The organism is Dickeya aquatica (genome assembly GCF_900095885.1).
Taxonomy (GTDB): domain Bacteria; phylum Pseudomonadota; class Gammaproteobacteria; order Enterobacterales; family Enterobacteriaceae; genus Dickeya; species Dickeya aquatica.
Genome location: NZ_LT615367.1, coordinates 115343 through 173013, shown reverse-complemented (window position 1 = coordinate 173013; position 57671 = coordinate 115343). Strand labels below are relative to the sequence as shown.

50 protein-coding genes and 1 pseudogene (2 of these 51 running past the window's edge) are annotated in these 57671 nt (G+C 53.8%); 19 read left to right on the top strand and 32 right to left on the bottom strand.

From position 1 onward, the window contains the following. On the top strand, positions 1-990 hold the 3' portion of the coding sequence (locus DAQ1742_RS00745) for an acyltransferase family protein (RefSeq protein ID WP_035344994.1). It extends 252 nt beyond the left edge of the window; 990 of the gene's 1242 nt are visible here — the last part of the coding sequence; the start codon falls outside the window, past its left edge; its stop codon occupies positions 988-990. A 278-nt stretch (positions 991-1268) separates the two neighbouring features. On the opposite strand, the gene DAQ1742_RS00740 is transcribed toward DAQ1742_RS00745, so the two are convergent. The 6 genes from DAQ1742_RS00740 to DAQ1742_RS00715 form a co-directional block, all read right to left on the bottom strand. Beyond that, on the bottom strand, positions 1269-1889 hold the full coding sequence (locus DAQ1742_RS00740; protein ID WP_035344998.1) for a LysE family translocator: 621 nt from the start codon (positions 1887-1889) through the stop codon (positions 1269-1271). A 211-nt stretch (positions 1890-2100) separates the two neighbouring features. After that, the gene (aguA, locus tag DAQ1742_RS00735) at positions 2101-3198 is read right to left on the bottom strand and encodes an agmatine deiminase (RefSeq protein ID WP_035345002.1); all 1098 of its coding nucleotides are present in this window, start codon (positions 3196-3198) and stop codon (positions 2101-2103) included. 3 nt (positions 3199-3201) lie between these two features. Further along, positions 3202-4086 (bottom strand): N-carbamoylputrescine amidase, encoded by an 885-nt coding sequence (gene aguB / locus DAQ1742_RS00730; protein WP_035345005.1) that lies wholly within the window; start codon positions 4084-4086, stop codon positions 3202-3204. Positions 4087-4275: 189 nt separating this feature from the next. Further along, entirely contained in the window at positions 4276-5238 is a 963-nt protein-coding gene (pfkA, locus tag DAQ1742_RS00725) for a 6-phosphofructokinase (RefSeq protein WP_035345008.1), read from the bottom strand. A 280-nt stretch (positions 5239-5518) separates the two neighbouring features. Continuing rightward, the gene (fieF, locus tag DAQ1742_RS00720; RefSeq protein ID WP_035345010.1) at positions 5519-6421 is read right to left on the bottom strand and encodes a CDF family cation-efflux transporter FieF; all 903 of its coding nucleotides are present in this window, start codon (positions 6419-6421) and stop codon (positions 5519-5521) included. Positions 6422-6619: 198 nt separating this feature from the next. Beyond that, on the bottom strand, positions 6620-7099 hold the full coding sequence (locus tag DAQ1742_RS00715; RefSeq protein WP_035345012.1) for a 2TM domain-containing protein: 480 nt from the start codon (positions 7097-7099) through the stop codon (positions 6620-6622). Between the two features lie 222 nt (positions 7100-7321). On the opposite strand from DAQ1742_RS00715, the gene DAQ1742_RS00710 reads away from it, so the two are divergent. Then, the gene (locus DAQ1742_RS00710) at positions 7322-7777 is read left to right on the top strand and encodes an NUDIX hydrolase (protein WP_035345014.1); all 456 of its coding nucleotides are present in this window, start codon (positions 7322-7324) and stop codon (positions 7775-7777) included. Between the two features lie 61 nt (positions 7778-7838). On the opposite strand, the gene DAQ1742_RS00705 is transcribed toward DAQ1742_RS00710, so the two are convergent. Continuing rightward, positions 7839-8225, bottom strand: coding sequence for a tail fiber assembly protein (locus DAQ1742_RS00705; protein WP_035345015.1), 387 nt, complete (start codon positions 8223-8225; stop codon positions 7839-7841). A 562-nt stretch (positions 8226-8787) separates the two neighbouring features. Next, positions 8788-9810: an IS110 family RNA-guided transposase gene (locus DAQ1742_RS00700; protein ID WP_180706205.1), complete on the bottom strand. Its 1023-nt coding sequence runs from the start codon at positions 9808-9810 to the stop codon at positions 8788-8790. Between the two features lie 175 nt (positions 9811-9985). Between DAQ1742_RS00700 and DAQ1742_RS00695 the strand changes: the two genes are divergently transcribed. Next, a complete protein-coding gene (locus tag DAQ1742_RS00695; RefSeq protein ID WP_180706204.1) occupies positions 9986-11023 on the top strand; it encodes an IS630 family transposase in 1038 nt (345 codons plus the stop codon). Between the two features lie 15 nt (positions 11024-11038). Here DAQ1742_RS00695 and DAQ1742_RS00690 read toward each other — a convergent pair. The 7 genes and pseudogenes from DAQ1742_RS00690 to cpxP form a co-directional block, all read right to left on the bottom strand. Beyond that, positions 11039-11701 (bottom strand): annotated as a pseudogene (locus tag DAQ1742_RS00690) (phage tail protein); the annotation flags it as partial. A gap of 291 nt (positions 11702-11992) precedes the next feature. Beyond that, positions 11993-12625 (bottom strand): tail fiber assembly protein, encoded by a 633-nt coding sequence (locus tag DAQ1742_RS00685; protein ID WP_067487381.1) that lies wholly within the window; start codon positions 12623-12625, stop codon positions 11993-11995. Next, complete coding sequence (locus DAQ1742_RS00680) at positions 12625-13776, bottom strand: phage tail-collar fiber domain-containing protein (RefSeq protein ID WP_035345024.1); 1152 nt, start codon at positions 13774-13776, stop codon at positions 12625-12627. The genes DAQ1742_RS00685 and DAQ1742_RS00680 overlap by 1 nt, the downstream gene beginning before the upstream one ends. Positions 13777-13998: 222 nt before the next feature. After that, complete coding sequence (locus DAQ1742_RS00675) at positions 13999-14433, bottom strand: tail fiber assembly protein (protein WP_035345026.1); 435 nt, start codon at positions 14431-14433, stop codon at positions 13999-14001. 1 nt (position 14434) lies between these two features. Then, complete coding sequence (locus DAQ1742_RS00670; protein ID WP_035345027.1) at positions 14435-15589, bottom strand: phage tail protein; 1155 nt, start codon at positions 15587-15589, stop codon at positions 14435-14437. A gap of 314 nt (positions 15590-15903) precedes the next feature. Next, positions 15904-17019 carry a phage tail protein gene (locus DAQ1742_RS00665; protein WP_035345030.1) on the bottom strand — a complete coding sequence of 372 codons (1116 nt, stop codon included), beginning with the start codon at positions 17017-17019 and terminating at the stop codon, positions 15904-15906. A gap of 381 nt (positions 17020-17400) precedes the next feature. After that, positions 17401-17979 (bottom strand): cell-envelope stress modulator CpxP, encoded by a 579-nt coding sequence (gene cpxP, locus DAQ1742_RS00660; RefSeq protein WP_035345032.1) that lies wholly within the window; start codon positions 17977-17979, stop codon positions 17401-17403. Positions 17980-18179: 200 nt separating this feature from the next. Between cpxP and cpxR the strand changes: the two genes are divergently transcribed. The 6 genes from cpxR to DAQ1742_RS00630 all read left to right on the top strand — a co-directional run bounded on the left by cpxR (position 18180) and on the right by DAQ1742_RS00630 (position 25764). After that, on the top strand, positions 18180-18878 hold the full coding sequence (gene cpxR / locus DAQ1742_RS00655; protein WP_035345034.1) for an envelope stress response regulator transcription factor CpxR: 699 nt from the start codon (positions 18180-18182) through the stop codon (positions 18876-18878). 16 nt (positions 18879-18894) lie between these two features. Next, positions 18895-20265, top strand: a complete 1371-nt coding sequence (gene cpxA / locus DAQ1742_RS00650; RefSeq protein WP_035345036.1) for an envelope stress sensor histidine kinase CpxA — start codon at positions 18895-18897, stop codon at positions 20263-20265. Positions 20266-20554: 289 nt separating this feature from the next. Further along, positions 20555-22735: a hypothetical protein gene (locus tag DAQ1742_RS00645; protein WP_035345038.1), complete on the top strand. Its 2181-nt coding sequence runs from the start codon at positions 20555-20557 to the stop codon at positions 22733-22735. Then, entirely contained in the window at positions 22705-23565 is an 861-nt protein-coding gene (locus tag DAQ1742_RS00640) for a DUF3142 domain-containing protein (RefSeq protein WP_180706203.1), read from the top strand. Before DAQ1742_RS00645 ends, DAQ1742_RS00640 begins: the two co-directional genes overlap by 31 nt. A 383-nt stretch (positions 23566-23948) precedes the next feature. Beyond that, positions 23949-24530 carry a TetR/AcrR family transcriptional regulator gene (locus DAQ1742_RS00635; RefSeq protein ID WP_035345041.1) on the top strand — a complete coding sequence of 194 codons (582 nt, stop codon included), beginning with the start codon at positions 23949-23951 and terminating at the stop codon, positions 24528-24530. Between the two features lie 124 nt (positions 24531-24654). Continuing rightward, a complete protein-coding gene (locus DAQ1742_RS00630) occupies positions 24655-25764 on the top strand; it encodes an ABC transporter substrate-binding protein (protein WP_035346410.1) in 1110 nt (369 codons plus the stop codon). A gap of 53 nt (positions 25765-25817) precedes the next feature. On the opposite strand, the gene DAQ1742_RS00625 is transcribed toward DAQ1742_RS00630, so the two are convergent. Then, on the bottom strand, positions 25818-26282 hold the full coding sequence (locus DAQ1742_RS00625; RefSeq protein WP_035346412.1) for a tRNA (cytidine(34)-2'-O)-methyltransferase: 465 nt from the start codon (positions 26280-26282) through the stop codon (positions 25818-25820). Between the two features lie 166 nt (positions 26283-26448). Between DAQ1742_RS00625 and DAQ1742_RS00620 the strand changes: the two genes are divergently transcribed. Further along, positions 26449-26727: a DUF2756 domain-containing protein gene (locus tag DAQ1742_RS00620; RefSeq protein WP_035345043.1), complete on the top strand. Its 279-nt coding sequence runs from the start codon at positions 26449-26451 to the stop codon at positions 26725-26727. A gap of 52 nt (positions 26728-26779) precedes the next feature. Here the strand turns inward: DAQ1742_RS00620 and DAQ1742_RS00615 are convergent, their stop codons facing one another. The 6 genes from DAQ1742_RS00615 to ugpB form a co-directional block, all read right to left on the bottom strand. Further along, positions 26780-27736, bottom strand: coding sequence for an AEC family transporter (locus tag DAQ1742_RS00615; RefSeq protein ID WP_035345045.1), 957 nt, complete (start codon positions 27734-27736; stop codon positions 26780-26782). Positions 27737-27921: 185 nt separating this feature from the next. After that, the gene (gene ugpQ / locus DAQ1742_RS00610; protein ID WP_035345047.1) at positions 27922-28665 is read right to left on the bottom strand and encodes a glycerophosphodiester phosphodiesterase; all 744 of its coding nucleotides are present in this window, start codon (positions 28663-28665) and stop codon (positions 27922-27924) included. After that, positions 28662-29738 carry a sn-glycerol-3-phosphate import ATP-binding protein UgpC gene (locus DAQ1742_RS00605; protein ID WP_035345050.1) on the bottom strand — a complete coding sequence of 359 codons (1077 nt, stop codon included), beginning with the start codon at positions 29736-29738 and terminating at the stop codon, positions 28662-28664. The genes ugpQ and DAQ1742_RS00605 overlap by 4 nt, the downstream gene beginning before the upstream one ends. Before the next feature lie 6 nt (positions 29739-29744). Continuing rightward, complete coding sequence (ugpE, locus tag DAQ1742_RS00600; RefSeq protein WP_035346414.1) at positions 29745-30593, bottom strand: sn-glycerol-3-phosphate ABC transporter permease UgpE; 849 nt, start codon at positions 30591-30593, stop codon at positions 29745-29747. A gap of 26 nt (positions 30594-30619) precedes the next feature. Then, positions 30620-31507, bottom strand: a complete 888-nt coding sequence (ugpA, locus tag DAQ1742_RS00595; RefSeq protein WP_035345053.1) for a sn-glycerol-3-phosphate ABC transporter permease UgpA — start codon at positions 31505-31507, stop codon at positions 30620-30622. Positions 31508-31572: 65 nt separating this feature from the next. Further along, a complete protein-coding gene (gene ugpB, locus DAQ1742_RS00590) occupies positions 31573-32892 on the bottom strand; it encodes a sn-glycerol-3-phosphate ABC transporter substrate-binding protein UgpB (protein WP_067487384.1) in 1320 nt (439 codons plus the stop codon). A 989-nt stretch (positions 32893-33881) separates the two neighbouring features. Between ugpB and DAQ1742_RS00585 the strand changes: the two genes are divergently transcribed. Both DAQ1742_RS00585 and DAQ1742_RS00580 read left to right on the top strand, forming a co-directional pair. Continuing rightward, positions 33882-35561, top strand: a complete 1680-nt coding sequence (locus tag DAQ1742_RS00585; RefSeq protein ID WP_035345061.1) for a methyl-accepting chemotaxis protein — start codon at positions 33882-33884, stop codon at positions 35559-35561. 490 nt (positions 35562-36051) lie between these two features. Beyond that, on the top strand, positions 36052-37677 hold the full coding sequence (locus DAQ1742_RS00580) for a methyl-accepting chemotaxis protein (RefSeq protein WP_067487387.1): 1626 nt from the start codon (positions 36052-36054) through the stop codon (positions 37675-37677). A 51-nt stretch (positions 37678-37728) separates the two neighbouring features. On the opposite strand, the gene DAQ1742_RS00575 is transcribed toward DAQ1742_RS00580, so the two are convergent. Continuing rightward, positions 37729-38619 (bottom strand): hypothetical protein, encoded by an 891-nt coding sequence (locus DAQ1742_RS00575; protein WP_035345066.1) that lies wholly within the window; start codon positions 38617-38619, stop codon positions 37729-37731. Between the two features lie 622 nt (positions 38620-39241). Between DAQ1742_RS00575 and DAQ1742_RS00570 the strand changes: the two genes are divergently transcribed. Both DAQ1742_RS00570 and DAQ1742_RS00565 read left to right on the top strand, forming a co-directional pair. Next, positions 39242-40939: a methyl-accepting chemotaxis protein gene (locus DAQ1742_RS00570; protein WP_035345068.1), complete on the top strand. Its 1698-nt coding sequence runs from the start codon at positions 39242-39244 to the stop codon at positions 40937-40939. A gap of 574 nt (positions 40940-41513) precedes the next feature. Next, the gene (locus DAQ1742_RS00565) at positions 41514-43157 is read left to right on the top strand and encodes a methyl-accepting chemotaxis protein (protein WP_035345071.1); all 1644 of its coding nucleotides are present in this window, start codon (positions 41514-41516) and stop codon (positions 43155-43157) included. Between the two features lie 126 nt (positions 43158-43283). Here DAQ1742_RS00565 and DAQ1742_RS00560 read toward each other — a convergent pair whose 3' ends face one another. After that, positions 43284-44198, bottom strand: coding sequence for a LysR family transcriptional regulator (locus DAQ1742_RS00560; protein WP_035345073.1), 915 nt, complete (start codon positions 44196-44198; stop codon positions 43284-43286). Positions 44199-44786: 588 nt separating this feature from the next. On the opposite strand from DAQ1742_RS00560, the gene DAQ1742_RS00555 reads away from it, so the two are divergent. The 4 genes from DAQ1742_RS00555 (at position 44787) to DAQ1742_RS00540 (ending at position 48607) form a co-directional block, all read left to right on the top strand. Continuing rightward, positions 44787-46082: an MFS transporter gene (locus tag DAQ1742_RS00555; protein ID WP_035345077.1), complete on the top strand. Its 1296-nt coding sequence runs from the start codon at positions 44787-44789 to the stop codon at positions 46080-46082. Between the two features lie 102 nt (positions 46083-46184). Next, positions 46185-47045 carry a L(+)-tartrate dehydratase subunit alpha gene (ttdA, locus tag DAQ1742_RS00550; protein WP_035346417.1) on the top strand — a complete coding sequence of 287 codons (861 nt, stop codon included), beginning with the start codon at positions 46185-46187 and terminating at the stop codon, positions 47043-47045. After that, entirely contained in the window at positions 47039-47650 is a 612-nt protein-coding gene (ttdB, locus tag DAQ1742_RS00545) for a L(+)-tartrate dehydratase subunit beta (protein ID WP_197731766.1), read from the top strand. The genes ttdA and ttdB overlap by 7 nt, the downstream gene beginning before the upstream one ends. Positions 47651-47722: 72 nt before the next feature. Continuing rightward, positions 47723-48607, top strand: a complete 885-nt coding sequence (locus DAQ1742_RS00540) for a fumarylacetoacetate hydrolase family protein (RefSeq protein ID WP_035345083.1) — start codon at positions 47723-47725, stop codon at positions 48605-48607. 46 nt (positions 48608-48653) lie between these two features. Here the strand turns inward: DAQ1742_RS00540 and DAQ1742_RS00535 are convergent, their stop codons facing one another. From DAQ1742_RS00535 to DAQ1742_RS00510, 6 genes are all read right to left on the bottom strand, one after another. Continuing rightward, positions 48654-49838 carry an aminotransferase-like domain-containing protein gene (locus DAQ1742_RS00535; RefSeq protein WP_035345086.1) on the bottom strand — a complete coding sequence of 395 codons (1185 nt, stop codon included), beginning with the start codon at positions 49836-49838 and terminating at the stop codon, positions 48654-48656. A gap of 84 nt (positions 49839-49922) precedes the next feature. Further along, entirely contained in the window at positions 49923-50624 is a 702-nt protein-coding gene (gene livF / locus DAQ1742_RS00530; protein ID WP_035345088.1) for a high-affinity branched-chain amino acid ABC transporter ATP-binding protein LivF, read from the bottom strand. 6 nt (positions 50625-50630) lie between these two features. Then, the gene (gene livG, locus DAQ1742_RS00525; RefSeq protein ID WP_035345091.1) at positions 50631-51398 is read right to left on the bottom strand and encodes a high-affinity branched-chain amino acid ABC transporter ATP-binding protein LivG; all 768 of its coding nucleotides are present in this window, start codon (positions 51396-51398) and stop codon (positions 50631-50633) included. After that, complete coding sequence (locus DAQ1742_RS00520) at positions 51395-52669, bottom strand: high-affinity branched-chain amino acid ABC transporter permease LivM (RefSeq protein ID WP_035345093.1); 1275 nt, start codon at positions 52667-52669, stop codon at positions 51395-51397. Before DAQ1742_RS00520 ends, livG begins: the two co-directional genes overlap by 4 nt. Beyond that, positions 52666-53592, bottom strand: a complete 927-nt coding sequence (gene livH, locus DAQ1742_RS00515; RefSeq protein WP_035345095.1) for a high-affinity branched-chain amino acid ABC transporter permease LivH — start codon at positions 53590-53592, stop codon at positions 52666-52668. The genes DAQ1742_RS00520 and livH overlap by 4 nt, the downstream gene beginning before the upstream one ends. A 91-nt stretch (positions 53593-53683) precedes the next feature. After that, entirely contained in the window at positions 53684-54796 is a 1113-nt protein-coding gene (locus tag DAQ1742_RS00510; protein WP_035345097.1) for a branched-chain amino acid ABC transporter substrate-binding protein, read from the bottom strand. A gap of 401 nt (positions 54797-55197) precedes the next feature. On the opposite strand from DAQ1742_RS00510, the gene panM reads away from it, so the two are divergent. Next, positions 55198-55617, top strand: a complete 420-nt coding sequence (gene panM, locus DAQ1742_RS00505) for an aspartate 1-decarboxylase autocleavage activator PanM (protein ID WP_035345099.1) — start codon at positions 55198-55200, stop codon at positions 55615-55617. 132 nt (positions 55618-55749) lie between these two features. On the opposite strand, the gene rpoH is transcribed toward panM, so the two are convergent. Both rpoH and ftsX read right to left on the bottom strand, forming a co-directional pair. Next, positions 55750-56607, bottom strand: coding sequence for an RNA polymerase sigma factor RpoH (gene rpoH, locus DAQ1742_RS00500; RefSeq protein ID WP_035345101.1), 858 nt, complete (start codon positions 56605-56607; stop codon positions 55750-55752). 284 nt (positions 56608-56891) lie between these two features. Next, a protein-coding gene (ftsX, locus tag DAQ1742_RS00495; protein WP_035345104.1) for a permease-like cell division protein FtsX crosses the window boundary here: on the bottom strand, positions 56892-57671 show its 3' portion. The gene runs 189 nt beyond the window's last position; only the last 780 of its 969 coding nucleotides appear in the window; its start codon lies beyond the right edge, outside the window; the stop codon is at positions 56892-56894.

Genomic DNA, 57671 nt, shown 5'->3' with positions numbered 1-57671 from the left:
GGTGTCATATTTTTCTTCATCCTATCAGGCTTCATCCTAGCATATAATTATAATGATAACTTCAAAAAAATATCACTATCGCCATTAAATAATTTCTATCTTTCTAGACTTGCAAGAATATACCCAATACACTTCGTAACATTTCTCATATCCATTCCACTTACGGCAAAGGAAGCAAATTACTCTATAACTGACACCTTATCAAATATATTACTTATTCATACATGGTATCCAAAAATAAGCAATATATTTTCATATAACGGCGTTTCGTGGACTCTTTCTTGTGAGTTATTTTTTTACATATCATTGCCATTTATATTATATGGTTCTCATCGATTTAAATTATCCACAACAAAGAGAGGAATCACGTTCCTATTAGCACTAGTTATTTTCAGCATATTAATCACAAGCATCTCCATCGGTGGATTCATCAAGCAATATAGTACCGAGTGGTGGTATGGTGAAACATCTCCATTTTCAAATATTCTTAATTTTACTCTTGGTATAATTACATGTTTTATATTTAGAAAAACAAATAAAACTGAAAACATTAAGACTACCTATGCTACAATATTTGAAATTATTGCGATTTTGATTTTTTTCTCATCATACTTTTTCCATAGAAAGATGGCGAATGCTTACTCCTGGAACGAAACCATTTTCTTTGCTCCATCTATTATGTTTATAATTTTTGTTTTTTCTTTTAACAAAGGGGCAATCTCAAAGATCCTCTCTCATAAAAAACTACTTCATCTTGGTGAAATTAGTTTCTCGATGTATATGATTCATCAGTTAATGATCAGATATTATGAATTACATGTTGGCCCTATGATTTATATTGCATTAGATATTGTTGGGATCATAAAACAAATAGCTTTTTCAATTATCATTGTGGTTGCCGCACATATTTCCTATCGTGTTATTGAGATGCCTTCAAGATTATTCATAAAAAACATATCATCAAGGAAGAAAGGCACTAAATATAATTAGTCAGTAAATTTATCAAAGCAAAGTAACCATCCATGTTAAATCAGCATAACCTCTGATATGAAAAATGCTACATAGACTGTGACCTTTCAGCATTATTCTGACTGTTCATAGAATAGAGAACCAGGCTATCACCATTACCAAATGGTTTATTTCGGAGGATCTACCAAAGCTGTCTCCTTAGTAAGGAGAAAATGCAACATTACTATCAGTAGTTTAACGATATAAAGTGCTATGATTACAGTAGCAGTTATTGCTAAAAATCTGTAAGAATACCCACATCACCCCTTAATCAAAAGACGCACGCCCAGAGCCAGCATCACTCCTGCACTGAGGTGGTCTATCAGGCGGCGATAACGAGTATAAAGACGTCGTGGCTTATCGGTTGAAAGTAATAATGCAACCAGCGTGTACCATAGCGTATCGATGACCAATGCCAGCAATGGCAAGACGATATACATCCACGTTGGTATAGTGCTGCCAAGCGTGGCGGTAAAAATACTGGCAAACACCAGCGCAGTTTGCGGGTTACTCATTTGCGTCATCATCCCTGAGGCAAAGGCGCGCCACACATTTACGGGAGCGGCGGTTGCAACTTGCGCGGCAGCGGGCGCTTTACGACGCACCATCCTGAACGCCAGCCACAGCAGATAGCCACCACCGGCTATTTTTATCACCAGATAGAGCCAAGGCACCATCGCCAACAATAGCTGAAACCCGGCAAGCGCCAGTATTGTAAACAACGATGCGCCAACGCCCATACCAAGCGACACCGCTATCGCCGCCCGTCGGGATGACGTCACAGCGGTGCTCGCCACCAGCAGAAAACTCGCGCCTGGGCTCATTGCACCCAGTAAAATGGCAACACCAATCACACACAACGCAATAATTTCACTGCCCATAGGTTTCCCGTTACCGTAGAAAAAGCGTTAACCGACAGATACCTGTAGGCCCCGTCACAGTATTAACTTACCTGCGCAGAAACCCATCCGCCATACCTTATTCTGGTAAAGGCAATATTCTGGCAAGAGCAACATTCTGGTAAAGGCAACGCTGGCGAGTTGAGAAAAGCGCTGGCACCTCCCCATCATCCGTTATGGGGAGGCGCTAAGATTAGCGGTGTGCCGCCGGGATTTGCTGGGTAATGCAGTGGATGTTGCCGCCGCCCAGCAGGATTTCGCGCGCCGGTACGCCGCTTATCAGGTAGTCGGGGAACATCTGTTGCAACAGTGCATGGGCCTCACCGTCGGTGCGTTCGTCCAGCAGCGGGTAAATAATCTGCTTATTGCTGATAAGGAAATTGACGTACGACCCCGCCAGCCGTGACCCGGCGTTACGTTCGATGGCGTTGCCTTCGGTGACGCCCGCCGTTTCTTCCGGCGTGGCGTACAGTGGGCCCGGTGCCGGTAGTTTCCAGATTTTCAGCGAACGGCCTTTGGCATCACGCGCCTGCGACAACACCTGATAGGCCGCCTGCGAGCGGGCGTACTGCGGGTCGGTTTCATCGTCCGTCCAGTGCAGCGCCACTTCGCCGGGGCGCACAAAGCAGCACATGTTGTCGATGTGGCCGTCGGTTTCGTCGTTATACACGCCCTCTTCCAGCCAGATGAACGTGCTGACACCGAGATAATCCCGCAGGTGTTGCTCAATCTGCGCCTTGCTCAGGTGCGGGTTGCGGTTCGGGTTCAGCAGGCACTCGGCGGTGGTCAACAGCGTGCCTTCGCCATCGGTATGGATAGAGCCGCCTTCCAGAATCAGCGGCGCGGCGTAGCCTGCATCGCCATGATGCGCCAGCACCTGCGCGGCGACGTTCTCGTCACGGCTCCAGTCTTCATACAATCCGCCCAGTGCGCCGCCCCAGGCGTTGAATTGCCAGTCAACGCCGCGGCGTTCACCGGCAGCATTCAGCACCATGGTTGGCCCGGTATCGCGCACCCAGGCATCATCGCTGTCCATCGCCACCAGCGTGACGCTTGCTGGCATCACGCTTTTGGCCAGCGCCAGTTGGTCATGCGGCACGCCCATGATGACCGGCGTGGTCTGGGCAATCGCTGCCGCCACCGCCGCAAAGGTGCGCTGGGCAGGGAGAACGTCGCCCTCAGCACGCCAGTTATCACGGCGATATGGCCACAGCATCCACACCGCATCGTGTGCGGCCCATTCCGCGGGCATGGCAAAGCCGTCCTGCCATGGCGTAGTCAGTTCAGCCATCACTTATCTCCAGGTTTTACCGTCAGAGGTACCAATCACGCCATACATGTCCGGGCGGCGATCGCGGAACAGACCCCACGACGCGCGCTGGGCGGCAATAGCTTGTAGATCAAAGGTATGCACCAGCACCGCTTCATCGGTCTTGTTGGCTTGCGCCACCAGCGCACCGGTTTGATCGGCAATGAACGAGGAGCCGTAGAAGGTCATTTCCAGACCGTCGATGTATTTGCTGGCTTCAGTGCCGATACGGTTGGACGCGATAACGGGCACCAGATTGGCCGCCGCGTGACCCTGCTGCACACGCGTCCAGTGCGGTTGGCTATCAATCTCCGGGTAGGCCGGTTCAGAGCCGATGGCGGTTGGGTAGAAAATCAGCTCGGCTCCCTGTAAAGCCAGGCAGCGGGCGGTTTCCGGGAACCACTGATCCCAGCAGATGCCAACGCCAATTTTGGCGTAGCGGGTTTGCCACACTTTAAAACCGGTATCTCCCGGAATGAAGAACTGCTTTTCCTGATAGGCCGGGCCGTTCGGAATGTGCGTTTTACGATACACATCCAATACGCTGCCGTCAGCGTCGATCATCACCAGCGAGTTGTAGTAAGCGTTATTGGCGCGCTCGAAGAAGCTCAGTGGCAGCACCACGTTCAGTTCTGCCGCCAGCGCGGAAAAGTGTTTGATAAGCGGGCTATTGGCCAGCTCTTGCGCCAGCGCATAATGCTCAGGGCTCTGATCGATGCAGAAATAAGGCGCAGCAAACAGCTCCTGAATCAGGATGATGTGCGCCCCTTGAGCATGTGCCTGACGCACCAGCCTTTCGGCGTTTTCGATATTTTTTGGCAAATCCCAGGTGCAGGCCATTTGTGTGGCGGCAACGGTAACGTTTGTCATGCGAAAACCTCAATCATTTCTGTGTGGATGCTCAAGCCTGTGTGCCAGCAACGGCCTAAACCAGCAAGAGTCAGGGAAACTATCAGTCAGTCACGTCTCAGTGCCGATGGCTTAAAGAGTAGGCCTCTTCCAATAAGAAATCCCGCTCCAGAGAGCGGGATTCGCTGTTTTGCCAGGCTCACTGAGCGATCAGAACAATTTCTTGGCCGTATCCAGCCAGTCGCCTTTGAACGGGCGCTTCATGTTCTCAATGGCGTCGATAATATCATGATGTACCAGTTTTTCATTCTGGATACCGACACAACGCCCGCCATACCCCTGCTGAAGCAGTTCGATAGAGTAAGCGCCCATGCGTGAGGCCAGAATGCGGTCATACGCCACTGGCGAACCACCACGCTGAATGTGACCAAGCACGGTGGCGCGGGTTTCACGCCCGGTTTCCGCTTCGATATAACGCGCCAGTTCATCGACGTCGCACACCAGCTCGGTAATCGCCACTATGGCGTGTTTTTTCCCTTTGGCGATCCCGGCTTTGATCTCTTCAACCAGGTCTTCTTTCTTGAAATCGACTTCCGGCAACACGATGAACTCACAACCACCGGCAATCGCCGCCGCCATCGTCAGGTCGCCACAGTGGCGGCCCATCACTTCGACGATGGAGATACGCTGGTGGGAGGAAGAGGTGTCACGCAGGCGGTCAATGGCTTCGACCACGGTTTCCAGCGCGGTGAAATACCCGATGGTGTAGTCCGTACCCGCCACATCGTTATCAATGGTGCCCGGCAGGCCAATACAGGGAAAACCCATTTCTGTCAGTCGCTTAGCACCCATATAGGAACCGTCACCCCCGATAACCACCAGCGCATCCAGGCCGCGTTTTCTCATGTTTTCCACGCACACCTGACGCACGGCTTCTTCCTTAAACGCCGGGAAACGCGCCGACCCGAGGAAGGTTCCGCCACGGTTGATGACATCAGACACGCTATAACGATCAAGCTGTTCCATGCGGTCTTCGTACAAACCCAGATACCCATCATAAATACCGTAGATGTCCAGCCCTTCAGCCAACGCCGCACGCACCACACCACGAATGGCCGCATTCATGCCCGGTGCATCGCCACCGCTCGTCAGTACTCCGATTTTTTTAATCATGACAACCTCTGGGTTTGTAGATGTAAATTCGCAGATTCTTCTATCTTAAAATGGATGGAACAACGCCTAACCTTCTCTTTAGCATATTATAACAAATACCCTTAGCTGAATTGATTCAGGTCAGGCTCACCGCCCCAAAAAAATCTATCGTATATCACATTTTTACAACACATTGCAGGCTAGGTTCTTCGCTCCGGCCTGCTGACATACGGTTATCGCTCGCCCTCTGACGCGGCGTTAGCGCAGTGAAAGCCACAGCAACAGCAGATTACAGCGGCGTCTACAGATCCCAACGGCCTCGCTGCGCCAGCGGCACAACCGATACCGGGTCTTGATGGATTATCACGTCTGAACCGGGGAAACGGCGCAGCAGCGCCTGCTCGAGTTCATCCGCAATCTGGTGCGACGCCACCAGCGGCAGGTTATCGTCCATCTCAAGATGCAACTGAATAAAGCGCGTCGGCCCGGCACGGCGGGTGCGTAACTGATGCGCGCCGCTCACTCCCGGCCACGAGGCGATAAGGTTGACGATTTCCTGACGTTCTTCATCCGGTAATGCTCTATCAAGCAACATTTGAATGGCATCGTATGCCATATGCAAGGCGCTGTATAAGATATAAATGCCTATTGCCAGGGCGAACACGGCATCCGCCCAGCCAATACCTTTCCAGCTCAGCAACAGCGATAACAAGATAGCGCCATTCATCAGCACATCAGACTGGTAGTGCAGCATGTCAGCCCGCACCGCCTGACTGTGGGTTTTGCGGATCACCCAACGCTGAAAACTCACCAGCAACACGGTAGCCACCAGTGACACCAGCGTAATCCACATGCCTAATTCCGCCCCCTGCAAGGGCTGAGGGTTCATCAGATGCTGTGCGCCGGTTAACAACAAGAACAGCGCAGAACCGGAAATAAACATACTTTGCGCCAGTGCCGCCAGCGATTCTGCTTTACCGTGACCGAACGAATGTTCGCTATCGGCTGGTTGCAGCGAATAGCGCACCACCAGCAAATTCACCAGCGAGGCGGCAATATCGACCAGTGAATCGACCAGCGAGGCCAGCAAGCTAACCGACCCGGTATACCACCAGGCATACACCTTCAAACCAAACAGTGACAATGCAGTCGCCGTCGCTAAAAAAGCGGCCATTGTCACCCAGCGAGCGTAATGAGAATTCATACCTGTCTCCATTCCAATCGAGGGGTCAGTATAACGAATTCAGGGCGTAAAAAACCGTGACAGTTTTGCTTCCCGCCAGGGTTTTTTAATAAAAATAACGTTTAAAAAAAAGGAGTTGCGAATAAGACGCGCTTAGTAAGCGGAGCGCATCATGCTCGCATCCGGCGACAGATTATCGCCCTGTTCAGGAGGGTATGATCAGGGTTTACGTAAGATTTTTTGTAACCGGCGCTGTTCCCAGCGTGACCAGCGATCGCGCAGCAAAAACATTTTGACGGCACGCAGCACCAACACGCCACCCCAGATTAACAGTGGCCACCAAAACCACGGCTGCTGTGGATTGACAAACTGGTTGATGGCAAAGAGCAGCGCATTAACCGGTATAAACAGCAACAGGCTGCGCCAAAAGCGGCTTTCGCGCCGCACCTGTGCTTTGGCCTGCACAATACGTTCTTCCAGTGATTCACCGCTGGCAGATGACGTTTCATCGGGTTCCATCGGCTCCATGAGCACCGCCACATTGATGTCAAACGCCGCCGCAATGGCACTGAGGGTTTCCAGGCTGGCGCGCTCGCCATTTTCAATGCGTTGAATGGTTCTGACACTCAGCGAAGATAATTCTGCCAGTTGCTCCTGCGACCAGGCCCGGGCAAGGCGTTGGGATTTCATTGCGTTCATCATTCACTCCTTATGAGATAAAACCTGCCAGCAGCGTGCAGCAGCCTCCCTGCCAATGCCACGACAGTTACCCGACAACAACCTGACAGCCACCCGACAGTGCCCTGACACGCCCATCTACTCTGCAATGCAGGTAAGGCCGATAACCATCGACGTCTTTTGGAGCATTGGGGATAATGGCTTCACGATTGCAAACACACACCGATTTCTAAGGGGTACCCAATGAAAAAACGGCCATCGTCACGCCTGTTGATCCTCAATCCGCAACATCACGTCTTACTGTTTCTCTTTCATCATACTGATGATGCCCTTGCCGGAAAGCGTTATTGGGCAACGCCGGGAGGCGCATTGGAAAATGGAGAAACCTTTGAACAGGCGGCATTGAGGGAACTGTGGGAAGAAACCGGTATTCGCCGCCAGAACGCGGGCCCCAGTGTGGCAACAAGGGCCTTTCCTCTGGCGATGCCAAACGGCGAAACTGTATTGGCCGAGGAGCAGTTCTTTATCATCCATACCAGCGAAAACACGCTCAATACACAGGCATGGACGGATCACGAACGCCACGTCATGCGCGATTATCACTGGTGGAGCCGTGAAGAACTGCTTGCCACACCAGACATATTCTACCCGGAGAACCTGGCAGAAATGGTGTGGCCTGCGACGACATCATTAGGCTGACGCGCCGCAAATACCCGTGCTTTGCGGCGGGAAGCAAAACAGAGAAATCACGCCAATACGATCAGTGATTTTCAGGTGATAGAGGCCAATGAATTTCCTGCGGAAAACCAGCCTGATCAGGAACCTGACGCAATAATTCACGGTAAGCTCGCCAGGCTTGCCTATCGACGGGCGCATCCACCACCTGAGTCCAGTCACTCGCGCCCAGCAGGCTATCACGCTGACGCCGCATCGCTTGCGCTAATTCAACGTCGGAAATCGGAGCAGGTGTTACGGCAATGGGTTGCCTGGTTGATTCATCAAAAACAATCACATTACCAAGGGCCTGGTCATTTAATAATTGTTGATAATAGCCATCGTTAATTTCAACCACATCGCCGGGGATATTATCACCATGCACATTACTTGAATAAAAACCCATATATTGAGGAGAAAAATAAGTTGTCATAATACACCTTTAATAACCAGCATCCGCTGAATAATACACATCCAACCAAAACCACATTTAAAAAATAAAACTCACTGATTAAAAATCACCAATTACCTTAAAAATCCGACATGGAAAATATATAGCATTAATTAATCTCACACTGCTCTTACGATATAATTAAAGGCAACATTTCGTGGTCGTACGCGAATAGCTGTCGTTCTGGCAACTACAGATGTAGAGGACTCTATCCCCGTATAACCCAATTCAGGTGCCGAGTGGGTCTGTTCTATCGAACCATCGTAATCTGCAGCAGCGGTACTAAAGCCACCATTAGCTAGTGCGTCGCGTCCCCATGAACTAAATAGCTATATGGACACCGACCCAGTGCAAGCACGGGCTGGTTTTTTCTGACAACGTAGTCACACACATATATCCGGCTTCGTGAGCCCTGATGAACATCCGTACTCTCTGGCCTCATTAACGCCATGGCCTGCTGTGGCCGAGCTATTTGCCAGGTTGACAGAGAGTCGGTTCTACCTGTCAGTACATCAACGCTTTGGACTTCTTATCAATCAGATTGTTACTGAATCCTATACTCTGTTCTCTGGTTTACCAATGCCCAGGCCACCCGGGCATTTTTGTTCGCCAGCGCCACAACGGCTTTATTCACGCCGCCGCGAACAATAATACCCTTCAGCCATCTCTGGAGGGCACTACACCGCTCATCCGGGAGGTTAACCGTACGATAAACCACGGAGCGGGCACCATGGATAAGCAAGCCGCGCAGATAACCATCGCCACGCTTCGTTATTCCCAAAAGTCTGGGTTTACCGCCGCTGCTGTGCTCACCGGGCACCAATCCCAGATAACTGGCAAAATGTCGGCCATTATTAAAACTTCGGCTGTCACCCAGCGCTATCGTCAGTGCTGAATGCCCCAGTGGCCCGATACCCGGTATATTTACCAGCCGGGCTGTATCCTCGTTCTGTGTACTTATCTGCTCCAGGCGTACATCCAGCGTTTTGATACGTTGCTGGCAGTCCTGCAGTTCCAGCCATATTTCGTGAAACAGTTGTCGGCTGAGAGCGGTAAGTTCATTCTCCGCGTCTTCCAGATAATCGGGCAGACAGGTCATGATTTTGTGTGCACCTTCCGGTATCGCAATACCGTATTCCAGACCCAGCCCCCTAATCTGATTAATCAGCGCCGTTCTGTTTTTCATCAACCGCTGGCGAACCCGGTGAATACACTGAATATCCTGCTGCTCAAGACTTTTTTCTGGTACATAGCGCATTCCCGGACGACTGTCAGCCTCGACAATAGCGGTGGCGTCATTTTTGTCGTTCTTATTTCCCATTCTGAAGGGCGACACATACTGCGGGCTGATTTGTCTGACGTCATGCCCGAATGTCTTAAACTGGCGGGACCAGTAATTGGCACTCCCGCACGCTTCCATCACAATTCTGGACAAGGGTTGCTGAGCAATAAAAGCCATCAGCTTTTCACGAGTGATCATTTTGTTCGCCTTTTTCTCGCCTTGTGCAGAAACGATATGAACCTGAAAAACTCGCTTTGCCAGATCAATTCCGATAATTTGTTCCATGGGACACCTCTTCATTGTGCTGTTGGATGACACTTACAGCATGGTTCACTGAAGCCAATATGGGGAGGTGTCCATTTCATTATCGCAAAATAGTAGATCACTTGAAGGGAACTCAGTCCGAATTGAGCGATCTGATCAATCGCCAAATATCCCAAATCACCAACCGGACTGAGCGATGCCGATCATAGCAGCAATCCCTGATGAAGAACGACAACTGATGTGCAAAGAAGCCCAACAAACACGCGATAAAAATTATGCCAGACGACTCATTGCCATGTTGATGTTGCATCGGGGAATGACCGTCACCGACGTCGCCAGACTGCTCTGTGCTGCGCGTTCATCCGTCGGAAGATGGATAAACTGGTTTACTTTACAAGGTGTTGAAGGACTCAAGAGCCTCAGGCCCGGTCGTGCGCCTTGCTGGCCCGTCGCCGATATCCAGCGTGTGCTTCCGTTGCTGGTTCAACGTTCACCGAAGGATTTCGGCTGGCTGCGCTCCCGCTGGAGCACGGAGTTACTGACCCGTATCGTCAACCGGCTTTTTGACGTGACGCTTCACCGCTCCACCCTGCACCGATACCTCAAACAGGCCGGTATGGTCTGGCGCAGGGCCGCACCGACGCTGAAAATCAGGGACCCGCATTATGATGAAAAGCGGCTTGCCATCGAGCAGGCGCTGGCTCAGGGCTCAGCGGCTAATCCCGTGTTTTATCAGGATGAAGTCGATATCGACCTGAACCCGAAAATCGGTGCCGACTGGATGCCCAAAGGGCAGCAGAAACGTATCGCCACGCCGGGACAGAACCAGAAACATTATCTGGCTGGCGCACTGCATTCGGGGACGGGCCGAGTCTCCTACGTTAGTGGCAACAGCAAGAGTTCTGATTTATTTATCCAACTGTTAGAGGCATTACGACGCACATACCGGCGGGCGAAAACCATTACGTTGGTGGTTGATAACGACATCATCCATAAAAGCCACAAAGTGGCGCGCTGGCTGTCGGAGAACAGTAAGTTCCGGCTACTGTTTCTGCCGACCTATTCGCCGTGGCTGAATCCAATTGAACGGTTGTGGCTGTCGTTACACGAAACGATAACGCGAAATCATCAGTGCCGGTACATGTGGCAGTTACTGAAACAGGTAACGCAATTTATGAATGCAGCTTCACCATTTCCCGGCAACCAACCTGGCCTGGCTAAAGTGGAGCGGTAATATGAGAAGCTATTTAGTAAGGACAGTGCTATCTTTTACTTGATAAACGCCACGTAAATTCCCCAACGCACGCTGCACAAACCCGGTGGTCGCAATGCTGCTATCAGCATCAAAGAGCGGCGGAGTGGGAGCGGTCGGGTTACCGCTAAAAGCAGGACTGAGCAACGGCGCATATTGCTTGTGCGGGTTGGCAGCGACAATATGATCGGCCAGCAGAGTATCGGCATAGCGCCTGGTGGCGAGCGCCACCGTCGGGTCAAAGGTTAGCGTGAGCGCATCAGTACGGCTGACGATGAGGATCATGCGTACCGTCTGCACCCGCCCTGAGCCCTCTTTGAGCTCTGGTTTATACGTCTCCGGGCAGTTGGCAACCGCTATCAGATTGCCGGACGCATCATATAAACCGATTTCACGCAGCCAGAACCCGCCCTCATTTTCAGGAATTATTTGCTCTGCGATTATCTGGCTGGCGTTATTCGGGTCAACGCTCAGTGAATTAATGGGTGCACGCCGTCTCTCGTTGACCAGTTTGGTCTGCATCGGGTCAGGCGTTTGTAACACGCCGCCCCCATCACCCACGCCCATTTGGGTAATGCCCAGCGGCTTACCTGTTGACACCGCCTCTGCCAATTTGGCTTCACCGATACGGGTCAACAACGTGAAATATTTTGCTCCCATCGTTTCTCTCACCTGTTTTTATTAAACGAAAAATCGGCCTGGGCAGAGAACCACGATACAGACAAATGTCCGGGGTTTGCTCTGCTTTCTTACAACATTATGCAAACAGACGGGCAGGAAATCGTCCGATGGGCGCAGTGGGGGCGATGGCACAACAAGATGGATGAAAAAAACCCGCCGAGGGCGGGTGGAAGATAAAAAATATCTTATCGACAACGAGATAAAAGGGATTAAAGCCATCAGACTGAAAACAAACGTAAAAACGTCGGTCAGAGAAAACTGTTTGCAGCGTTATTTCAGGCCAGTCTCCACTGCACGGTCAGGTATGGTCGGCCACACAATATCCAGAGCCTGTGCCGGGTTAATCCGGCTCAACTGCACCAGATAGATTTTCCATGCCTTGAGCAACTGCGCCTCTTGCTCTGTCGCCATCTCCAGTTCTTCGGCATAGGTCAGCTCGCTGATGCGCTCACGGGCGGCCTGACGCAATGCCTCACTTTCACGCTGCGCTGCCTGTACACGGGCAGCGTGCTGTGCTGCGGTATCCGTCACCCAGTGGTTATCTTGCCAGCGGTCAAATTCGCTGGCCGGGGCCAGCAGCGTCAGGTGCTCTGGCAAATCACCGAGCGTGCCCATCACCTGCGGCTGGCGGGTGCAGGTGTCATACGCCGTTTGACCGCGAAAGTCCGCGACTACCTCCCAGCTCAACCCATCAACAGCGCGCCGCACCGCCTGCCCGGTCGCCACATCCGCCGGTGGCGCATCGGCGTAGCTGTGCGCAGGCAAGCCGGTGCCCGCCATCAGGTATTCTTCGCTGTTGTCATAATATTCGCCGGTCTGCGTATCGGCGTGGTAGACCGTCAGCCAGCCAGTGTTGGACGCCAGTCCATTTTCGCCTAATACAGCGATGTCATTGGTTTGCATTATGCGGCCCTCACGATGTAGTTAAAGGCGACGTTGCGGGGGCGCGTCTCCGCCGCGCTGCGAAAGACAGCACGTGATACGGAGGCTTCCGTACCGCCAAAGCCCTCACCGGCCTGAAACCCGTCCATTGCATCCGTTGCCGGGTAAGCAGCAGATCGCAGGGTACTGACAAAAAATGCCAGCACAGATTTACTGTTTGTCGCCTGAAAGACTCCTATTGCATCCGACTGCCCCGACAGCAGTGTGCGCCCCGCATCCACCCCGCGCCCGTCATCCCAGCCGCGAATAAATTCGCCGCGTAGATCCGGCAAGGTGCCGGAGGGGTACACCTGCGCCAGTTTTGGGTAGAGCGCTTTATCAAAGGCCTGGCCGTTACATTTCAGCCAGCCGGCAGGCGCGCTAGCCTGCGGCCACGGCAGCGGGATACCCGCGATGTCTGCAATATCCAGTTTTTTGGCAAGATTTGCGGCTGTCGTCGCCGATACGCTGGCAGAGACCGTATTGGCCGCCGCGGTGACAAAGGCCGTGGTCGCCAGTTGGCTGTTATTGGTTCCCGCCGCTGCCGTTGGTGCCGTCGGTACACCTGTTAATGCCGGGTTTGCCAGCGGCGCATATTGCGGGTGGGGGTTGCTGGCCGCCTGATGTTTTGCCATCAACTCCTCGGTGTAAGCTTTCACTTCCAGCGCTTTATCATCCACCGACTTGCGCGTGGCCAGCACCACCGCCGGGTCAATTTTCAGCGTCACCGCACTGGTGTTACTCACGACCAGAATCATACGCACCGTCTGCACCCGGCCAGAGCCTTCTTGCAACTGCGGCTTGTAGGTTTCCGGGCAGTTGGCGATGGCAATTAAATCCCCATCGGCATCAAATAGGCCGATTTCCCGCAGCCAAAATCCCCCCTCGTTTTCAGGGATCACCTGCTCAGCAATAATCTGGTTCGGGTTTGCCGGGTCGGCACGCAGTGCATTAAGCAGTGCACGGCGTTTTTCATTGATCAACGCTTTTTGCGCCGGGTCGGGCATCGTGGGGTTGCCACCGCCATCACCCACTGCCATATGCGTAATATTCAGCATTTTTCCGAGGGCGGTGGCATTCGCCAGTTTTGCCGCGCCCACCTGCGTGAGCACTGTCATGTATTTCACTGCCATGCTTTCTCTCCCTGCTTTCTCTCATCTCGTGGCATCGCGACTGACCCGGTACACACCGCTCCGTCGCAAGCCCTCTCTGTTCGTTGTTACGTCTCACAACATTATGCAAACAGGCAGGCGGGAAATCGTCCGGTGGACGTTGTGGGGGCGATGGCACAACAATACGATGCAAAAAAACCCGCCAGCAGGCGGGTAGAACGGGGACGATTACCACTGACTCGACTACATATTCGGTGTCTCGGGCCAGCTAACACTCGGCGCAGTCGTGGTGTCTACGGCTTTCACGGCTTTAATGTATTTCATCCATTCAACCAGTTTCGCTTTATCCTCATCATCAATAATCCCCAGTGCAAGCTCTGTTCGCCAGTCGGCCGTCAGGGTATTGGCCGTTGCAAGAAGCTGCTGGCGTCTTAGCTCGGCTTCTTTGATCAGTTGCACAGGTGATGGTGCAGGCTCATTAACCCAGGCTAGCGCCCCCGCCACATACCCCAGCACCTTGCCTGCTGGTTGATTAACCGGGTTGAACCGCACGGCATCATCATCGCTGATGTCTATTCCATCAGCAGGCCATGTGCCAGCACGTTGATAGTCGGCGTAAAGCTGTGCGGGATAAATCACATTCTGCGAGGGTGAATAAACGCTTTTCATATTTTTCATATCAGTAACCTATCGCCAAATAACCTACGGTTTGCCCCGTCATACCGTTACCTGTGGTGGCATCGACGAAATTGATATTCGCCGCCGACCTGTCAAAGGTGTTCGGTGTGGCCACCCATCTGAGACCTAACGTACCGTACATCACCCCGATTAGCACAAGGGTGGCATTAGGGAACGGCACGGGATAGCTTTTCGTAAATCCGCCAACATTATTCAAAACACCGGAATCAAACTGCACAAGGTGGCCTGATGGCAAGCGAAACGCCCCTAGCGTGCCAGACTGCCCAACCAAAAAATGGCTCATGTCGGGGATTTGGTCGGGCATACCGCCAACATTACGCTGCGCCGCCGACCCCAGGCCCAGATAATTGAGCAGTGCCGCAACGGATTTTCCTGACAGAGCCGTCAGCGTGTTATCCAGCGGCTGCTTGTTCGCCAGAGCATTGGTCATGGTGGTAGCAAAGTTTGGGTTGTTACCTAATGCGGCAGCCAGTTCATTGAGCGTATTCAGTGCCTCCGGGGAAGAGGCTACCAGTGCCTCAATTGCGCCTTTAACAAAGGCCGTGGTCGCCAGTTGGCTGTTACTGGTGCCCACTACCGCCGTTGGTGCCGTCGGCACGCCACTCAACGCTGGGCTTACCAGCGGCGCATATTGCTTGTGCGGGTTTGCCGCTGCAACGTGATCGGACAGCAAGGTATCGGCATAGCGTCTTGTGGCAAGCGCCACCGTCGGGTCAAAATTGAGCGTTATCGCATCGGTACGGCTGACGATGAGGATCATGCGCACCGTCTGCACGCGCCCTGAGCCCTCTTTGAGCTCTGGCTTATAGGTTTCCGGGCAATTGGCAACCGCAATTAAATTGCCATCGATATCGTACAACCCCATTTCACGCAGCCAAAAACCGCCCTCATTTTCTGGAATAACCTGCTCGGCGATTATCTGGTTGGTGTTATTCGGGTCAATGCTGAGTGAATTAATTGACGCACGCCGTTTCTCATTCACCAATTTTGTTTGCATCGGATTCGGTATTTGCAGCGAGCCGCCACCATCACCGACCCCCATTTGGGCAATTTCCAGCGGTTGTCCCTTCGATATCGCCTCGGCTAACCGGGCTTCTCCAATGCGGGTCAACAACGTGAAGTATTTGGTTCCCATTGTGTCTCTCATCTACGTTGATTAATCGGAAAATCAGCCAGCCGTGGAGCACCTGCGATAAAGACAAATGGCAGAGGCGTGCCAGGCTTTCTCACAACCATTATGGTGATGCACCCAGGCGATTACCTTTAACAGGCGTTCTGGCTACGATGGCACAACAATACGATGCAAAAAAACCCGCCAGCAGGCGGGAAAGAGGAGCGCTATTGATGGTCGATAAAATAGAAAGGATGATTAGCCCGACGCTTTTTCTCTCAAGATGAAAGCAGGAGCGGGAGGGGTATTTTAGCACCCAGCATATGCGCGTGGCTGCATCACGCAGCCCTCACGATGTAGTTAAAAGCGACGTTGCGTGGCTTAACTCTATATAAATTAGAACCAAGAAATGCAGCAGATGTTGTCACCGCATATCGTGTGTATGTCGCATGAATTTCTGCAATATCTTGTTCCACTACACCGCTTGCCAGAGATCCATGCCCGTCATTTCCGACGTATCCCGATATTTTTGTTGATTCCTGCCAACTACCTATGGTTCTACCCGCATCCACCCCACGCCCATCATCCCAGCCGCGAATAAATTCGCCGCGCAAATCCGGCAATGAGCCTGAAGGGTAAATTTGCGCCAGTTTAGGGTAGAGCGCTTTGTCAAACGCCTGGCCGTTACATTTCAGCCAGCCAGCGGGGGCGTTTGCCTGCGGCCACGGCAGCGGAATGCCCGCCATTTCATTGATGGATATCGCCCCCACATCTGCTGCATTTAAGATGATATCGGCAGACAAGGCTTTGCCATTGACCTGGCGCAGCGAAGGAACGCGCCCGTTTGCATTGTCGTTTGCCGCTTTTACCGCTTTCGGGGTGGCGGCCAGCGTTTCGCTATCACTATCAATGGCGTTACTCAATTGTGCCAAACCCGCCGCCGTCAGCGTGGCATTCGGGTGTTTGCGACTCTTTTCATGATTTGCCAGCGCATTATCGACATAGCTACGGGTAGCAAATACCACGGTCGCATCAATTGACAGCGACACGGCACTTGTTTGACTGACCGCCAGCGTGACTCGTACCGTCTGTACGCGGCCCGAGCCTTCCTGTAACTGCGGCTTGTAGGTTTCCGGGCAGTTGGCGACGGCGATTAAATCCCCATCCGCATCGTATAAGCCTATCTCCCGCAGCCAAAAACCCCCTTCATTTTCCGGGATCACCTGCTCGGCAATAATCTGCCTGGGGTTGGTTGGGTCAATACTCAGTGTATTGAGCGGCGCGCGCCGTTTTTCATTAATCAGCATGGTTTGGTTAAGAGTCGGGGCGGGCAACACGCCACCACCGTCTCCCACCCCCATCTGGGTAATCGCCAGTTGCCTGCCCTGAGCGATGGCCTTCGCCAGTTTATTTTCCCCTACCTGCGTCAGCAGCGTTGTATATTTTGCGCTCATAACATCTCTCAATCAGAATCCACGCTACGGGTTCCATCTCTGTTATGGAGCCCACTTCGCCACCCTCTCAACACGCGATGTGCAAGGCATTCACGTTCATTGAGGCAACACAAAACAGTATGCAGACAGACTAAACACAACGCCTGCGTACGGCGTTGGGAGAGTAATGGCACAACGAGAGAGCCCCAAATGGACGGGCGAGGGATAAAAAAAAGCCCGCCATCAAGGCGGGCTAAAAGACAGGGATGGTGTCTATGGCAAGGAAAACAGGTTACTTCTGTCACACGTTACACACTACTCTCAGCACAACTCACTACTACGCGTCACAACTGCGGTGACGACAGACTTACTGCTACTACACACTACCCGGAGAAACCGGCATTACTCATTACCGTTCGCTAACCCTTGCTGGAGCGGCGTTAAACGTTGCTCAACACGCTGAGGGGCTGTAGTTGAGGCGGGCATTTGCTGGCGCACCGCCTGCATAACTTGTTCATGTTTTTGATTCAAAATTGCTTTTTGCTCTGACGTCAGCATGTTGTACATCTGGTTGCTGATACGGGCCATTTCCACTTTATGCGTAATTTGCGCCTGCACCATTTTTGTCACCAGCGCCTGAACGGCCGGAGCATCAAAATTTTCTGCCGTCATTAACTGATGCATGGTTTCTACATCATTAGCGTCATAAATCGGCTGCTCATAACGCATCTGGCGCATTAAATCGCGCATTTGCTGGCGCTGATTCTCGGTTAATTTCACACCGTCAAACATACTCTGCTGACTCGCCCCGCGTTTCGTGGCAGAGTCGTCCCGATAACAGTGCCCCGGTACGTTCGTATTGCTTTCGGCAGCATGGCTTTGTATGTCGTTATCGGTCACGCTATTTTCAGTTGCCATAACAGTACCGCTGACCAACATCAGCAACGAAGCACAGGATAATGTGATGATGGTGCCCCGCATCGGTAACTCCTCTGTATCTGCATACGACTCTGATGGCGTATCGAGCGTATTACCTGACGCGTGTCGTATACTGTCTGGCGAATCGATGGAACTCAGTCTAATTGCCCTGCTGCAAACATGCGTCAGAGGATGTAAAACTACGTAAAGTCATGGAATAGCTGCGATCTATGACGTATTTTGCCCGTGGAGGTAGGTAAATCATGAACAAAATCCTGTTGGTTGATGACGATCGCGAGCTCACATCCCTGTTGCGGGAATTGCTCGAGATGGAAGGCTTTAACGTCGTTGTCGCCCATGATGGCGAACAGGCGTTAAGCGTGTTGGATGATTCGGTGGATTTGTTACTGCTGGATATCATGATGCCGAAGAAAAACGGCATCGATACGCTCAAAGAAGTGCGCCAGCGTTACCAAACGCCGGTGATTATGCTTACCGCACGCGGCAGCGAGCTTGATCGCGTACTGGGTCTGGAACTGGGCGCGGACGATTATCTGCCTAAGCCATTCAATGACCGCGAATTGGTTGCCCGTATCCGCGCCATACTGCGCCGTTCAAACTGGACCGATCAACAGCAGTCTGGCGAAGCCAGCGCCCCGATTATTGAGGTGGATGCGCTCAGGCTGAACCCCGGTCGCCAGGAGGCGAGTTTTGATGATGTCGTGCTGGATTTGACCGGTACTGAATTTACCTTGTTATATTTGCTGGCGCAGCGTCTGGGGCAAGTCGTCTCCCGCGATCACCTGAGCCAGGAAGTGCTGGGTAAACGTTTAACGCCGTTTGACCGCGCCATTGATATGCACATCTCCAACCTGCGGCGCAAATTACCGGAACGCAAAGATGGGCTGCCCTGGTTCAAGACATTGCGCGGCAGGGGCTACTTGATGGTATCTACCGCATGACGCAGGTCTTGATGGCATGATTAATAGCCTAACCGCCCGAATCTTCGCTATTTTCTGGCTGACATTGGCACTGGTACTGATGCTGGTGCTGATGTTGCCGAAGCTGGACTCGCGGCAACTCACCCCGTTGCTGGAAAGCGAACAGCGGCAGGGTTTAATGCTCGAACAGCATATTGAAGCAGAACTGGCGAGCGATCCGGCAAATGACCTGCTGTGGTGGCGGCGGCTCTTTCGTATTACTGAAAAATGGGCCCCGCCCGGTCAGCGCCTGCTGCTGGTGACAAGTGAGGGGCGTGTTATTGGCGCACAGCGCAACGAAATGCAGATGGTGCGCAACTTTATCGGCCAGTCTGACAGCGCCGATTTTCCGCAGAAGAAAAAATATGGCCGCCTCGAACTACTGGGGCCATTTGCGGTGCGCGATGGTGAAGACAGCTACCTGATGTACATGCTGCGCCCCGCCAGCAACTCGCAATCAGATTTTATTAACCTGTTGTTTGACCGTCCGTTACTGTTGCTGATTGTCACCATGCTCACCAGCTCACCGTTGCTATTGTGGCTGGCCTGGAGCCTGGCGAAACCCGCCCGTAAGCTCAAAATGGCGGCGGACGAAGTGTCACGTGGTAACTTGCAACAGCACCCGGAGCTGGAATCCGGCCCGCAGGAATTCCGGGCCACCGGTGCCAGTTTTAACCAGATGGTCAGTGCCCTTGAGCGCATGGTAACGGCACAACAGCGCCTGTTATCCGATATTTCCCATGAACTACGCACCCCATTAACCCGGTTGCAACTGGCTACGGCGCTGCTGCGCCGTCGGCAGGGAGAGGGAAACGAGCTCAATCGCATTGAAACCGAGACGCTGCGCCTTGATGGCATGATTAACGACTTGCTTGAACTGTCGCGTAATCAGCACCGCCACGATTTGTCGCGCGAAGCGTTGCAAGCCGATTCGCTCTGGAACGATGTGCTGGATGATGCCCGTTTTGAAGCCGAACAAATGGGCAAAACTCTGGAAGTGCTCTCCCCGCCGGGCCCGTGGCCGCTGTTTGGCAACCCCACCGCGCTCGACAGTGCGCTGGAAAACATCGTGCGTAACGCGCTGCGCTACTCATACAGCCACATTGCCGTCTCGTTCGCCGTCGATAATCAAGGCGTGACCATTGTGGTGGGGGACGATGGGCCGGGTGTGAAACCCGAAGATCGTGAGCAAATCTTCCGCCCCTTCTACCGTACCGATGAAGCCCGTGACCGCGAATCCGGCGGCACAGGTCTCGGGCTGGCGATTGTCGAAACGGCGATTTCCCAGCATCAGGGCTGGATTAAAGCCGATAACAGCCCGCTCGGCGGTTTGCAGCTCACCGTGTGGCTGCCGTTGTACCTGCGTTAACGCGCCGCCACGCAATAATAACCGCCCCGCCGGAACCAACGAGTGCGGGGCATCATCCGTCTGGCGTCACATCCGTCACGCCTTCCGATTGAGTTTTTCTCCCGCTCGGGTAGAGTGTGCCGGGTGTATCGGCATCCCCGTAAAAAAACATTCCAGTAAAAACATATCGTCGCTGCCATAACAAACGGCCTCTGAATCCAGGCGGATATGCGCCATCACATTAAGGCGAGCTCCCCTTCAGAGAAGAAATACGCTTGATATTATTCAGTATGTTGAACAGGAAAAAGACATGAAAGGATTAGCCTTGCTGGCCGGACTTATCACGCTCCTGGGACAAATGCCTGCCTTTGCGTCAGGCGATATGGAGTGCGACAGTTTCTACGCGAATTGCAGCATGGCGGTTCCTTACCTTTTTCCTGAAAACGACACCCGAACCAATCTGGCTCTGCTGCAAAGTTACCGTAATCGCATTCTGTTGTCTCAGCCCATGCCCGATCAAACCCGCACCCGCATCGACCCTTTTACCAGCAGCCAACTGATGGGCGTGGCAGACACGGACAGCGATATCACCACCATTAGCGATAGCCTGAGCCGCTCTAACGATGACAAAGACAGTGAGAAAAACACCTCACTGGTACACAAAGCGACGCTGTTGCATTTTCCTGCCCCGGAAATAGAGAAACTGCGTGATTTAACGCCGGTCGATCTGGATGGTCGCTGGGTTTCTAATGATTTGCCCGCGCTGGAAGCCTTCTTCGATTTACTGCTGGCCGATAAAGAATTAAGCGATGCGCACCGCACCCAACTGGCGCTGGTGCGTGTGAGAATGCTATCCAACGAATACGGTATCAGTGATGTCAGTGCCGATCTGAACGCGCTACCGGAGAGCGGCCATGCCGGAGAGCTGCGGCGCTATCTGATTGCGGCTACAGCGTTCTATGACGGTTTATTCGACAGGGCGGAGCAGGAATTCTCGTCACTGACCAAAGCCACGCAAGCCTGGGTTGCCGAAACCGCGCGCTATATGCTGATTCGGGTAGCGATTAATCAGGCGATGAAAGACTCGCTTGATGAATACAGCATGTTTGACCCGGCCAAAGCCGATAAAGCCCTCGGGCAGCGGGCGATTGAGCACATCGCTGATTACCTGAAAAGCTACCCGAACGGGCACTATGTCGATTCTGCCGCAGGGCTCTATCGGCGGGCGGAATGGATAATCGGCGATACCGCTGCGCTGGCGATGCGTTCCGGGCAGGCATTAAGCCAGGCTAAAACCGCTCAGGAACTGCAACTGATGATTAATGAAGTGGACAATAAGTTACTGGAAAACACGTCATTTACCACATCGGCTGACGCCCCGCTCCTGATGCTGGTACAGGATTTGAAACGCCTGCGTAGCCCTGAAATACAAAGACTGATGCCACCGTTGCAGCAAGAAGAGCTGACCCGCCAGCAGCCGCTGTTTGAAAAGGCGGGCATGCAGGAAGAGTTTCGCTATTTGCAGGCGGCTTTCGCCTTTTACGTCCAACATGATTACCACGCGGTGCTCAACACGTTGCCGATGACCACAGCCGAAGATCTGCACGACACGACGCTGTTTAGCACCCAGGTGTTACGCGGGCTGGCGCTGGAGCAGCAAAAACAGTGGGGCGACGCCGAAGCACACTGGCGGCATCTGCTAACGCTGAAAACCAGCTACATCCAGCAACAATTCCTGCAACTGGCGCTGGCCAGAACGCTGGTCGCGAACGACCAGCCGGAGCGCGTCTTCACGCCAGAAAGCCCGGTAAAAAATCTGCGTTTTCGCTCGGCAATACTGAAAACCAGCGCGGATGCGCAGCTACTGCGCCAGCAAACCGGCGCGCAGCAAACCCATGAAGAACGGGTTATCGCCCTGCACACCTTGCTGACCAGGCAACTCATGCATCGAAACTACAGCGACTTTCTTAAAGACAGCGCCCTGCTGAAAACCATCACGCCGCTGCAAAATAGCGATGACCCCAGTTGGGGCAACGAGGATCTGAACACTTTTAGCTGGGACGGCAGCGATACCGAAGACGGTTATAGTTGCCCAAGCCTGCAAGAGACGGTGACGACACTCAGCCAGAACGCCCGCGATGCCCATTCCCTCAACTGCCTGGGCGAGTTTTTTCTGCGTACCGGAACCGATGTCCGGTTTGACTGGGACGAAGGCAACATGCTCACCGGCCTGACCGACGCCCGCCCTCACTATGCGGGCAACCGCTTTACCCGGCTGGATAACTATATGCAAGTCATCGCCGATGCCAAAGCCGCAACAGACGATAAAAGCTATGCGTTATATCGCGCTATCTACTGCTTCGCCCCCAGCGGCAGCAACGACTGCGGCACACAAGACATTAGCCTTGAAACGCGCAAGGCCTGGTTTCGTCAGTTAAAAACGAAATACAAAGGTAGCCAATGGGCAAGGCAGCTCAAATATTATTGGTAGCCTGTCGTCTGGGACACCGCTACCTGGCCCCCGGTTACCGAATAACGCGTGATGTTGCGCTACTGGCAAGCTTACTGTGCCTGAGCCTGTCTGCTGAAAGCAGCACGGTGAACGCCGGGCGCTATCAGGCATTTTGGCTGTGGGCTGCCGTGCGGCCCCAGCCGGTACTGAACCAGGCAACAACGCTCTACCTGCATCAGGGCGAAGTGGCCCGCCGTCACGGTAAAGCACTGTTTTTGCGTCAGGGCATTCCGGTCAGCACACTGGCCGTCAAGCACCTCTGGTTGACATTTCGCATTGCCGACCTGCACCTGAGCGAGACGGAACAGCGACGGATGCTGCGGCTGTGGCAGCGTTGGGTGGCGGCCGGGAATCACGTTGACGGCATCCAGCTTGATTTCGATGCCAAAAGCCACAATCTGGCGCAATACGCCACGTTTTTACAGACCTTACGCCAGCAGCTTCCCCCTGACTGTCGCCTGAGCGTCACCGGCCTGCTCGATTGGGCAAAAACCGGTGATATCCGCCAGCTTAATCGCCTGAATGGTGTAGTGGATGAGTTGGTGGTGCAAACCTATCAGGGCCGCAATACGGTGGAGAACTACGCCGACTACCTGCCTGCGCTAATGAAACTGAGTGTGCCCTTTCGCCTTGGGCTGGTACAACACGGTAAGTGGGACGAGCAGTGGCAACGGCGGCTGGCTGCCTCACCGTTTTACCGGGGCGAGGTGGTATTCCTGCTCAACCCGCCCCCGCGCGACATCTCCCCATTCTGGTTTCTCACCATCGGTGATACTGCGCACCCACGCCTATCTCTGCCCGCACGATGACGTCAATAAAGGGACGCATTAAACCCGACATGCACAGAAAATCCCTTCCTCACCCCGGCGCTTCGCTCCTCAGGTTTGCATGACTGAATAAAGCATTGACAACCCTTACTCGTTCAAACGCACAATTTTAAGATTAATACTCTTAACAATGTTTAATTTATCGTTAAAAAAGAACAATCCTCCTTTAACCGTGCAGTGAACGAGATTTTCGTTCTTTTCGATTTTTCAGTAAATCTGAAGGACACCTTCAACCAGAGGGGATTTTACTGTTTAACCGTCCCGTTAATATTGACGCCACGATTTGCATTCAACGCAAGACAGCATGATGAAAAAGACACGGATAATCCGTTTAGGCATGGCGTTAACGCTGGCGGGCAGCCTGCATGGTTAATGACCAAAAACCCAGGCTTCAGCCTGCTTCACGCGCAAAAAGCGCACAGACCAAAGAACGCATTCTGGAAGCCGCATCAGAAATAATCCGGCACGACGGGCTGCACGCTTGTACTCAGCGGGCCATCGCCGCTGAACTGAATATTTCACCCGGTACGATTACCTGGCATTTCAGAATGCTTGACGATCTGCACGATGCCGTTATCAGAAATGCGGTTGAAAATTTTAAATCACAGACGCTGACGTGGTTCAGTGAATGCCCACCGGACAAGCCTGAAGTGCAGTTAACCCGGTTTCTTTGCTGGACGATACAGCAGCAAGCGCGGCTCCTGCGCGAGTATGAGCTTTTTGTTGCCGCCGTTGCGCGCCCCCGGCTCAGAGAGAGTGCGATGGCGTGGGTCAAAACGCACAGTGTGATTGTGCAAGAACGCTTTCGGATGAATGCAAAACAGGCGGATGCCGTCGTGGCTTACACCGACGCATGGTTACTGCGCAGTCTGCTTAGCGAAGGCACCGAGCAGCCAGATGAACGCATGACCGAGCGCGTTTTTCTTTCCATCATCCAGACGCCGTAATCAGGCTGTTTTCCTGTAAAAATTTTTGAACTATGCCGGGTCGTTTACGGGCCCGGTCACGCCACTCTGGCAACAGAGTAATCAGGTCGCATACGGGTTTATTTACCTTAAACGAGGTTTATTTATGCAAGAGAAATTTAACTATCTGAACATCAGCGCACTGTCGCTTCTGCTTATCGCCGGCGTGTCACATGCCGCGGTGTCGCCTGAGACACGTTCCCTTGACGAACTTTACCAGCGAGCACTGAAAGAAGGTAACGAAGTCACGGTCTATGCCGGTGGCGACACCGCGGGTCAGCAAGATGGCATCAAAAAGGCGTTTGAAAAACGATTCCCGGGTATAAAACTGAACGTGATTGTCGATTACAGCAAGTTTCACGATGCACGTATTGATAACCAACTGGTGAGCGGCACGCTGGTGCCTGACGTTGTTCAGTTGCAAACGCTACAGGATTACCCGCGCTGGAAACAAGAAGGTGTGTTGCTGAACTACAAGCCCAGAGGATGGGACAAAATTTATCCGGCGTTCAGGGATCAGGACGGCGCATGGACAGGTGTTTTTGTGGACGCGTTCTCAAACGTTGTTAACACAAAAGCCCTGTCTGAAAAGGAGTGGCCAAGAGAAGCTAAAGACTATTTAAACCCGTCACTGAAAGGAAAAATTGTCGTTACCTGGCCAAACGACGATGATGCGGTGCTTTTCTGGTTTAAACAGGTCGTAGACCAATATGGCTGGGAATACGTTCAGAAGTTTGTCGAGCAAGCCCCGCAGTTAGTCAGAGGGACGCAGGCCCCTGCCGATGATGTCGAGAGCGGCAAGGCCGTAGCGACCTTCTCAACCGACGGCAGCCTGGTGCCGGATGAAAAAGCCCATTCGCGTTTCGTCCTCCCACAAAATGACCCCTTCGTCTCCTGGGCTCAACGGGCAGCCATCATGAAAGGAGCCAAACACCCTGATGCCGCCAGGCTCTATCTCAACTGGCTCACGGACAAAGAGACGCAACAAAATACCTGGTACATGTGGTCTGTCAGAACAGATGTGACGCCGCCCAAAGGCTATAAGCCTATCTGGGAGTACAAAAATACCCATCCTGACGCCTTTGCCGCCTTCATGCAGGACAGAGAAGCTGTTGAACGTTTCCGCTCACAGATGACACTCTACTTCGGCGAAGTGAAAGGCGAGCCCTCACCAGGATGGTTAGGCTTACACCCACGCGAAGCCTTGGCACATTAAAAACAGGATGTATGCCATCGCAATACATGTACCGCGATGGCATGTGCGGCAGGTCAGCATCGGCCACCAAACCCATTTTGTCGCCAGGCTTCGTAGCTGATAATCGCCACCGAATTGGAGAGATTCAGGCTACGGCAGTCAGGCTCCATCGGAATACGAATGCGAAACTCTGGTGCAAAATCGTTGCGAATCGCATCCGGCAGCCCGGCGGTTTCCGAGCCAAACAGCAGCACATCGCCCGGCTGGTAGTCCGGTTCATCATAAGGACGGCTGCCTTTGGTGGTGCAGGCGAAAATCCGGCATCCGGGCACGGCCGCCAGGAATGCAGCGTAATCGGCATGGCGCTGCACGTTTGCCAGATCGTGATAATCCAGCCCGGCCCGGCGCAATTTTTTTTCTTCAAAATCAAACCCGAGCGGCTCAATCAAGTGCAAAGAGCAGCCATTGTTGGCCGCCAGACGGATAATATTGCCGGTGTTGGGCGCGATTTGCGGCTCATAGAGTGCAATGTGAAACATAATCAAGCCAAAAACGGGAAAAGGTGGGCGCAGTATATACTCATCATCGGGCGAGTTGCAGAGCAGCAATCGCCTGAAGACGGTATCAAAAATTGTGGGCAAAGACCGCGACGCCCGCCCTCTGAGTCGCTAAAATCAACACACCACCCCGCCGCCCGGAGGCACCATGAGACAGTTTCCACTGGTATTACTGCTGGCGTTGCCAATGCTCGCCACCGCTGCCAGTCAGCCCATTTCGCCTCAGCAGCAACAGTATGAAAACGGCATCAGCAGCCAGCAGCGGTTGTTACAACAGATGCAGCAAAACCAGCAGCTCCAGCAGCAGCAGCTCAATCAGGAAATCCAGCAGCGCAGCCGCGAGCAGCAGCGACAGCTGCAACAACAGCTGGAGCAAAACCGGCAGCGCATTCAGCAATCCGCGCCCGGCACGCCCCCGCGGTATTGATGCACGATAGCCCGCCCCGCCGCTCACCTCACAATCAGCGGCGGGCTGCGGTTTACACCCGCACGCCCATCAGCGTTAACAGCAGCGGCGTCGTGATAGCCGCCAGTGCCGTTGAGAGAAGCAGGCTGGCGGCAATCGGCCCACCCAGCACGTTAAACTGGCGCGACATCAGGTAGATATTCACCCCCACCGCCATCGACCCCAGCAACACCACCACACGGGTTTCCATCTCCGGCAGGCCGAGTGCCAGCGCCAGGCCCCATACCACCAGCGGCTGTACCACCAGTTTCATCAGACAAATCGCCACGCTGATTTGCCAGCCATCACGGATACGGTACTCCGCCAGCCCCATCCCCAGCGCTATAAGCGACAACGGAACGGCGATTTGCCCCAACATGCCTATTGGCTTGTCCACCACATCCGGCAGCGGCAGGCCGGTAAGACTGTAAAACGTACCGGACAAAATGCCGATAATCAGCGGGTTTTTCAGCACGCCGATAGCGGTTTTCCCAAACCCCTGCATCGACAGTGAGCCGTTGCGCGCCCACTCCACCGACACCGTGACCAACGTCCAGAGGATCAAACCGTTGAACACCAGTACCAGCGCCACGGAAGGGATCGCCTGTGGGCCAAGCATTAACGTGGCAATCGGCAAACCCAGCATCACGTTGTTGGAGAAAATGCCCCCCAGTGAAAACACGGAGCCGGAAACACCATCCAGCCGGAATACCCGGCTCGCCACCACGCGCCCCAGCACAAACACAATAAAACAGCTGCCGAAGAAGGCTATCAGCAACCGGGCATCTACCGCCGGTCGTTTGGAGAAATCGCACATCATGCGAAACAACATCGCAGGCAGCGCCACCGAAAACACAAATTTACTCAGCGCATCCGTCACCGTGGAGGGCCAGCGACCAAAACGGATCAGGCCATACCCCAGCGCAATCAGCACAAACAGCGGCAGGGAGAGAAAAATCTGGTGCCAAAGCGAAACAATAAACGTGGGCATCGCCCTTCCTCAAAAAAAGCGCGGATCGCCCGGGCGAAGGCTGATGGCAGGTCACGACGGTGAGGCAAGCCCCACCGGGGAGCGGGCCAGAAAATGGCCCGAGGTCATACAGGAAACGCCTGACGAAACACGCCGGGTTTATCGACCGGCGTGATTGCCGTCAGGAAAGGCGACATCCGCCGACGTTAATGAAATTGCGGTCCAATCCAATCTATCCGGTCGGTGCAGATGCAGTCAACGCCCCACTGCAACAGCACGCGCGCCCGTTCAGGCTGGTTGACGGTATACACCAGAATGCGCAGCCCGGCCTCTTTCAACTGCCTGACGCGCATTTCATCGAGCAGTTGGTGATTGAGGTGAATCGACACGCAGCCTAAGCGCGTCGTCAGGTTACGCCAGTCATCGTCCCATTCATCCAGCAGCAGGCCGCGCGGTAACTCCGGTGCCGCCTGCTGTGCCGCAGCCAGTGCTTCTAGCGAAAACGACGACAGCAGCGGCGCAATCGGGTGGCCTTGCCACAACGCGCGCGCCGCCAGCGCCACCACGCGACCGGTCAGCGCGTCACAGCCGGTGGTCGGTTTGATTTCGATATTGGCCGCCATGCCGTACTGCTCGCAGCGTTTTGCCACTTCCGACAACAGCGCCAGACGCTCGCCGCTAAACTGCGGGCCGAACCAGCCACCGGCATCCAGCCCCACCAGGGTGTCCCACGGCAAGTCGCCCGCGACACCCCGGCCATTACTGGTGCGCTCCAGCGTGTCGTCATGCAGCAGGAAGACCTGGCCGTCTTGCGATAATTTCGCATCAAACTCAATCATTTTATGGCCGTGTTGCGCACCAATATCAATCGCCGCCAGCGTGTTTTCCGGGGCCAGCGCACCGCCGCCACGGTGAGCGACGATAGCAGGATAAGGCCAATCTCTGGTCATGCTTCCATCCGTAATCCGCTTTGTGAATCAAATAAATGCCACGATAAGGGCGGCAAATGCAGCCACAAGGTTTCCCCCACCGCCGGGCAATGCTCGTGCGACAGGCGCACTACGACATTTTGCCCCGCCCATGTGCCGTGCGCCAGATTATCTGCCCCCAGCAGTTCCAGCGTTTCCACCACCAGCGGCACGCCGCCAGCCTCGGCGCTGGACTGCAAAATGTGCTCCGGGCGCATACCCAGCGTCACCGCACGCCCGGCCCATTGCGGTTTCGCCACCGGCAACGGCAGCGCAAAATCCGCTGACAGCGCAATCCGGCCGCCGTCGGCACTCACCTGCCCGGCCCACAAATTCATGGCCGGTGAGCCAATGAAGCTGGCGACAAACAGTGAGGCCGGTTTGCGATAAATGTCCGCAGGCGGGCCGATTTGCTCTGCCACCCCTTTATTCATCACGATAACCCGGTGCGCCAGCGTCATCGCTTCCACCTGATCGTGCGTGACATATAAACTGGTGGTTTTCAGCCGCTTGTGCAGTTGTTGCAGTTCAAGGCGCATCTGTACGCGCAATTTGGCATCAAGGTTGGACAACGGCTCATCGAACAAGAACACCGACGGCTCGCGCACAATGGCACGCCCCATCGCCACGCGCTGGCGCTGGCCGCCGGACAGCTCGCGCGGTTTGCGCGAAAGCAGCGGTTGCAGTTCGAGAATACGCGCCGCTTCATCCACACGCTGGCGGATCTGATCTTTACCAAAGCCACGGATTTTCAGGCCGTAGGCCATGTTGTCGTACACACTCATGTGCGGGTAGAGCGCGTAATTCTGGAACACCATCGCAATACCGCGATCTTTGGGTTCTTTATCCGTCACACGCTCATCACCGATATAAATATCGCCGCTGGTGGTCTGTTCCAGACCCGCCACCATACGCAGCAGCGTCGATTTGCCGCAGCCGGACGGGCCGACCATCACCACAAATTCACCGTCTGCCACGTCGAGATCAATCGGCTGAATGACCTGCGTCTTGCCGTCATAGGATTTGCTGACGGCCTGAAGTTTTAAACATGCCATAGACTTTTATTTCTCACTATCAACCAGACCGCGAACAAACCAGCGTTGCATCAGCAACACCACCAACAACGGCGGCAGCATCGTCATCAGCATCGCCGCCATCACCTGATGCCAGGGTGTTGCGGTGTCGCCGGTGGCAATCATGCTCTGAATGCCCGCCACCGCCGTGCCCAGATGCGGGTCGTTGACAATGAGCAGCGGCCACAGATATTGGTTCCAGCCGTAAATAAAGGTGATGACAAACAGCGCCGCCAGATTGGTTTTGGACAGCGGCAGCACCATGTCAAAGAAAAAGCGCATCGGGCTGGCACCGTCGATACGTGCCGCCTCCAGCAGTTCGTCCGGCAGCGTCATAAAAAACTGACGAAACAGGAACGTGGCCGTGGCAGACGCCATCACCGGCAGCGTCAGGCCAACGTAACTGTTGGTCATATTGAGATGGGAAATCACCTCGACCGTTGGAAATATGCGCACTTCTACCGGTAGCATCAGGGTGGCGAAAATCATCCAAAAGAACAGGTTACGGCACGGAAAACGGAAATAAACGATGGCAAAAGCCGATAACATCGAGACGCTGATTTTGCCGATGGTGATCGCCAGCGCCATCACAAAACTGTTAAACAACATCAGGCCGAACGGTGCGCTGTTGTTGTCACCCACGCCGTGCTGCCAGATGTAGATAATGTTTTCCCACAGGTGGCCGCCGGGAATAAGCGACATTGGCACCTGCGACATCTGCTGCTGGCTCATGGTCGCGGCGATGAAGGCCACATACAGTGGGAATAGCACCACCACAATGGCGACCACCAGCGTGACGTGACTGAAGATATCCAGCCCGCGACGGTTTTCGATCATGCGGCTCCCGGTCATTGCAAATCGGGTCATTGGTAATTCACCTTACGCTCGACAAAACGGAACTGGATAACCGTCAACACCGTCACCACCAGCATCAGCACCACCGACTGCGCCGCCGAACTGGAGAGATCAAGACCGGCAAACCCTTCGCGATAGATTTTGTAGATCAACGTGGTCGTCGCCTGCACTGGCCCGCCGCCGGTGGCAGCGTCAATCACCGGGAAGGTATCAAAGAAGGCGTAAGTCAGGTTAACCACCAGCAGGAAGAAGCTCACCGGCGAAATCAGCGGCAGCACCAGATTGAAAAAACGGCGCACCGGCCCGGCACCGTCAATTGCCGCCGCTTCCACCAGTGAGCGGGGAATGGACTGCAACGCAGCGAGAAAAAACAGAAAATTGTAGCTAATTTGCTTCCACACCGAGGCCAGCACCACCAGAAACATCGCCTGACCGCTGTGCTGAGCGTGGTTCCAGTCGTAGCCCCACTGATGCAACAGCCAGGTAATCAGCCCAAGGCCGGGGTTGAACAGAAACATCCACAGCACCGCTGCCACGGCGGGCGCGACGGCGTAGGGCAAAATCAGCAACGTCTGGTACAGGCGGCTAAAACGCAGGGTGTAATCCACCAGGGCTGCCAGAAACAGTGACACCAGCAACCCGGAGGTCGCCACCAGCACGCTGAACAGCAGCGTGGTATAAAACGAGCCGAGGTAGTAACCGTCGTGGAACAGATTGATAAAGTTATCCAGCCCGACAAACTGACTGGACAAGCCGAAGGGATCAACGCTTTGCAGTGAATACCAGAGCGCCTGCCCGGCAGGCCAGATAAAGAAAATGATCGTGATAGCCAGTTGCGGCAGCACCAACAGGTAGGGCAACAGGCTGCGGCCAAAAACAGGACGGGAAGCAGTCATGCACATCGTTCTCGGAAAACAGGGTTCTGACAGGAGAGGCCGAATCCTTTCGGCCCGCAAGGCGATTACTTGTTGGCTTGCTCGAAGCGACGCAGCAGCGCATTACCACGCTCAACCGCTGTATCCAGCGCTTGCTGCGGGGTCTTCTTACCCGTCCAGACACTTTCCAGCTCTTCGTCCACGATGGTGCGGATCTGCGGCATATTGCCCAGACGTAGCCCCTTGGTAAACGGCAGCGGCGCTTTGTTCAGCATCTGGCGCGTGGCGATATCAGAACCGGGGTTTTTGTCATAGAAGCCCTGCTGTTTGGTCAGCTCATAAGCCGCCGTGGTGATAGGCAGATAACCGGTCTTCTGGTGCCATTCGGCAGCAATTTCCGGCGCAGACAGGAATTGCATGAACTCTGCCACCCCTTTGTAGGTCGCGGCATCTTTGCCGCTCATCACCCACAGGCTGGCCCCGCCGATAATGGCGTTTTGCGGCGCACCTTGCACCTCGGCGTCATACGGCATCATGGCCACGCCGTAATTGAATTTGGCGTACTGACGGATATTGGCCAGCGAGCCGGATGAGGCGGTGGTTATGGCGCAATCACCGTTATAGAACTTCTCGGTCGGTTCATCTTTACGGCCAAAATAGGTGAAATCACCCTTCTTGTTCATCTCTTCCAGCATCTGAATATGCTTGATCTGAACCGGTTTATTGAACTCCAGCACCGCATCAAGGCCGTCGAAGCCGTTGTTTTTACTGGCGATCGGCAGGCCATGCCAGGCGCTGAAGTTTTCAATCTGAATCCAGCCCTGCCAGCCGCTGGCGTAGCCGCACTTCATACCCGACGCACGCAGTTTGGCGGTGTACTCGGCCATCTGTTGCCAGGTTTTCGGCGGCTGCTCCGGGTCAAGACCCGCTTTTTTGAACGCATCTTTGTTGTAGTACATCACCGGCGTCGAGCTATTAAACGGCTGTGACAACAGGTGGCCGGTTTTCGCATCAGAGTAATAGCCGGAAACCGTTGGAACAAACACGCTCTCGTCATACGGGATGCCCGCGTCTTTAAACACCTGATAGACCGGTTTAATCGCCTTGCTGGACATCATGGTCGCCGTACCGACTTCGTACACCTGCAAAATGGCTGGCGCATTGCCGCTACGAAACGCCGCGATACCCGCCGCCAGGCTCTGCTCATAGTTGCCTTTATATACCGGCACAATTTTGACATCGCTGTGCGTCTGGTTGAAACGGTCAGCCAGAGAGTTAACGGTCTTACCCAGTTCACCTTCCATCGAATGCCAGAACGGAATTTCGGTAACCGCCTGTGCCTGAGCGCTGGCGGCTAACGCCATAATGACAATGGCGGCGGTTTTACGGATAGCGTGCTGAAACATGCTGTCTCCTGAGATAGTGTTAGGCTTGGGCGCGTATATTTGAGCGAAAAAGCGCATTTTATGTTCGGCAGGTAACATGACATGCTCGGATGACAGAAAAATAACTGCATCATGACAGCCAGATGACACCGGCAGACGATAGCCTTCACCACCTGAGCCACGCAGCCATGGAAAAAATCATTATTCTTTTTCTTTTCAGCGGGTTAATTGGCAGCAGAGCTGCAATATAAAAAAGGGCATAACCGCGAAAGGAGATAACGGCGCTGCGTTCAGTCAGCACTCAACACCGTTGGTAAGGCGATATAACACGACCTAAAACCATAAATGAAAAAAGAGTCTGTGACACAGCATATATTTTCACACGGTGATCACCCTGAAAAAAACAGAAATTATCCTCGGGAGTAACGTGCTTATATTCCGCGATTAAAATAATACCCTCTCAATATAGTCATGTGCGTTAGTCTGTCTCTAAGGAATATCCGAGAGAAAAATGCGCGCTCCGCCACACATTTTTCAAGGCTTATGGCATTTTTAACCGGTGGTATATCGCGTTATTCTGATGTGTAAAAATCAGCACTACCGCACTGATTTATCTGATATTGCCCTGTACGCTACAGGACCCCCCCTCGCGGCAGGCACGGCCCATGCCCGTCGCCGACAAAAACCTTTTTATTTGACGGTAAGCACATTATATTTGAAAAATAACCACATAATACTTAACCTATTCCATCAAAATTATCGTGTTTATTATTTGAGGCACCGATTCTGGTTAATGAAATATTTTATATCGTCATGTTATCTGTTTTCATAAAACCATTATCACTCTATATGTTCTGCAACGAAAAATCATTCACAGGAGATTTATCGAACAACCCCAATAAATATTCACAAGAAACAGAATTAACTCAAATTATAAACAGATAGAACTACTTTACCTCTTGGACGAGGTCTCGAATGAACGCATGGAATACACGACGTTAAGGAAATCTATGAACGCGCTAAAGAAAATGAAACTGGGCACCATGCTAAGTGCCGGATTCGCTCTGGTTATCGTGATTGGCCTGCTGGTCGCAACATTTGGCCGGCTCCAGTTATTAGGCCTCGGAGACGACATCGACCATCTTTCCGGTACGACCCTCACGAACATGATGCTCATTCAAGAGGCCAAGACCGGCTTCGATACCAACTCCCGCCTGGTTCGTAACATCGCACTCAGTAACGACGTCGGGCGTATTGCCAGCGAAAAACAGCAGATAGACCGGCAAATTGCCCGTAACACCGAGGTACTCAAGCAGTTATCAGAACGGCTGGACACCCCGGAAACGCGCGATCAGCTCAACCAGTTGACACTGGCTCGCCCGGCCTACCTGCAAGCGTTCAATAAAGCCGTCGCCCTTGGCATGTCAGCCGACTCAGAGCAGCGTAATCAGGCCCGTGAGTTGATTCTCAACGAGATGCAAACGGCACAAAATGGCGTGTTCAAAGCGCTCGACAACATGCTCGATTTCCAGAAAACAGTCACCATGAACGTGGTGAGCAGCTCCATGCAGGACGCCCGTTCAAACGGCACTATCATGCTGGCACTGGCGCTGGTGGCCGCGGTGCTCGGCGCACTGACCGCATGGCTGATTACTCGTACCGTCAAAGGTCAATTGGGCGGTGAACCGGCCTATGCGGCCACCGTGGCCCAGCAGATTGCCGATGGTCATCTCTCTTTCCCCGTTGAATTGCAGACAGGCGACCGTCATAGCGTGCTGGCCGCGATGAACGAAATGCGGGCGAAGCTCGAGCAAATCGTCAGTCAGGTGCGCCAGAGCAGCGAGTCCATCGCCACCGGTGCCGGTGAAATTGCCGCAGGCAGTACCGATTTGAGTCAGCGCACCGAAGAGCAGGCCGCCAGCTTGCAGCAGACTGCGGCCTCAATGGAGCAAATGAGCCAGACCATTCGCCTGAACGGGGATACCGTCAAAACCGCGACCGAACTGGCGCAATCTGCCAGCGCCACCGCGGCCAAAGGCGGTGATGCGGTCAACAACATTGTGCGCACCATGGAGGAGATCTCCAGCAGTTCGCACAAAATCAGCGATATTATTGGCGTCATTGACGGCATTGCGTTTCAGACCAATATTCTGGCACTGAATGCGGCGGTGGAAGCCGCACGCGCCGGTGAGCAGGGCCGGGGGTTTGCCGTGGTTGCCGGAGAAGTGCGCTCGTTGGCCCAGCGCTCAGCCTCCGCGGCCAAAGAAATTAAAGAGCTTATCAATACCAGCGTGGAGAAAGTGGAAACCGGCTCCATGCTGGTAGACGAAGCGGGTACAACCATTAATGAACTGGTGCGTCAGGCACGCCGGGTAGCCGACCTGATAGGGGAAATTGGCGTCACCACCCATGAACAAGGCTCGGGTATCTCGCAAATTAATGATGCCGTCAACCAGCTTGACCAGGTGACACAGCAAAACGCCGCGCTGGTAGAAGAATCCGCCAGTGCCGCGGATAGCCTGAGCGATCAGGCCGTGCGGCTGGTGGAATTGATGAGCATGTTCAAGATTAAACACGCCGGTAATGATTTCTCATCGTTGCCCTCCCAGCCCGCCTCAACGGCGAAAAGACCGGCCGCGCCCAAACTCGCACTGGCCACCAGCAGCAGCAATAACTGGGAACAGTTCTAGTCAACGCGTTACCCCCACAGTCGCCGTCTTTCGGCGGTGGCTGTGGGGCTCTGCACCGCTGCCCCTCTCCTGCTATCCCTTGACATAGCGAATACCTATTACTCAACCCGCACTATTTTGGTTATTTATAACCTGGATCGTGAATTTCCCGGCCAGGTATACGATGAATACACGCGCCGGAAAGCATACATCAGTCAGTTAACATCTGATTGATCGTTAACGTAATGCGGTATCGCTATGTGCTGTATGTCGCGTGGTGCACAACCGCAGTGTCGGGACTGATGCACACAACCTGCCTGTCCCCCACAAGAGGGCGAGCCCGCGAAGAGGTTGCCCGACAGTGAATCGCGCGGGTGCTGATGACCCCGCAGAATTCGCTAACACCACTCGGCTGCCATCACACATGACGATGCATGACGAGCGTACCGCCAATAAATGCATAACGGATTTATGCCATCGGGATCATTACCTCAACCGCTTAGGGGGACATATGGCTCTTTTCAGGAACGTTCGACTTTCCACCCGGCTGAATGCCGGTTTCGCATGGGTGATAGTAATTGGTTTTCTGATTGCGCTGTTCGGCCAGTTCCAGTTAAGCCGACTCAGTACCTCCATGCAGTTACTTTCAACATCCCATGTGGTCATGCTGTTGCAACTGGAGAAAGTCAAAGATCACGTCAACGACGCCGCTCGCCGGGTACGTAATATCGCGTTATTGAACGATAAAACACAGCGCGAGCAAGAGCGCCAGCAACTGGAATCGGTGAATGGCAGCATGACCCGGCTGATAACGCAGCTCAGGCAGGCTGATAATGCCCCGGAAATGCAAACGTTTCTCCAGCAACTAGAGCAGTTCCGCCCCGCCTATAACGAAGCCATGAAAAATGCGGTTGACGCCGGGATGGAAGGGCATCCGGTGCAGGCGCGCAACATCATCGTGGCTGACCTGCAAAAAGCACAGGAAGGGATTTTTATCACACTGGAGAAGATGATTGACTACCAGTCATCACAGACGCTGGCCATGACCCATCATGCCGAACGGCAGGCCACGCAATCGGGCTGGCTGATGCTGACACTGGCACTGATAAGCAGCATTATCGGCATCGCTACGGCAAGCTACCTGAGCCGTTATATCCGCCGCCAGTTGGGAGGAGAGTCGCAATATGCCGCACACATCGCCCAACAGGTGGCACAGGGTAATCTGGCCGTTGAGGTGGCACGGGCACGCCACGACAACCAGAGCCTGCTGTCCTCGATGCAGGTGATGTGTGACAGCCTGGGGCAAATTGTCAGCCAGGTGCGCCAGAGCAGCGAATCCATCGCCTCCGGTTCACAGCAAATTGCCAGCGGCAATGCCGATTTAAGCAGCCGTACCGAACAGCAGGCCGCCAGCCTGCAACAAACGGCGGCCTCCATGGAGCAAATCAGCCAGACCATCCGGCAGAATGGCGATACCGTGCGCGAAGCCGCCCAGCTTGCCAGCGCTGCCAGCACCACCGCCGCCAAAGGCAATGACGTGGTGAGCGATGTGATTCGTACCATGGCAGACATCACCACCAGTTCGCGCAAAATCGGCGATATCATCAGCGTTATTGACGGCATTGCGTTTCAGACCAATATTCTGGCACTGAATGCGGCGGTAGAAGCCGCCCGCGCCGGTGAGCAAGGCCGGGGGTTTGCCGTGGTTGCCGGGGAAGTCCGTTCGCTGGCCCAGCGCTCGGCCTCGGCAGCTCGGGAGATCAAAGCACTGATCACTGAAAGCATGGAAAAAGTGGAAAGCGGCGCGCAACTGGTCGGTAACGCCGGTAATACCATGACCGATATCGTCACTCAGGCACACCACGTTGCTGAGCTCATTCGGGAAATTGGCGTAACGACAACCGAGCAGGAATCCGGCATCGGCCAGATTCACAACGCCATCAGCCAGCTTGACCGGGTCACTCAGCAAAACGCGGCGCTGGTGGAACAATCCGCCAATGCCGCCGACAGCCTGAACGCTCAGGCCAGCCATATGTTGCAGTTGATGAACATGTTCGTGCTCGCCAGCCATACGCACCAGCCTCATCACTTTGCTGAGGACAACAGCGCGTTGCGCCTGGCCCTGGCATCACGCTAGCGCTTGCGCCCGTCGCGTTACACTGGCGCGTAGCCACGCTGCGCGCCTGACTCACACCTGCACATCTATCGAAACATGACCCACAGACCCCGCCGCCGCATCAACGCGGATATCCGCTCCGCCGGCTGTCATGTCCATCGACTGAACGGTCTTCTCGGTATCCGCGATTGCCCGGTCTATCTCCTGAATCGTCTTATGGGCTTGCTGGTCGCCGTGTTTACTCGCGTTTTTCACCATCGCAACCAGCGATTTCAGCTCACGAACCGCTTCCTGTACCGATTTCGCATCCGCCCGATGCTGCGATGAGCCATTATCCCGTTCAGTAAATGCCGCCACGATGTTCTGCAATTGCTCCGCGGCCTGCGCCAGCGCGTCACCCTCGCCTTTTGCCGCCGAGGCGGTATCAGCGGCCTGCTCCCCTTCACTACCGGATTCAGCAGACGCGCTCGCCCCCGGTGCCGTCGCGCCAGCCTGCGCCGAGGTCGCACCTTGCATCACGCCAGACGCATTTTCCCCTCCGCTCATGCCCGCAACACCCCCGCCAGCCGCGCCGCTACCACTGCCCTCGCTCAATGTTTTCGCGGCCTGCCCCAGCTCTCTGGCCAACTGGCGGATCTCGCTCAGCAGGCCAGGAGGCACCGACTGCCCGGCCAGAGACATCACCATCATCTTCAGCATCTGGATACGTTGCTTGATTTGTTCAACACGCGAGCGAGCCAGATCTTGCCTGGCGTTATTAAGCTGATTCATGTTGGCGCGCATCGCAGCATCAAACTGTTTACGCACCTCGTTGCTGAATTGCACCATCACAGACGTGAGTGACGGCGGCTCAGACGTCTCGGTGTCTGTGCTGGCGGGAGCCGGGCGGGAGTCGCTATCGGCTCGGGTATTCTGTACGGCGATCCCCGTAGCAGACCGGTTGAAAGAAAGAGGAGAAGTCATTCGAAGTCCTGTGCGATACCTGTCAGGTTCCATCAGCGAAAATCAAGCCGCAGGCATTAGCGCTCGCCATCCGGCAGAATTTTTCTGACACACATTGAAACATAACGGCAATCCTGCCGACCTCTTTAGACCACGCACAGACACGAACCGCTCAATTCTGTTCGCATGTCACATAACGCCATGATATTAAGGTGAAATATAAAATATATCGTGGCAGAAAATTCTGGCGGTTCGCCATGCCATGCGCGGCGATCTCGCTGCAACAATGTGACGACCACACCAATACAGAGTGATAACAATATTTTTAATCAATGGAAAAAATACACATCATCATTAAATCGATAATCACGCAGAAAATTGTTATTTAAATTACCATCTCATTTATTCCCGGGAAATAACCAGAGTTATTAAAAATAAATAACCGACCAGCGATAAATTATCACGTCTTAAGATATAACCAAGACTCATCGATTATATTAATCGTGAAATCGCAGGCAACCCCACCGCTTACATTAAGTGATTGCGCCTGAATGATTGTTGTTATCTGATTTTGATACACGCAGCCTTTTATGCCATCAGCATGATGAGTCATCGAATTAACACAGCCTTTAGAGGATAAGACATGAACATTCTCAAAAACATGAAACTGGCCACCATGCTCGGCACAGGTTTCGCCATCGTATTGATTATTAGCTTTTTTGTCTCCACCTATGGCCAATTTCAGTTACGCCAGCAAAGTAACAATATAAATAATTTGGCAAATGACCAAATAGAAGGTTTATTGCTCATTCAAGAGCTGAAAGATAATTTAAATGTTATCGCCATCTCCGTTCGCAACCTGACATTATTCACCACACCCGATCAGGTCACGCAAGAGAAACAACAGATTACCAAAACCATTACGCGCAATAGCGAAATTCTCAAACGTCTGGATGAATTAGCCCACACCAGTAAAGAAAAAGCGCTATTCGATGGAATTAATCAGGCGCGCCCGGCCAGCCTCGCCGCCACACAAAAAGCCATTGCGCTGAGCCAGGATAATAAGCTGGATGAGGCCAAAAACACCATTATGAACGAGGTGAGGCCTGCTCAGGAGGCTTATTTTAAAGCCATCAACAACATGGTGATCTACCAGAAGGGCGATACCCAGAATTCAGCAGATGAAGCCAGCCAGTCAGCACAAGCCTCCGGGCTGTTAATGCTGGTACTCACCGTAACCTCAACCGTACTCGGCGTGGCGATTGCCTGGTTGATTACCCGCAGAATTAAAGGCTTACTTGGCGGCGAACCGGCTTATGCCTCTGATATCGCAAGGCAAATTTCCGCAGGCAATCTGGCTATCCATGTGGAACTCCGCCCGGGCGATGACACCAGCCTGCTTGCTGCTATGAACGAAATGCGTGTCGGACTGAGTAACATGGTGCAGCAGGTGCATGACAGCAGCGCCTCCATCTCGACCGGCTCGAGTGAAATTGCCATCGGCAGCAACGACCTGAGCCGTCGCACTGAGGAACAGGCCGCCAGCGTGCAGGAAACAGCCGCTTCCATGGAGCAAATCAGCCAAACCATCCGGCAAAATGGCGATACCGTACGTGAAGCGGCCCAGCTTGCGGGCACCGCCAGCCAGACCGCCGCCAAAGGCAATGATGTGGTACGTGATGTCATTAACACGATGGGCGATATCAGCACCAGTTCGCGCAAGATTGGCGATATCATCACCGTCATTGACGGCATCGCGTTTCAGACCAACATTCTGGCGCTCAACGCGGCGGTAGAAGCAGCACGGGCAGGCGAACAAGGCCGTGGTTTTGCGGTCGTTGCAGGGGAAGTGCGCTCGCTGGCCCAGCGCTCGGCCTCGGCAGCGCGTGAAATTAAAGAACTGATTACCACCAGCATGGAGAAAGTGGAAAGCGGTTCACAGCTGGTTTCCCACGCCGGTGAAACCATGAGTGATATCGTCACTCAGGCCCAGCACGTCGCTAACCTGATTGGCGAAATCGGCGTCACGACCCAGGAACAGGAATCGGGTATTGCACAAATTAATCAAGCCATTACCCAGCTCGACAGCGTGACCCAGCAAAATGCCGCGCTGGTGGAAGAATCAGCCAGTGCCGCAGACAGCCTGAACGATCAGGCCGCGAAACTGGTTGAATTGATGAGCGTGTTTAACATCGGGCAGGCCACGGTAGCACCGGCATCACAGCCCGTCGCCCGTAAAACGGCAGCCCCCGCCAGCCGCAAAACCGCGCCGAAGCTGGCCCCGGCCAAGGTGGCACTGGCAGGCGGGCGCGCCCATCATGGCGACTGGGAAACCTTCTAAGCCTCACGCGCCCTGCCGTCGAAAGAGGCAGGGCGCACCTGACCGTATAAAAATATTTATGATTTAAAATCAAATAAATAAAGATAATTTTATCACTTTATTATCGGTATTTGACGTTCCCTCTGCGCTCTTTTTCTCTCCCGATTAGACAAATCGCCATTCTCCACACATAGTTAAATTGTCAGCCGAAGAGACAAGCATCACGGAAGAAAATCCCGCCTAACGGCATCCATCAGGATGACACCCTACGCTGATCCCCACATTTTTTGCCTTCCATCGTGTAATCACGCATGTGATGGCCAAACACCAGTAAGCGCTTATTCAACAAGCGTGGCAGCAAGTATGTGACCGTGTTTTTTATCACGGACAACACCTTATTTCTTACTCTCAGAGCCATTCCATAAATAGTGGCTTCGGGGCGGTGTTCTCTGTGAAAAAGCCAGCCTCGGCCGAGGCTGATATAAAAAACAGGGTGAACGTTAACGGGTATACCGGCATCTGCACTCCGTTGCGCTGACGTCATACACCTTTTCATTCTGGCTCAGACCGTTGCATCACACAGGCAGGGGATTTTATGAACAAATTTAATAATATGAAATTGAGCACCATGCTGGGCTCCAGCTTCGCCATTGTCATTCTTATTGGCTTTATCGTTGCCGGATTCGGCCGCATACAGCTTTGGCAGTTAACCGGCAATATCAAAGAGTTATCTGATAATCGCGTGCCTAAACTTATCATGATGGAGACCTATCAAAGCAACATCATGACCGTGACTAACGCTGCACGCGATTTAGTGTTGTCATCTGACCCTGTACAGAAGCAGGCGGAAAAACAGCGGATTGATGAGGCGGTTGCCAGCAGTACAGCCCTGCTTCAGCGCTACAGCGCCGTCACAGTCTCATCCGAAGCGAAAACGCTATTAAAAGCGCTGGAAGATGCACGGCCAGCCGCCATCGCCGCGCTGAAAAAAGTGATTGATCTTGGCCTAGCTAATCGCACTGAAGAAGCCAAAAGCGTGATCCTCAACGACTTTAAACCAGCACAAGTTAAGCTTATGGAAGCAATCGACGACATCATTATTTATCAGAAGAATAAGACCAATGAGTTAGCTGCCGGTTCGGTCGATCTGGCCGGTGACTCCGGCAATATCATGTTTATGCTAACCATCATGGCGCTGGTGCTGGGCAGCCTCATTGCCTGGTTTATTACCCGACAGGTCAAAGGCAAACTCGGTGGTGAACCGGCTGAAGCGGCGTATATCGCACAGCAAATTGCACAAGGCAACCTGGCCATCAACATCGCGCTCAAAGAAAACGACACCCACAGCGTGCTGGCCGCCATTGAGGTGATGCGCCAAAACCTGTGCCACATCGTCGATCAGGTACGCCAGAGCAGCCAATCCATCGCCCTGGGCTCAAGTGAAATCGCCAGCGGCACCAGCGATTTAAGCCAGCGCACCGAGGAACAAGCCGCCAGTCTGCAACAAACTGCCGCCTCGATGGAGCAAATCAGTAATGCGGTCAGTCATAATGTGGAAATCGTCAAACACGTCACGGAACTGGCCAATACCGCCACCCGGACGGCGCAAAACGGCAACGAAGTCTTTCATCATGTTGTTACCATGATGAACGACATCAGCAGCAGCTCGCAGAGAATCGTCGATATCATTCAACTCATTGACAGCATTGCCTTTCAAACCAACATTCTGGCGTTGAACGCCGGTGTGGAAGCCGCTCGTGCCGGTGAAGAGGGCAAAGGGTTTGCGGTGGTTGCAAGCGAAGTGCGATCGCTGGCACAGCACTCCGCCAGTGCCGCACACGACATCAAAACCCTGATCACCGCCAGTGTGCAAAAAATTGCCTCGGGTGCCGATCTCGTCACCCATGCGGGCAGCACCATGGAGGATATTCTGGAGCAAACCCGTCAGGTTGCGCAGTTGATCAATGAAATCAGCATCTCAACCAGTGAACAGCAACTGGGGATTTCACAAATCAACACCGCCGTTGCCCAGCTTGATCAGGTCACGCATCAGAACGCCGCCCTGGTACAGGAATCGGCCACGGCGACAGATAGCCTGAGTGGCCAGGCAGCACACCTGGTTGATTTGATTAAAGTGTTTGTCGTCGAAGACATGATTTCCCGTCAACGGCTTGATATGGCAGCCCAAAACGCGCTGGTCGGCCTGGAAAACCGCCGTCATCAGGCCATCATGCATTGAAGGCGGGGAATAGATTGAATGCAGGGAACCCATCAGGTTGCCCGGTCGCGGCTTTCCCCCTTGATGGCGGGTTAAACCGCAACGGCAACCTGAAATTTAGCCACTGCCCGGATAAGCCGCGACCATTCAGAACTGGCGCGCTATCTGTGGCAGTTCCCGCTCCAGAATCGCCAGCATCGCATCGCGTGCGCTATCCCGTCCCTGACTCATCCAGGCCGCTGCCAGCGGCAACCCATTGCAGGAAGAGTCATTCTGGCGACGAATAGGAATAAAACGCACATTCGGCACCGACATACGCGACACCCAGCGCGGCATGATCGCCCCACCTACCTCAGCTGCCACCATATTAATAATGGTCTGTTTCTCATCGGCTTTTTGCACAACGTAAGGTTTCAGGCCCGCCTCAACAAACAAATTCATCGTCAGATCATGGCTGTGCGGGCGTGAGCGCCGTTCAGGCACAATCAGCGGCAAAGCGGCCAGTTCGTGAATACTCACGTCCTGACGACTCGCCAGCTCATGATGCCGGGCAATCGCCAGCACCACGTTTTCGTACAACAGAAATCGCATCGTCATCCACGGATCGCACTGCGGTGGCGGGCGAATAAAAATCAAATCCAGCCGACCCGATTTCAGCCTCGGTAACAGACGAGAGCTTTTATCCTCATAAATCTGTACATCAATTTCCGGGTGTACCTGACGAAAAATAGGCAGCAAATGCGGCACCAGGCCGATAGCCGCACTGTCAATCGCCCCCAGCCGCAGGGTGCTGGCATTCAGCCGCCCCTGGCTGCGAAAGCGTGCCGCCAGCGCATCGGCGCTCGCCAGCAACACCCGGCCTTCTTCCAGCAGCGTTTGTCCATCCGGCGTGAGCGCCACATTGCGGGTGGAGCGAATAAACAGCCGTGTCCCCAGCCCCTCTTCCAGCAGGCGAATGTGCCGCCCGAGCGCGGAAGGCAGCATGTCCAGCCGCTGGGCGGCATGGCCGAAATGCAGGGTTTCCGCCACAGCAATAAAACAGCGCAGTTGGTTAAGCTCCATTGTCTTCCTCTGGCGATTATACCCGTCATCCTTCAAGTTGCAGATGCGTTGGCTTCATTACTCGACCCATCCTTGGGCCTCGCCCTTTCAGGGCCGCAGCGAGCTGCGTTCAAATCTGCTCCCGGCAGATTTGTCACTCACCCCAGTCACTTACTTAAGTAAGCTCCTGGGGACTCACTCGGTTGCCGCCTTCCTGCAACTCGAATTATTTTGGGTATATGTGAAAAATTTGCATAAATCATAACGCTGTTTTTTTTCTGAACAACCGGAAGGCCATGTTGTTTGCGTTATAGCTGATCTTTATCACAGAATGGGAAACATCGTTTCTCAGTATCTGGTAACGGTATTTTCTAATAACCGCAGAAATAGCGACACCGGTCACAATAAAAACCACCGCAATATTGATTGCGATCATTTTTCACTTTCCGCTTTTTCTACCTCTGCGAATTATACAAATTATTTATATAAACGCAGAGGGATGATCAAAAACACCGCTGACCGCATAGTTCTCCTGCCTGTTTATCTCACAGTCATCGTCTTGCCCGACGTTATTTCTTCTTACCCTGCTTTATTAATCTGGAACGCAAAATGAAAAAAGACATTGAGCGAGAAACTCTCAAAAAAATAACCTGGCGAATAGTGCCTTTTGTGATGTTCGCATATTTTATCGCTTTCTTTGATCGCATTAATATTGGCTTTGCCGCACTCACCATGAATCAGGATCTGGGCTTTTCCTCTACCGTATTTGGAATTGGCGCAGGCATGTTTTTTATTGGTTATTTTTTTACTGATGTTCCCTCGAATATTATTCTGCAAAAAGTTGGCCCGCGTATCTGGCTGGCACGCATCATGATAAGCTGGGGCATTGTCGCGGCTTGCATGATATCAGTCAAAACCGTGACCGGCTTTTATATTCTGCGCTTTTTCCTTGGCGTGGCTGAGGCCGGGTTCTTCTCTGGCATCATTCTTTATCTCAGCACCTGGTTCCCTTCCAAACGCCGTGCGCAGGTCATCGCCTTTTTCATGGCCGCAGCGCCTATTTCTTCCATGCTGGGCTCACCGCTGGCGGGCACTATTCTCAGCTTCCATGGAATAATGGGACTAACCGGCTGGCAGTTCATGTTTTTAATGGATTCCGCTGCGGCGATTTTACTGGGTATTTTCACTTTCTTTTATCTGAATGATAAACCGGAAAAAAACACCTGGTTAAATCAGGAACAAACACAATGGCTGACCACCACGCTGCAAGAAGAAAAAGCGGCCAGAAGCAGTGAAACCAAAACCAGCGCACTGAAAGGGTTGACGGATATTCGCGTATTAACCTTAGCACTGGTTTATTTCGGCACTTCCGCTGGGTTGTATTCATTAAATATCTGGTCACCGCAATTTATTAAATCTTTCGGTTTAACCACGCTGCAAATTGGCTTTATTAATGCGATTCCGGCAGCGATTGCTGTTGTCACCATGATTTTCTGGGCCCGCCATTCAGATGCCACCCGTGAGCGCACCTGGCATGTGGTCAGCGCCTGTGTGCTGGCAAGCCTCGGCTTCGTGCTGGCCGGTTCGGTGCATTCACTGGGCCTTGCCATGCTGGCGCTGGTGCTGGCGAGCATCGGTATCTACTCCTGCAAACCGCCGTTGTGGAGCATCCCGTCACTGTTTTTATCCGGCCCGGCAGCGGCCGCTGGCCTGGCTGCGATTAACTCTATCGGCAATTTGGGCGGCTTTTTCGGCCCGGCCGTCATCGGCTGGCTAAAAGAGAAAACCGGTGATTTCTCGCTCGCACTCTACGCCATTGCCGGTTTGCTGCTGCTCTCGGCACTGCTGACGCTGCTGATTGAAGTCAACCGCAAACGTAAGGTCATGAAAACGTCGCTGGCCTGATGCCATCGCACCCTTACCACATTTTTAGAGGCCTGCCCCATTAGGCTCTTACACCCGGAGGTTATTGTGAATACTGAATCCATATCGGAACTGATTGATGTCATGACCCGCTTTACCGGCTATGTCGGTAAACGGCTCCCGACCGATGTCATCAAAAAGCTCGACGAGCTGCGCGCGAAAGAAGACAGCCCGCTGGCGAAAGTGGTCTACGACTCGATGTTCGAAAACCAGAAACAGGCAGACAAGCTTGACCGCCCCTGCTGCCAGGACACCGGCGTTATTCAATATTTTATTACGGTTGGCGCGCGCTTCCCGTTCCTCGGTGATTTGGAACATGTGTTACAGCAGGCGACGCTGGAAGCCACTAAAAAATCGCCGCTGCGCCACAATGCGGTAGAAACCTTTATCGAGAAAAATACCGGCACCAACACCGGCTCACGCATTCCGTGGCTGGACTGGGAAATTATCCCTGACGACGACCACTGCACCATTGAAGTGTATATGGCCGGTGGCGGCTGCTCACTGCCGGGTGCCGCCAAAGTGCTGATGCCGGGCCAGGGCTACGAAGGCGTTAACCAGTTTGTCTTTGATGTGATTACCTCTTACGGCGTGAACGCCTGCCCGCCGCTGCTGGTCGGCGTGGGCGTGTCCACCTCGGTGGAAACCGCCGCCCGCCTGTCGAAAAAGGCCATTCTGCGCCCGGTTGACTCCTCACACCCGAACGCCGATGCCGCCAAAATGGAAAAACTGCTGGAAGACGGCCTGAATCAGGTCGGTATTGGGCCGCAGGGTCTTGGTGGTGCGTCATCCGTCATGGGGGTCAACATTGAGTCTTCCGCACGCCACCCGTCCACCATCGGCGTTGCCGTTTCTACCGGTTGCTGGGCTCACCGTCGCGGCGCTATCCGTTTCAGTGCCGATTTATCCTATGAAATCCTGTCTCACGAAGGTGCCGTATTATGAAAAAAATCCTGACCACGCCCATCAAAGATGAAGATTTGGCGGATCTGAACATTGGCGATGTGGTGTACCTGACGGGCACCTTAGTCACCTGCCGCGATGTGGCGCATCGCCGCCTGATTGAACTGGGACGTGAACTGCCGGTCGATCTCAAAGGCGGTGCCATCCTGCACGCAGGCCCGATTGTGGTGGAAAAAGAAGACGGCAGCTTCGACATGATTTCCATCGGCCCGACCACCAGTATGCGCATGGAGAAATTCGAAAAAGAGTTTATCGAACAGACCGGCGTGAAGCTGATTGTCGGCAAAGGCGGCATGGGGCCAAACACCGAAGCCGGTTGCCAGCAATTCAAGGCGGTACACGCGGTGTTCCCCGGCGGCTGTGCGGTGCTGGCGGCCACCTGTGTCGAGGAAATCGAAGATGCCCAGTGGCGCGATCTGGGTATGCCGGAAACGCTGTGGGTTAACCGGGTGAAGGTCTTCGGCCCGTTAATCATCTCTATCGACACCCACGGCAACAACCTGTTTGAGCAAAATAAGGCGACCTATAACGAGCGTAAAGTGCCGATCATCGCCGACATCAACGAACAGATCCGCTTTATCAAATAACAACCCGCACCGGCTGGCGATGCGCGATAAACCTGAGCCCATCGCCCCGGTGTTTAGCAATGGAACACACGTATGAAACTGGCGAGTTTTATCAACCCGCAAAGCGGTGCGAAAACCTTCGGCATGGTAAACGGTAACGGGCTTATCGACCTGGGCCGCCGTCTGTCCGGGCGCTTTAGCGATCTGGGCTCCTTGCTGCGGGCCGATGGGCTGACCGGCCTGCCTCAACACAGCGGGGCCGATTTTTTCCTCGATGAAGTGACCTATCTGCCGGTCATTGAACGGCCGTCAAAAATCCTGTGCGTCGGCATGAATTACATGGAAAAACGCATCGAATTTGAACAAACCACTGATGCGCCGACGCTGTTTATCCGCTTTGCCGACACCCTGAGCGGCCATCAGCAACCGCTGCTAAAACCGCACTCCACCAACGAATTTGACTACGAAGGCGAACTGGCGGTGATCATCGGCAAACACGCTGACAACGTTAGCCGCGAAACGGCATTATCGGTGGTGGCAGGTTACAGTTGCTTTATGGACGGCTCGGTACGCGACATGCAGTACACCTGGTTCACTTCCGGTAAAAACTGGCGTCACACCGGTGGCTTTGGCCCCTGGATGGTCACGGCCGATGAGATAGGCGACCCGCAACAACTGGCCATCAGCACCTACCTGAACGGCAACCAGGTACAAAATGACCACACCGGCAACATGGTGCGATCCGTGGCGGAATTAATTGAGTACATTTCCCGGTTTACCCCGCTGTCGCCCGGCGATGTGATTATCACCGGCTCACCGGGTGGGGTAGGTAAAAAGCGCACGCCGCCGCTGTTTATGCGCGAAGGCGATGTGGTGGAAGTGGAAATCAGCGGCATTGGCCGGCTGGTGAACCGTATCGCCACCTCGCAGCCTGCCAGCAGCAGCCAGGCACACCGCCCGGAACCTTGCGCCGTCTGACTAACCGCTGCCGGATGGCAGCAGTTATTATCGGTGACACCGCTCGTTACAGCGCGCGGCGCAGGCGGGCCACTGCCTCATGCATCTGCGCTTCGGTGGCGGTCGCAAACGACAGGCGCAGCGTTGAGCGATCCGGCGTATCGGCGAAGAAAAACTCGCCGGGCACGAACACCACGCCCTGCGCCAGCGTTTTTTCCAGCCAGGCGGTGGTATCGAACGGTTGGCGGAAACGCGCCCACAGGAACATGCCGCCTTTCGGCTGGTTAAAGCTCATCACATCGCCCAGCTCATGCGCCACCAGTTCCGACAACAGCTCGCCTTTGCGGCGATACGCCTGACGAATTTTGTCAATCTGCGCCGGTAAGCGCCCGGTTTCCAGATAGTATTCAACGATAGTCTGAGACAGCGAACTGGCGTGAAGATCGGCCGCCTGCTTAATAATGGCCACTTTATGTACCAGCCACTCAGGCAAAATCGCCCAGCCCAGACGCAGTCCCGGTGCCAGAATTTTAGAAAACGATGAGGTATAGACCACGCGGTCGGCCTGCCCGGCCTCTTTAGCCAGTTGATAAAGGGTGGCATGGCGCGCTTCGGTAAAACGCAGCTCACCGTAGGGATCATCTTCCACAATCAGGAAGTCGTGACGGGCAGCCAGCGCCACCAGTTGACGACGACGCGCTTCGCTCAGGGTGACGCCGCTCGGGTTGCCGAAATTCGGCACCAGATAAACGCCCTTGATACGGGTGGTTTCCAGCAGTGCAGCCAGCTCATCGACCACCATGCCGTCTTCATCGGACGATACCGACATCACCTGCGCTTCCGCCAGCTCCAGCGTTTGCAGTGCCGCCAGATAGGTCGGGCGCTCCACCACAAAGATATCCTGCGGGTTGGCGGTGGCGCGCATCACCAGATCCAGCGCCTGCTGGGAACCCGCCGTCACCACAATGTCCTGCGCCTGCGTGTCAACGCCACGCAGCGCACACAGCTCAGCGATACGCTCACGCAGCAACGGGCTGCCTTCAGTCAGGCCATACTGAAACGCCGATTTCGGCTGTTCGGTGATCGCCCGCTGGGTCGCTTCATTGAGTCCCTGGAAATCAAATAACACGTCAGAAGGAATGCCGCCCGCCAACGAAATCACGCCGTCCATTTTGCTGTGTTTTAGCAATTCACGAATCGCGGAGCTTTTCAGGCGCGCCATACGCTGCGCCAGTAACCCATTCGTTGACATGTCGAATCTCACTTATTTTTAACAAGATAATAGAAAAACGGGCCGGTAGAACCCGGCCCGATAAGGTGTCACATGAACAGTAATTTAACCACCAAGATAGGCAGAACGCACGGCTTCGTTAGCTAACAAAGCGTCTCCGGTATCTTCCAGCACCACATGACCGTTCTCCAGCACGTAACCGCGATCGGCCAGGCGCAAGGCCTGATTCGCGTTCTGCTCCACCAGAAAGATGGTCATGCCCTCTTCGCGCAACTGCGCAATGGTGTCAAAAATCTGCAAAATAATGATCGGTGCCAGCCCCAGCGAAGGTTCGTCCAGCAACAGCAAACGCGGCTGGCTCATCAACGCCCGGCCGATGGCCAGCATCTGCTGTTCACCGCCGGACATGGTGCCCGCGCGCTGGGCGCGGCGTTCATGCAAACGCGGGAACAGGTCGTAGACGCGCGCAATACGCTCCTGATACTGCTCACGGCTGGCAAAAAAGCCGCCCATCGCCAGATTCTCTTCCACCGTCATGCGGGAAAACACGCGACGGCCTTCCGGCACGATGGCAATCGCCTCACGCATAATGCGTGCTGTTTGCCAGTCGGTGATGTCTTTGCCGTCAAAAACAATTGACCCTTCAGAAGCGCGCGGCTCGCCGCACAGCGTGCCGAGCAGCGTGGTTTTACCCGCGCCGTTGGCACCAATCAGCGTCACGATTTCACCCTGATTAATGTGCAGACTGACCTGATGCAGCGCCTGAATTTTGCCGTAATGGGCAGAAACCTGATTCAATGACAACATAGCGTTTTATCCTTCACCCAGATATGCGCGGATAACATCCGGGTTGTTGCGAATTTCAGCCGGAGTGCCGTTCGCCAGCGGCGTACCCTGATTGACCACATAGATACGATCAGAGATCCCCATCACCAGCTTCATATCATGCTCAATCAGCAGCACTGACACCCGATGGTTGTCGCGCAAATCGAGGATCAATGCATTGAGCTCATCGGTTTCTTTCGGGTTCAGCCCGGCAGCCGGCTCATCGAGCATCAGCAATTCCGGGCGCGTCACCATGCAGCGGGCAATTTCCAGACGGCGCTGCTGGCCATAGGCCAGATTACCGGCCTGACGGTTGGCCAGTTCCAGCAACCCGACGCGCTCCAGCCAGACGGCGGCGCGTTGTTGCGCATCCGCCTCGGCACGACGAAACGCCGGTGTTTTGAGCAAACCGGCAAAGACTCCGCTTTTCAGGTGCTGATGTTGCGCCACCAGCAGGTTCTCAATCACCGTCATTTCACGGAACAGGCGCACATGCTGGAAGGTACGCACCACACCCATACGGGCAATCTGCTGCCCCGGCAAGCCTTCCAGATGCTGGTCGCGCAGCACAATGGTGCCACCGGTCGGGCGATAAAAGCCGGTCAGGCAGTTAAATACCGTGGTTTTACCGGCACCGTTCGGGCCTATCAGCGAGACGATTTCCCCCTGATGCAAATCCAGCTCAACGTTATTCACCGCCAGCAGGCCGCCAAAGCGCATCATCAGGCCCCGGACTGACAATAATGGCTGACTCATGCCTGCTCTTCCTTCTTCTTAATCTGTAGCTTCATCTGCGGGCGCTGCATCGGGAGTAACCCTTGTGGCCGCCAGATCATCATCAGCACCATCAGGGCACCCAGCACCAGCATGCTGTATTCGTTCAGATCACGCATCAGCTCGCGTGACACTACCAGCAGGATGGCCGCCAGGATCACCGCAAACTGCGAGCCCATCCCGCCCAGCACCACAATCGCCAGCACAAATGCCGATTCGACGAAGGTGAAGGATTCCGGGCTGACAAACCCCTGACGGGCGGCAAACAGCGTACCGGCAAACCCGGCAAACGCCGCGCTGATGGTAAAGGCCGTCAGCTTGATTTTGGTCGGGCTCAGGCCGAGCGAACGACAGGCGATTTCATCTTCACGCAGCGCTTCCCAGGCGCGGCCGAGCGGCATACGCAGCAGACGGTTAATCACAAACAGCGTCAACAGCACCAGCAGCAGCGCCACCATGTAGAGGAAAATAATGCGGTCGCTGGGGTCATAGCTCAGGCCAAAGAAGTGATGGAACGTGTCCCAACCGCCTTCGCGCGGCGCACGGTTAAATTCCAGGCCAAAAAAGGTCGGTTTCGGGATCTGGCTGATACCGTTCGGGCCGCCGGTAAAACTGGTGTTATTGAGCAGCAAAATACGCACAATTTCGCCAAAACCCAGCGTTACAATCGCCAGATAGTCACCGCGCAAGCGCAGTACCGGGAACCCGAGCAGGAAGCCGGACAGCGCCGCCGTCAGCCCCGCCAGCGGCAGGCACTGCCAGAAACCCAGCCCGTAATAGTGGCTGAGCAGCGCATAGGTGTACGCACCAATGGCGTAAAAACCGCCGTAGCCCAGCACCAGCAAGCCAGACAGCCCCACCACCACGTTCAGGCCAAGGCCCAGCATGATATAAATCATGGTCAGCGTGGCGATATCTACCGTGCCGCGCGACACCACGAACGGCCAGATAATCGCAACGGCAATCAACGCCAGCGCCAGCCACTTCTGACGAGGTGTGCTGCCATCAAATCCTGGCAGAACAAAACCGGGGCCAGAGAGTTTCTTCGCACCACGGGCAAGCATCGGGCGCAGCAGTTGAAAGAAAAACACCAGCACGCAAGCGGCGATAATCCACATCCAGCGCACTTTCTCCGCGCCGTGCACCACCAGACGAGTGCCGTCCAGACTCAGTTGCATCCCCATCAGGAATGTCGCCAGCACCAGCAGCACCAGCGCGGATACAACGGCATTAACCAGCGTATGCAGTTTCATACCTTCTCCACCTCCGGTCGGCCCAGAATCCCGGTCGGCATCACTAACAGCACGCCAATCAGTAACGCGAAGGAGACCACATCTTTATATTCCGTGCTGAGGTAGGCAGACGTCAGCGACTCGGCAATCCCCAGAATCAAACCGCCGATCATCGCCCCCGGAATACTGCCGATGCCGCCCAGTACCGCGGCGGTAAACGCTTTCATCCCGGCCATAAAACCGATGTAGGGGTTAATCACGCCATAGAACTGACCTAACAGCACCCCGGCTACCGCTGCCATGACCGCGCCGATAACGAAGGTCAGCGAAATAACGCGATCGGTACTGATACCGAGCAGGCTGGCCATTTTCAGGTCTTCCGCACAGGCGCGACAGGCGCGGCCCATACGGGAATAACGGATGAACAGCGTCAGCGCCAGCATCGCCAGGAAGGTGACAATCCAGATAGTGAGCTGCATGGCAGAGAGCGTGGCAGCAAAGCCGTTGCTTTCACCCAACACCCACTGGCCGTGAATCAGGCTTGGCAGCGCCACATCGCGCGACCCCTGCGTCAGGCTGACGTAGTTTTGCAGGAAAATCGACATACCAATGGCGGAAATCAACGCGATCAGTCGCTTAGAGCTGCGCACCGGTTTATAGGCCACGCGTTCGATGCTCCAGCCATAAGCGCTGGAAATCACCACAGCGGCAATAAACGCCACGCTTATCAGCAACCAACTGGTGTCAATGCCCATCATCATCAACGCGGCAATCACGATGAAAGAGACATAACTACCGATCATGTACACCTCGCCGTGGGCGAAGTTAATCATGCCGATAATGCCGTAAACCATGGTGTAACCAATCGCAATCAGCGCGTAAGTGCTGCCCAACGTCACGCCGTTGAACATTTGCTGAAGGAAATAGAGGAACTGCTCGGACATACCTTAACCTTAGACATTGCCCCCGCAACCTCACGGCTACAGGGGCATAGGTATAGAGAGTAATACAGCGGGTTAATGACTTCGCCGGAAATTATTTCGCCGGAGAAGACGTACCGTCTGCATGCCACTCAAATACGCCAAATTCAAACCCTTTCAGGTCACCTTTTTCGTCCCAGCTCAGTGGGCCCATCACCGTATCGACAGACTTGGCTTTCAAATCTGCTGCCAGCTTGGCTGACTCGGTGCTACCGGTGCGCTGCATTGCGGTGCTCAGCGACTGCAACGCGGCATAGGTGGTCCACACAAACGGGCCGGTCGGGTCGAGTTTTTTGGCTTTCAGCGCATCGACAATCGGCTGGTTAGCCGGAACCTGATCGTAGCGTTTCGGCAGTGTCACCAGCATGCCGTCAGAGGCGGCACCCGCGATGTTAGACAACGAGGAGTTACCCACGCCTTCCGGCCCCATGAATTTGGTGGTCAGACCGGCCGCCCGCGCCTGGCGCAGAATCTGGCCCATTTCCGGGTAATAACCGCCAAAGTAGACGAAATCCACGTTATCTTTTTTCAGGCGCGCCACCAGCGTGGAGAAATCTTTATCGCCCGCAGTAACACCTTCAAACATCACCACATTGCCATTGGCTTTTTTCAGGCTATCTTGCACGGCGCGCGCCAGCCCTTCACCATACTGCTGCTTGTCATGCACCACGGCGATACGCTGCGGTTTGATGTGCTCCAGAATGTATTTTGCGGCGGTCGGGCCCTGATCGGAATCCAGACCGGTGGTGCGCATAATCAGTTTGTAACCACGGGTGGTGAGATCCGGTGCCGTCGCGGCCGGGGTAATCATCAGCACACCTTCATCTTCATAGATGTCGGATGCAGGCTGGGTAGACGATGAGCACAGATGGCCAATCACATAGTGAATTCCTTCGTTAATCACTTTGTTGGCAACGGCTACCGCTTGTTTCGGGTCACAGGCATCATCAAATTCCACGCCTACCAGCTTATTGCCATTCACGCCGCCTTTGGCGTTGATATCCGCAATCGCCTGACGCGCACCGGTAAACTCCATATCGCCATACTGGGCCACCGGGCCAGACATCGCACCAACGATCGCGACTTTAATATCAGCCGCATTCACCGTATGGGTTGTTGCCGCTGCCAGACACGCCATCAGCAGCGCTTTACCTTTGCTTAATTTCATCCGTTTTACCCCATCTGTCATTTTTGGATATTGCTATAATTATTGGTATCAACCGTGATTACTCACACTTTTCTATAAGTAATAACGAGTTAGACTTTACTATAAGCAATAGTTTGTAATAAGGCTTTATTATTCATGATATTAAACAGGAGTTTTATGCTGTAAATCAACTGGGATTATCAGTAAAACACGGTGTAAACAGCATAAAATACCCCCGTTAAAAACCGATTTTTGATTTATAAATAGTCAGTTATGCTGGTTTTTACATTGCTGAATAATTAATTACTCGAAAAATTACTGACAGTGAAACCTTTTTCTCTGATAACCGTACAGAAAAAGTTACACAACCCTTTTTCTACAAGCTCACTACAATATTCTCACGCATCTACAGGAGCAGAAGTATGAGACTCACGGTTGAACGTCTTATCAAAATCAGCGCACAGGACAGGCATGATCTGGCATACATCTGGCCACACCAAAATTTTGATGCGCTGGAGCATGACCTCAATCATGAACACCGTCTGTTTGCTGCCCGTTTTAACGGCCATCTGCTGGCGGGGGTGATTGTCGAAATCGACAGTAACAGCGACAGCGCCGAGTTAACCGACCTGCAAGTCAGAAACTCAACGCGTCGCCACGGCGTGGGGAAATACCTGCTTGAAGAAGTGCTGCGTGCCTGCCCGGATGTCAAAGAGTGGTGGCTGGACGCGGCTGACCATGCACTGGTGAGTGAAGAGGTCATGGACAGGTTTATGCAATCCTGTGGCTTCTACCCGGTTTCAGGCGGCTGGGAATATATCGCGGGCCAGGAAGGGAAATGAACAGGGAAGAACGGTGGTGGCAGGCCGCAGAATATACGGCGATAGAAAATCCCTGGGCATAAAACAAAACGACCGGGAAGTCTGAGCTATCCCGGTCGTTTAGACGTTCTATCGTCTGCGAATGGCACGGCGTTACGCTTCGATAGCCGCCCGCAGTTTCTTCATGGCGTTCTTTTCTAACTGACGCACACGTTCAGCAGACACACCATAGTGATCGGCCAGTTCCTGCAACGTGGATTTATTGTCATCATCCAGCCAGCGGGCACGGATAATATGCTGGCTGCGCTCATCCAACCCTTCCAGAGCGTATGTCAGTTTATCCGCTGCGTGAGATTCCCAGTTATCCTCTTCAATGCCGTCGGCAAAATCAGAAGATTTATCCTGCAAATACAGCATCGGAGCCATCGGCTGATTCGACTGGGCTTCATCCTCGGGCGTCGGGTCGAAGGTCATGTCCTGCGCCGCCATGCGCGACTCCATCTCGCGCACATCTTTACTGGTCACACCCAGCTCACGCGCGACCAGCTCAACTTCATCCTGATTAAACCAGCCCAGGCGCTGCTTGGTTTTACGCAAATTGAAGAAAAGCTTGCGCTGTGCCTTGGTGGTCGCCACTTTGACGATGCGCCAGTTGCGCAGTACATACTCATGGATTTCCGCTTTAATCCAGTGCACCGCAAACGACACCAGACGTACACCGACATCGGGATTAAAGCGGCGCACCGCTTTCATCAGACCAATGTTGCCTTCCTGAATCAGGTCAGCCTGCGGCAGGCCGTATCCTGAATAATTACGGGCAACATGAATCACAAAACGCAGGTGTGAAAGAATCAGCTGCTTGGCGGCATCCAGATCCCCGTGATAATGCAGCCGTTCAGCCAGCGCCCGCTCTTCCTCCGCCGTCAGCATCGGATAGGCATTGGCGGCACGAATGTAGCCTTCCAGACTGCCTTGGGGAACTAAGGCGAAAGTATGCATATCTTTGGTCATTCCACCCCTCTCAATTCAACGAAAATGTCACTGTATCAGGCATGATTAAACAGCATAGCGATATTTGTTGCACTTTCTGTGCCGTTACCGGCATCTGTGCCCAAAAACAGCACCACCTCAACATTAGAGTGTGATGTGCTGCACAAGTTCCACTATTTTCATCCATCTTATTTTACATGGCAAGACGGGATGTTGTGGCAGGCAACAATGACGCAACCCCTTATGGAACGCGCCATTGCGGGAAAAGTATATCAGAAAACCATCTCCACAGAGGTAAACGGCGGTTACTGCGGTGTAAAACGGCGTAAATGTTGTACCGTGGCAAGCCAGGCGGCGATCCAGCCGATAATAATAGCAATCAGCACCAGCAACACGATTTCATCAAACCCCAAGCCATGCACAGCGAATGTGGTGCCAAATACAGCGGCCACCTGCGATACCGCACCTGAGAGCTTCCATACCAGCATTTGCGACAAAACAAGCGACATGATGGCACCACAGAAGCCCAGCAACGCCCCACCATTTAAAAACGGGCGCAGGATAAAACCATCCGTCGCACCGATAAGTTTCATCACGTTGATGGTTTCCCGACGGCTGAAAATAGTCAGTCGCACACTGTTGCCGATCACCAAAAATACGGCAGCCACCATCAGCACGCCGATTACCGTGGCAATTTGCCCGACCAATCCGGTAAGCGCCACCAGACGGGAGAACCAGCTATCATCAAGCCGCACATCATCCACCCCTGCAATCGCCTTGAGGCGATCGTGCAACGTGGTGAGCGTTTGTGTACTTTGAAAGCTGAGTTTCGGTGATACGACAGCCACCGCAGGCAACGGGTTTTCTTCGAGCATATCCAGCGCCCCGCCAAAGCCCGACCAGTTACGAAACTCGCCTAACGCCTCGGTGCGCGACAGGTAATTCACCTTATCGACGCCCTCTTCGGCTTTGATTTTCCCCAGCACCGCTTCGGCGGCATTGTCATCAAGAGACTTGTCCAGATACACCGTTAGCTGCGGCGTCGGATACCACTGTGCCGCCGCCTGGCTGACATTCTTCCACAC

Bases quoted from the DNA above. Each gene is read 5' to 3' on its own strand.
- livG (WP_035345091.1), bottom strand. From the start codon at position 51,398: ATGAGTCAGCCATTATTGTCAGTCCGGGGCCTGATGATGCGCTTTGGC.
- DAQ1742_RS00565 (WP_035345071.1), top strand. From the start codon at position 41,514: ATGAACAAATTTAATAATATGAAATTGAGCACCATGCTGGGCTCCAGC.
- DAQ1742_RS00560 (WP_035345073.1), bottom strand. From the start codon at position 44,198: ATGGAGCTTAACCAACTGCGCTGTTTTATTGCTGTGGCGGAAACCCTG.
- ttdA (WP_035346417.1), top strand. From the start codon at position 46,185: ATGACCCGCTTTACCGGCTATGTCGGTAAACGGCTCCCGACCGATGTC.
- DAQ1742_RS00685 (WP_067487381.1), bottom strand. From the start codon at position 12,625: ATGCAAACCAATGACATCGCTGTATTAGGCGAAAATGGACTGGCGTCC.
- cpxA (WP_035345036.1), top strand. From the start codon at position 18,895: ATGATTAATAGCCTAACCGCCCGAATCTTCGCTATTTTCTGGCTGACA.
- fieF (WP_035345010.1), bottom strand. From the start codon at position 6,421: ATGAATTCTCATTACGCTCGCTGGGTGACAATGGCCGCTTTTTTAGCG.
- DAQ1742_RS00580 (WP_067487387.1), top strand. From the start codon at position 36,052: ATGGCTCTTTTCAGGAACGTTCGACTTTCCACCCGGCTGAATGCCGGT.
- DAQ1742_RS00520 (WP_035345093.1), bottom strand. From the start codon at position 52,669: ATGAAACTGCATACGCTGGTTAATGCCGTTGTATCCGCGCTGGTGCTG.
- ugpQ (WP_035345047.1), bottom strand. From the start codon at position 28,665: ATGACCAGAGATTGGCCTTATCCTGCTATCGTCGCTCACCGTGGCGGC.
- DAQ1742_RS00740 (WP_035344998.1), bottom strand. From the start codon at position 1,889: ATGGGCAGTGAAATTATTGCGTTGTGTGTGATTGGTGTTGCCATTTTA.
- DAQ1742_RS00645 (WP_035345038.1), top strand. From the start codon at position 20,555: ATGAAAGGATTAGCCTTGCTGGCCGGACTTATCACGCTCCTGGGACAA.
- ugpB (WP_067487384.1), bottom strand. From the start codon at position 32,892: ATGTTTCAGCACGCTATCCGTAAAACCGCCGCCATTGTCATTATGGCG.
- aguB (WP_035345005.1), bottom strand. From the start codon at position 4,086: ATGACAAACGTTACCGTTGCCGCCACACAAATGGCCTGCACCTGGGAT.
- DAQ1742_RS00605 (WP_035345050.1), bottom strand. From the start codon at position 29,738: ATGGCATGTTTAAAACTTCAGGCCGTCAGCAAATCCTATGACGGCAAG.
- cpxP (WP_035345032.1), bottom strand. From the start codon at position 17,979: ATGCGGGGCACCATCATCACATTATCCTGTGCTTCGTTGCTGATGTTG.
- DAQ1742_RS00670 (WP_035345027.1), bottom strand. From the start codon at position 15,589: ATGGGAACCAAATACTTCACGTTGTTGACCCGCATTGGAGAAGCCCGG.
- DAQ1742_RS00585 (WP_035345061.1), top strand. From the start codon at position 33,882: ATGAACGCGCTAAAGAAAATGAAACTGGGCACCATGCTAAGTGCCGGA.
- DAQ1742_RS00705 (WP_035345015.1), bottom strand. From the start codon at position 8,225: ATGACAACTTATTTTTCTCCTCAATATATGGGTTTTTATTCAAGTAAT.
- aguA (WP_035345002.1), bottom strand. From the start codon at position 3,198: ATGGCTGAACTGACTACGCCATGGCAGGACGGCTTTGCCATGCCCGCG.
- DAQ1742_RS00675 (WP_035345026.1), bottom strand. From the start codon at position 14,433: ATGAAAAATATGAAAAGCGTTTATTCACCCTCGCAGAATGTGATTTAT.
- DAQ1742_RS00695 (WP_180706204.1), top strand. From the start codon at position 9,986: ATGCCGATCATAGCAGCAATCCCTGATGAAGAACGACAACTGATGTGC.
- DAQ1742_RS00620 (WP_035345043.1), top strand. From the start codon at position 26,449: ATGAGACAGTTTCCACTGGTATTACTGCTGGCGTTGCCAATGCTCGCC.
- DAQ1742_RS00510 (WP_035345097.1), bottom strand. From the start codon at position 54,796: ATGAAATTAAGCAAAGGTAAAGCGCTGCTGATGGCGTGTCTGGCAGCG.
- livH (WP_035345095.1), bottom strand. From the start codon at position 53,592: ATGTCCGAGCAGTTCCTCTATTTCCTTCAGCAAATGTTCAACGGCGTG.
- DAQ1742_RS00570 (WP_035345068.1), top strand. From the start codon at position 39,242: ATGAACATTCTCAAAAACATGAAACTGGCCACCATGCTCGGCACAGGT.
- DAQ1742_RS00635 (WP_035345041.1), top strand. From the start codon at position 23,949: ATGGTTAATGACCAAAAACCCAGGCTTCAGCCTGCTTCACGCGCAAAA.
- DAQ1742_RS00715 (WP_035345012.1), bottom strand. From the start codon at position 7,099: ATGAACGCAATGAAATCCCAACGCCTTGCCCGGGCCTGGTCGCAGGAG.
- DAQ1742_RS00700 (WP_180706205.1), bottom strand. From the start codon at position 9,810: ATGGAACAAATTATCGGAATTGATCTGGCAAAGCGAGTTTTTCAGGTT.
- DAQ1742_RS00630 (WP_035346410.1), top strand. From the start codon at position 24,655: ATGCAAGAGAAATTTAACTATCTGAACATCAGCGCACTGTCGCTTCTG.
- DAQ1742_RS00665 (WP_035345030.1), bottom strand. From the start codon at position 17,019: ATGAGCGCAAAATATACAACGCTGCTGACGCAGGTAGGGGAAAATAAA.
- livF (WP_035345088.1), bottom strand. From the start codon at position 50,624: ATGTTGTCATTGAATCAGGTTTCTGCCCATTACGGCAAAATTCAGGCG.
- DAQ1742_RS00555 (WP_035345077.1), top strand. From the start codon at position 44,787: ATGAAAAAAGACATTGAGCGAGAAACTCTCAAAAAAATAACCTGGCGA.
- pfkA (WP_035345008.1), bottom strand. From the start codon at position 5,238: ATGATTAAAAAAATCGGAGTACTGACGAGCGGTGGCGATGCACCGGGC.
- rpoH (WP_035345101.1), bottom strand. From the start codon at position 56,607: ATGACCAAAGATATGCATACTTTCGCCTTAGTTCCCCAAGGCAGTCTG.
- panM (WP_035345099.1), top strand. From the start codon at position 55,198: ATGAGACTCACGGTTGAACGTCTTATCAAAATCAGCGCACAGGACAGG.
- DAQ1742_RS00575 (WP_035345066.1), bottom strand. From the start codon at position 38,619: ATGACTTCTCCTCTTTCTTTCAACCGGTCTGCTACGGGGATCGCCGTA.
- DAQ1742_RS00615 (WP_035345045.1), bottom strand. From the start codon at position 27,736: ATGCCCACGTTTATTGTTTCGCTTTGGCACCAGATTTTTCTCTCCCTG.
- DAQ1742_RS00625 (WP_035346412.1), bottom strand. From the start codon at position 26,282: ATGTTTCACATTGCACTCTATGAGCCGCAAATCGCGCCCAACACCGGC.
- cpxR (WP_035345034.1), top strand. From the start codon at position 18,180: ATGAACAAAATCCTGTTGGTTGATGACGATCGCGAGCTCACATCCCTG.
- ugpA (WP_035345053.1), bottom strand. From the start codon at position 31,507: ATGACTGCTTCCCGTCCTGTTTTTGGCCGCAGCCTGTTGCCCTACCTG.
- DAQ1742_RS00535 (WP_035345086.1), bottom strand. From the start codon at position 49,838: ATGTCAACGAATGGGTTACTGGCGCAGCGTATGGCGCGCCTGAAAAGC.
- ugpE (WP_035346414.1), bottom strand. From the start codon at position 30,593: ATGATCGAAAACCGTCGCGGGCTGGATATCTTCAGTCACGTCACGCTG.
- DAQ1742_RS00710 (WP_035345014.1), top strand. From the start codon at position 7,322: ATGAAAAAACGGCCATCGTCACGCCTGTTGATCCTCAATCCGCAACAT.
- DAQ1742_RS00640 (WP_180706203.1), top strand. From the start codon at position 22,705: ATGGGCAAGGCAGCTCAAATATTATTGGTAGCCTGTCGTCTGGGACAC.
- DAQ1742_RS00540 (WP_035345083.1), top strand. From the start codon at position 47,723: ATGAAACTGGCGAGTTTTATCAACCCGCAAAGCGGTGCGAAAACCTTC.
- DAQ1742_RS00680 (WP_035345024.1), bottom strand. From the start codon at position 13,776: ATGGCAGTGAAATACATGACAGTGCTCACGCAGGTGGGCGCGGCAAAA.